This is a genomic window from Pseudoalteromonas sp. c7(2019) (genome assembly GCF_011378625.1).
Lineage (GTDB): Bacteria > Pseudomonadota > Gammaproteobacteria > Enterobacterales > Alteromonadaceae > Pseudoalteromonas > Pseudoalteromonas arctica.
Genome location: NZ_WTKS01000003.1, coordinates 1 through 57671, shown reverse-complemented (window position 1 = coordinate 57671; position 57671 = coordinate 1). Strand labels below are relative to the sequence as shown.

Below are 57671 nucleotides of genomic sequence, written 5' to 3'. Positions count from 1 at the left end.
TACTTGAACAAGCAATGACGCACCGCAGCCACAAAGGCCAACATAATGAGCGACTAGAATTTTTAGGCGACTCGATTTTAAGCTTTGTGATTGCCAATGCACTTTATGCCAAATTCCCTAAAGCGCGTGAAGGCGATTTAAGTCGCATGCGTTCAACACTTGTGCGTGGTCAAACACTTGCTGAGTTTGGTCTTGAATTTGGTCTAGGCGATTATTTACGCTTAGGGCCGGGCGAGCTTAAAAGTGGCGGTTTTCGTCGCGAGTCAACGCTTGCTGATGCAGTAGAAGCTATTATAGGCGCTGCATTTCTAGATTCAGGTATCGACAGTTGTGGCGATCTTATATTGGCGTGGTACCAATCACGTTTGGATGCTATTTCACCAGGGCTTAACCAGAAAGATCCTAAAACCCTGCTGCAAGAGTATTTACAAGCCCGTAAATTATCGTTACCGGGCTACACAGTGGTTGATACACAAGGCCAAGCACACAATCAAACATTCACGGTTGAATGTATTGTTGATGGAATGGATAGCATAATTTCTGTTGGTAGCTCGCGCCGTAAGGCCGAACAAAAAGCTGCTGAAAAAGCATTGAAGATACTTAAAAATGAACCTTGATACCTTAATACAGCCTCATGAACGTGATGTAGATACATTTTGTGGAATGGTGGCGATTGTCGGTCGACCAAACGTAGGTAAATCGACTTTGCTTAATGAAATCATTGAGCAAAAAGTGAGTATTACCTCACGTAAACCACAAACTACACGTCATCGTATTATGGGTATTCATACCGTAGATAAACACCAAGCGGTATACATAGATACACCGGGTCTACACGTTGAAGAAAAGCGTGCTATTAACCGTCTAATGAATCGAGCAGCGTCTAGTTCTATCGGCGATGTAGAGCTTATTATTTTTGTCGTTGAAGGCACTCATTGGAATGCAGATGACGATATGGTACTTAATAAAGTATCGCAAAGTGGTAAGCCTGTATTATTAGTTATTAATAAAATTGACCAAGTTAAAGACCGTGATCTTGTATTGCCTCATATGAAGTGGTTAAGTGACAAGTTTGATTTTGTTGGAATTATGCCAGTATCAGCAACGCAAGGTAAAAACGTTGATTTAATCAAAGCAGAAGTAACTAAACGCTTACCTCCTTGCGAATTTTACTTTCCTGAAGATTATGTAACTGACCGTTCGATGCGCTTTATGGCAGCTGAAGTTATCCGTGAAAAGCTAATGCGTTTTATGGGTGAAGAACTACCGTATTCTGTGACTGTTGAAATTGAGCAGTTTAAATGGCAAGACAACGGTATTTGGCACATCAATGGGTTAATTCTTGTTGAGCGCGAAACACAAAAACGCATGGTTATTGGTAATAAAGGCGAAAAGCTAAAAACCATTGGCCGTGAAGCTCGTAAAGACATAGAAGAAATGCTTGATAACAAAGTATTTTTAGAGCTTTGGGTTAAAGTTAAGTCGGGTTGGGCTGATGATGAACGTGCACTAAGAAGCTTAGGTTACAGTGAAGACTAAACCAAGCAGTAGCTTAGTGAATGGATAGCGACTTCTACACCGCGTATTTATTACATCGGCGTCCTTATAGTGACTCCCAAGTAATGTTAGATATGCTTGTAGAAGGCGTTGGCCAGTTAAGAATGCTAGCCCGAATTAGTGGTCGCCAGGCCACTAAACATAAAGCACAACTTCAGCCGTTCCAGGCACTCCTTGTTAATTACAGTGGCAAGTACGATTTAAAATATATCAATAAGTTTGAACTGCATGGTAACCCGCACTTTTTAAAAGGTGATGAGCTTTATTGTGGTTTTTATTTGAATGAGCTAACTAATCGCATCGTTCCTGTTAATGAGCCAATTGAACAAGTATTTGAGCTATATAAATCGCACCTAGGAAACCTAAACAGCGGAGCCAATTTACAAGAAGTGCTTCGCTCGTACGAATTTCAATTATTGGAATTACTCGGTTATGGCGTGGATTTTAGTTTTGATGCCAGTGGTGAACCAATAGATGAAAAGCAGACGTATAGTTATTTCCCCGAACTTGGTTTTTTAGTACAAGAAGATACGCGTTCTGGATTTAGTGGCAAACAACTCAACGCCATAGCAAATCATGACTTTAGCCAAAGTGATGTGCTATATATGGCAAAGCAATTAAGTCGCTATTTATTAAAACCCTTATTAGGTAGTAAACCATTAAAAAGCCGTGAGCTATTTATGGCCTCTCAATAAACGTAATTTTACAGGTAAGAAAATGAAAGATATTCTTTTGGGTGTAAACGTAGATCATATTGCAACACTTCGTCAAGCGCGTGGAACAAGTTACCCAGATCCAGCCCATGCAGCCAGTGTAGCAGAGCATGCAGGCGCAGACGGTATTACGATTCACTTACGTGAAGACAGACGCCATATTCAAGATCGCGACGTTTATGTGATGGCTAAAACTATCCAAACTCGCATGAATCTTGAAACCGCTGTTACCGATGAAATGATACAGATAGCGCTTGAAGTAAAACCCGAGTACGTGTGTTTAGTACCTGAAAAGCGCGAAGAGTTAACCACCGAGGGCGGCTTAGATGTAGCGGGTAATATAGATAAAATTAAAGCCGCAACAAAAACGCTTACCGACGCGGGTATTAAAGTATCGCTATTTATTGATGCAGATAAAGCACAATTAGATGCAGCTAAAGAATGTGGTGCTCCTTATGTAGAAATACACACAGGCGCGTATGCTGATGCAACAAATGATACTGATTTACACAAAGAGTTAGAGCATATTCGTGAAGGTGTTAAATACGCAGCAAGCTTAGGTTTGATTGTTAACGCTGGCCATGGTCTTCATTACCATAACGTTAAACCCATTGCCGCGATGCCTGAGATTTATGAGCTAAATATTGGCCACGCTATTATTGCTCGTGCAGCGATAGATGGGCTCGATAAAGCCGTACGCGACATGAAACGATTAATGATTGAAGCAAGAATGTAATACGAATCTACATAAGTATTTAAAAAGCTTAATTAAAAAAACGCGGTTAATGCCGCGTTTTTTTGTATCTAAAATTCAAAGCTTATCTTTGTAGCTCAGTTACGCTTGCATCAGCAAGTAAGTTTTCAAGCTCGTCCTGTAACTCAAATAATTCAGGTTCAATATTCTCTAACAAGCATTTATTTTTAAGTGATGTTTCAATTGTTTCTGCGAGTGATTTAAGTTTTGGTACACCAGTGTAACAACATGCGCCATGAAACTTGTGGACAATACTTAGGACTTGCTGACAATCATTACTCTCTATCGCTTTAGCAAGCAATGTAAGAGTTTCAGGGACGCTTAGAAGTAGCATATTAAGCATCTCTAGCGCTAACTCGCTCTTTCCTCCAGCACGCTGCAGGGCTTGTGCCCAATCAATTCGACTACTTTGAAATGGAGCCGGGCTTTGTGGTGTATCTGTTTTAGCTTTATCGCGATTAACCGGGGTCTGTGGACTATGATCGCTAATAATTTGTTTAAGCATATCTTCATCAATAGGCTTAGTTAAATAGCCTTTAAAGCCATCTTTTAGTAGTTGCTCTTTTTCGCTTTGAAGGGCGTGTGCCGTTACAGCTATAATTGGTGTATCTTCATTAAGTGATGATTCTTGTATAAGCTTGCATGCGGTTATACCGTCCATAATTGGCATCTGAATATCCATAAAAATTATGTCGTATTTATGACTTTTACTTAAGCTGTATGCTTGTGAACCATTATGTGCCGTTTCTATTACTTCAATCTGTTCACTTAATAAAGTATGGAGAAGTTTTAAGTTGGCATCGTTATCATCAACAACTAATACTTTTAACGGCAGCAAAGCTTGATCGTTTTGTTCAATATTATGAGTAGGGTGGTCAAGCCTGTAAGGTGCAGCAAGTACTTCACATAACTTACGGTGATTAAGTGGTTTACTTAAACACGCATCAGCACCGCTGCCTATAAAGGCTTCTCGCATATTGTGCGATACAGTATTAAGCATTAAATATAAGTAATCAGTAGATTCACGCACGGCTTTTACATAGCTTTTTAGTTGCTGCATATCATCAACTGATGCCATATGGCCAATTAAGCAAACATCATATTTATGTTCAGTATTTTTTATAGCGTCTAAAAAGCTAGTCTCGTTAAAACATGCCGTTACGCTTGATTCCCATTGAGTCAATAACGAAAGTACAGCGTGATGTGTATGCTCGTGTGGCTCTAAATACAAAATACGTTTACCAATGAGCGATTTAGTCGGTAAGTCGTTAGTAAATACATGATTGGGCAAACTAAACACACTATTGAATGTAAAACAGGTACCGTTACCTGGTGCAGAGTTTAATGTTATGCGGCCATTCATCGCTTCAACAATATGCTTAGTAATAATGAGGCCAAGACCTGTACCACCAAACTTACGTGTAATGCTTGAGTCTGCTTGCCCAAATGGAGTAAATAAAGAGTCTTGCTTATCCATAGGTATACCCACGCCAGTATCTGTTACTGACACAAGTAAAGAGGTGCGTTCGTCGTCGAGTAACCGATGGCTTATGTCGACCTTAATGGAGCCTTTTTCAGTAAATTTAATCGCATTACTTAATAGGTTTATCAGCACTTGTTTAAAGCGAGTGGGATCGCCCGTTAAGTCATCTGGTACTTGTTGGTTAATGTAAATGGATAGCTCTAATTGCTTATCGTGTGCGCTAGGAGCGAGTAGCGTCATCACTTCATTTACAGCATCACGAAGTTGAAACTGAATCGACTCAAGTTCCATTGCACCCGCTTCTAGTTTGGAGAAATCTAGAATGTCGCTAATAATAGTCATTAAACTATTTGCTGATAGCATAATAGTATCGAGATAATCTTTTTGATGCTTGTTTAGTGGTGTTTTATAAAGCTGGCGTGTAAATCCAATAACACCGTTGAGAGGAGTACGAAGTTCGTGACTCATTTTAGCTAAAAAGTCTGATTTTACGCGGTTAGCATCTTGAGCTTCTTTTTTTGCAAACGAAAGTTCTATATTTGAAGTTTCGTATTGCTCTAGTGTTTCACGGTAGTCGCTAGTTGCTTGGTCAATATTTTTTTGCATTTCATCTTTTTGCATCACCATAGTGTGAGCAATGGTATTTAAGCCTTCTCGCAATAGCTCAAATTCACCTATCATGTTGTCGTTAAGGCCAGTACTTCTTTTACCTTCGACTAACTTGTCGGTTGCAAGTACTAACTTATTAAGCGGCGTCATAAACATGCGGCTTAACCTTAAAGCTAAAATTGCTGCAAACACCAATGATAAAATAATTACAATACCGCTAATTAATAAAGCACGTTGCTGCCCTATAACAGCTTGGTCTTTGTTTAGCTGTATAATAACGGTGCCCAGAGATGACTGAAAAGCAGATGGATCCCATTTAGAGTCGTGACTTGTATGGTTAATAATGGGCGTGAAGAATGTAACAAGCTCATCTGACTTTTGCACGTGGGTCGTTTTTAAATTTATGAGCGTCTTTTGATTAATTAACTTTTCAAATGAGCGGTGATAATTACTCGTCATTAATAGCGCATTATTTTTATCAAAAATTGCAATCGACTTAATTGTAGGGGAGTGCTTGTTATGTGTGTAGCTTATAAGGCGATTCAATAGCTGTTTGTTTTTTTCGAGCATGGGTTGCTCAAGCGCAATAGCAAGTGGCTCAGAAATAGTAGTACCTTGCTGATATAAAATTTCATCAAGCTCAATGTAACGATTTATTGTAAAATAGCCACCAAGTAGTAATCCTATGATCACCGTTGGGATCAGGGTCAGTGTTAAAACAGAATCGCGTAAGCCTAATTTGGTCATAATGGGAGCGTTTTATCGTTATTAGTATGATTTGAGTATATACGGTTCAACACGCATTCTAAAGCATCTAAATATAGGTGCTTCATAAATAAACTGAAGGTAATGCCTAATGGCGCAAATTTTTAAAGCGAAAAAAAAACCGCTTAAGCAACAAACATTAGAATTAAATATAACGGGAATGGATCATCAAGGGCGTGGCATTGCTAAGCATAATAATAAAGTATGCTTTGTAAGCGGTGCATTACCAAATGAAACAGTTAAAGCAATGCTCGTCGAAGATAAAGCTAAATACAGCAGTGCAAAAGTAATTAAAGTTATTAAAGCGAGTGAATCAAGAGTAGACGCTTTTTGTGAGCACTATAATCAGTGTGGTGGCTGCCAATTACAGCATTTAGAAGTAAGCCAACAAGTTGTAGAAAAACAAACTGCAGTTACTCAGCTATTTAGTAAGTTTGCTAAATTAAACAGCTTAAACTGGCAAGCTCCATTATTAAGTAAGTCTGTGCATTACAGGCGCAGCGCTCGCATAGCCGTTATGTTTGATAAAGCAGCAAAAAAAATGCGTGTGGGTTACAGAGCCAGTGGTTCAAAAAATATTGTCAGTATTAATAAATGTGCAGTACTTGATGAAGTATTTGCAGATGTTTTTACACTTTTTGATGGTTTAATTAATCAACACAAAGCGCTGCACAGTATAAGCCATTTACAGTTATGCCAAAGTGATGAGAAAAACTTTGTTGTTATTCGTTACACTAAAGCAATTAACGATGATACAAAGGCTTTGGTTGAGCACATAACAAAAAGCCAACAGTTTGAAGTTGTATGGCAAAGCGAGAGCGATGTAATTGAGCATTCACACTTAGCCATGCCGTTTTATTATCTTAAAGAGTTTGATCTAAAATTTGAATTTGGTTTAGGTAATTTTATTCAGGTAAATGCGCAAGTTAACGAAGCTATGTTAAAGCAAGCCGCAAATTGGCTTGATTTAAAAGGTGATGAAAATTTATTGGATTTATTTTGTGGCATTGGTAATTTCTCATTAGTGTTGGCAAAACAAGCAAAATCTGTAATTGGCGTAGAAGGTGTGACTTCAGCGGTTGCAATGGCTGCTCAAAATGCGCAAACTAACTCTATTACCAATGCGCAGTTTCATTGCTTTGATTTAACGCAAAGCATACAGAGCGCCCCATGGTTTAGTAAAAACTTAGATGTGCTTGTACTCGATCCATCTAGGACTGGTGCAATGGCTGTATTAGAGCAATTATCTTTAAAGCAGTTTAAAACTATTTTATATGTCTCTTGTGACCCTGTTACTTTAGCCCGTGACAGCGCAATTATTTCACAAGCTGGCTTTGATCTTAATAAAATTGGGCTAATGAATATGTTCCCTCATACAGGGCATATTGAAACTATGGCGTTATTTCAACGGAGGTAGAACGCATTATGGTAGCTACACGACAATCACATCAACAAGATGAGACAACAGATTTTAGCACTCGGCTTTCATTTCTTGCCTTGTCTGAAGAAAAAACAGAGCTACTTACTAAAGCGCAAGCGCTCTGCGTAAAATGTGATAATGAAAGCAGGCAAACTACTGCAATCGAAATGGTTGAAATTTTAGCTGAGCTAAATCTCGACCCCGAATCGTTAGCTACTGCGTATTTAACCCCGTATTTTTTAAACGATTTAATATCACTAGAAACCATAGAAGAGCAGCTTGGTAGTAATATAGCCATGCTGTTAACTGGGGTTGCACAAATGGCCACTATTAGTACTTTATCGCATCAAGGTAAAGGAACTATGCAAGTTGATAATATTCGAAAAATGTTATTAACCATGGTTGAAGATGTGCGCGCCGTGGTCATTAAGCTTGCCGAGCAGGTATGTCATTTACGTAATGTAAAAAATGCGGATGAAGAAGACCGCGTCATTGCCGCTAAAGAAACGGCTGATATTTTTGCACCATTGGCAAACAGATTAGGAATAGGGCAATTAAAGTGGGAACTGGAAGATTTATCGTTTAGATATTTGCACCCAGGCACCTATAAAAGCATAGCCAAACAACTTGACGACAAACGTCTTACGCGCGAAGCCTATATGGAAGATATGGTTGAGCAAGTAAAAAACCGTTTAAGTGAAGCGGGCATAGAGGCCCAAGTTTATGGCCGCCCCAAGCACATTTACAGCATTTATAAAAAAATGCAGCAAAAAAACTACGAGTTTGATCAGCTTTTTGATATTCGTGCAATGCGTATCGTTGTTGAACGCTTACAAGATTGTTATGGCGCGCTGGGTATTGTGCACACCAATTGGCGTCATCTTAATAAAGAGTTTGACGACTATGTAGCAACCCCAAAACAAAACGGCTATCAGTCAATCCATACCGTAGTATTTGGGCCTGAAGGTAAAACAGTAGAAATACAAATTCGTACCAGCGATATGCATCAAGATGCTGAGTTGGGTGTAGCTGCACACTGGATGTACAAAGAAGGTGCATTACCAGGGCGCGGCTCGGGTTATGAGCAAAAAATTAGCTGGTTGCGTAAGTTACTCCAATGGCAAGAAGAAGTGGTTGATGGTGGTGATTTAGCAGAAGAGCTTAAAAATCAAGTAGTAGAAGACCGCGTATACATATTTACCCCAAGCGGCGATATTATCGATTTACCACTTGGCGCTACACCACTTGATTTTGCTTACTACATTCACTCAAATGTAGGGCATCGTTGTATTGGCGCAAAAATTTTCGGCAAAATAGTGCCGTTCACGCATCAACTTACAACTGGGGATCAGGTAGAAATACTGACCCAAAAACAACCAAATCCAAGTCGTGATTGGTTAAACCCGTCATTAGGATACATTAAGTCATCGCGCGCTAGAGCCAAAATTCATCACTGGTTTAAACAGCTCGACCGCGACAAAAACTTAAGTGCGGGGAAAGAAATTCTCGACAGTGAATTACAAAAGCTTAATTTAACATACAAAGATTTAGAGCCTGCCATCAAGCGTTTTAATTTTAAAGAACTTGATGACTTAATGGTTGCAATTGGTGCGGGCGATGTACGCCTCAATCAAATGCTTAACTTTGTAAGTGATCGGACAGAAGATGAACCGGTTATTCGTATTAAAGCGCCTAGCAAAGTAACGGGTGATAAAAACGGCATAGTGGTTGATGGCGTTGGTAGCTTAATGAGCCATGTAGCAAAATGCTGTCGTCCTGTCCCTGGCGATGAGATAATAGGTTATATAACGCAAGGTCGAGGGATAGGTGTTCATAAGGAAGACTGTGATTCGTTTAATAACTTAAAAAATCAGCATCCAGAGCGTGTTATTTCGGTAAGTTGGTCTGAAGATATCAACGGCTCGTACGCACTAAGTATTAAAATAGAAGCAACCGATCGTTCAGGGCTAATACGCGATATAAGCTCAGTACTTGCTAACGAAAAAGTAAATGTTTTAAACATGAACGTAAATACGGTTGAAGATAATCAGTTAGCTATATTTACGATGCAAATAGAAGTACATGACTTATCGGGTACTAACCGTGTTCTTTCTAAGTTACACCAAATTGAAGGTGTACACGATGCCAAGCGTGGTCATTAATCATGAATGATAATGCAGCGCTTACACAACTTCTTAGCATAATGAAAACACTGCGAGATCCCAAGGGCGGTTGCCCGTGGGATCTCAAACAAGATTTTAAATCTATTGTGCCGCATACACTAGAAGAAGCATACGAAGTTGCCGACTGTATTGAGTCAGGCAACTTAGATGAGCTTAAAGGTGAATTGGGGGATTTGTTATTTCAAATTATTTTTTATGCGCAGCTTGCACAAGAGCAAAATCTATTTGATTTTGATGATGTAGTAGAGCAATTAAACGATAAGCTTACCCGTCGTCACCCGCATGTATTTGGCGATAAAAAAGAGCTAACAGATAAGCAGCTATCGCAACAGTGGCAAGCAATCAAAGCAAAAGAACGCAGTGCTAGAGCGCAAACAGAATCACCTTCTTTTTGGCAAGATATTCCTGCCAATATGCCAAGCTTAAGTAAAGCCAAAAAAATTCAACAACGGGTTGCCGCACTTGGTTTCGATTGGCCAACGTATCATGGTGCACTTGATAAAGTGAGCGAAGAAGTGCTTGAAGTAAAAGAAGCGATTGAGCAAGACCCGTTATCTGATCATACAGCGGAAGAACTCGGCGACTTACTTTTTGCCACTGTTAATGTTGTACGCCATGTTAAACGAGACCCCGAACAGCTGCTTCGTAGCGCTAATGATAAGTTTTCAGCGCGTTTTGAAAAGGTAAACGCCTATTTGTATGCGCAAGGCAAAAGCTTAGATACAGCCACCTTTGAAGAAATGGACAGTGCATGGGATGCAATTAAAAAAGTAAAATAGGCTTAATGTTAAATAGTGCACATTTTTTGTGCGCGCATTAGCTAATTTTAGCTGGATTGATAAGCAGTGTTTTGGTACAATTTCGCCCCGTCTTGATGATATACCCTTAGGCTCTTCTTTGGGTGTTATATTCCTTTTAATTCCTGATATTCTAGGGTTCGCATGAGTACAAAATTTATCTTCGTTACTGGCGGAGTTGTTTCTTCGTTGGGTAAAGGTATTGCCGCAGCTTCACTGGCCGCTATTTTAGAAGCCCGTGGTTTAAATGTTACCATTTTAAAGCTGGATCCTTACATCAACGTTGACCCAGGCACAATGAGCCCAATTCAACACGGTGAAGTTTACGTTACAGAAGACGGCGCAGAAACTGACCTTGATTTAGGTCACTACGAGCGTTTTATTCGTACCAAAATGACTAGTCGTAATAACTTCACACAAGGCCGTGTATATGAAGACGTATTACGTCGTGAGCGCCGTGGTGAATACCTAGGCGCTACTATTCAGGTTATTCCACATATCACTAACGATATTAAGCAACGTGTATACGACGGTGCTGAAGGTTATGATATTGCTATTGTAGAAATTGGCGGCACTGTAGGTGATATAGAATCACAACCGTTTATTGAAGCAATTCGTCAGATGGGAACTGAAATTGGCCGCGAACGCGCGCTATTTATTCACTTAACGTTAGTGCCATTTTTAGGCCCTGCAGGTGAAGTTAAAACAAAACCAACTCAGCACTCTGTTAAAGAGTTACGCTCAGTAGGTATTCAGCCAGATATTCTTATTTGTCGTTCAGACCGTAAACTACCTAATAATGAGCGTGCAAAAATCTCATTATTCACAAACGTAGAAGAAAAAGCGGTTATTTCATTACCTGACGTAGACAGCATTTATAAAATTCCAGCGCTATTAAAAACGCAAGAATTAGATAACTTCGTATGTCGTCGTTTTCACTTAGATCCACCAGAAGCTGATTTAGCTGAGTGGGAACAAGTACTTTATCAAGAGTCTAACCCAACGGGTGAAGTGACAATTGGTATGGTTGGTAAATACACTGAATTACCAGATGCGTACAAATCGGTTAACGAAGCATTAAAGCATGCGGGCCTTAAAAACCGTTTAACAATTAATATCCAGTACGTAGATTCACAAGATTTAGAAAGCAAAGGTGTTGAATTACTTTCACACTTAGATGCTATTTTAGTACCGGGTGGATTTGGCGGACGTGGTGTTGAGGGTAAAATCTTAGCGGCTAAATACGCACGTGAAAATAAAGTACCATACCTAGGTATTTGTTTAGGTATGCAAGTAGCATTAATTGAATATGCACGTAATGTTGCAGGTTTAACGGATGCAAACTCTACAGAGTTTAATGCAAATTCAGAAGCGCCAGTAGTTGGCTTAATTACTGAATGGCTAGATGCTGAAGGTAATGTTGAAACACGTAGCGAAAAATCTGATTTAGGTGGCACTATGCGTTTAGGCGCACAAAAATGTCATTTAACACCAGGTTCTAAAGTACGCGAAGTATATGGCAGCGACGAAATAGTTGAACGCCATCGTCATCGCTACGAAGTAAATAATAACTTTGTAGAAATACTTGAAAAAGCAGGCTTAAGCTTTACTGGTTTATCAGAAGATAAAAAACTGGTAGAAATTATCGAAAATAAAGATCACCCATGGTTTATTGCCGCGCAGTTCCACCCGGAATTCACGTCAACTCCACGTGATGGTCATCCGTTATTTGAAGGGTTTGTAGCAGCCGCGCATATCCACCAAAAAGCGAATTCGTAATTTTAAAAGCCGTGCATATTGCACGGCTTTTTTGTTTTAAGGGCTGACTAAGCTATATAAAACGTAGTAAAGTTAGCTGAACTCACCATTTTGGGAATATAGAGGAATCAAGATGTCAGAAATCGTAAAAGTAATCGGTCGCGAAATTATGGACTCGCGTGGTAACCCAACTGTTGAAGCAGACGTACATTTAGCAGATGGCTCTTGGGGTCGTGCAGCAGCACCTTCAGGCGCATCTACTGGTACTCGTGAAGCATTAGAGTTACGCGACGGTGATAAATCACGTTACTTAGGTAAAGGTGTATTAAAAGCAGTTGGTTATATCAATAACGAAATTGCTGATGCTTTAAAAGGCCAAAGTGCATTAGATCAAAGCGCTGTAGATAAAGTGATGCTAGATTTAGACGGTACCGAAAATAAAGAAAAATTAGGTGCAAACGCAATCTTAGCTGTATCACTAGCAACTGCGAAAGCAGCTGCACAGTCTAAAAAAGTTGAGCTTTATGAACATATCGCTGACTTAAACGGCACGCCAGGTGTTTACTCTATGCCACTTCCAATGATGAACATCATCAATGGTGGTGAACATGCAGATAACTCTGTAGATATTCAAGAATTCATGATCCAACCTGTTGGCGCTAAAAACTTCCGCGAAGGCCTACGTATGGGTGCTGAAGTATTCCATAGCCTTGCTAAAGTACTTAAAGCTGATGGTCATTCAACAGCGGTTGGCGATGAAGGTGGTTTTGCACCAAACCTTGCATCTAACGAAGCGGCTCTTGCTGCAATTAAAGTAGCTGTTGCAAATGCAGGTTACGAGCTAGGTAAAGATATTACTTTAGCGATGGATTGTGCTGCATCTGAGTTCTACGACAAAGAAGCAAATATCTACGACCTTAAGGGTGAAGGCAAAAAATTCACTTCTGAAGAATTTAACTTCTTCTTACAAGATCTTACTAATCAGTACCCAATCGTTTCTATTGAAGATGGTCTTGATGAGTCTGATTGGGATGGATTTGCACATCAAACTAAACTAATGGGTGATAAAATCCAATTAGTAGGTGATGATTTATTTGTAACAAATACTAAGATTTTAAAACGTGGTATCGACAACGGTATTGCTAACTCAATCTTAATTAAGTTTAACCAAATCGGTTCTTTAACTGAAACTTTAGCTGCAATAAAAATGGCTAAAGACGCTGGTTTTACTGTTGTTATTTCTCACCGTTCTGGTGAAACTGAAGATTCAACAATTGCTGATTTAGCGGTTGGTACTGCTGCAGGTCAAATTAAAACAGGTTCATTGAGCCGTTCTGACCGTGTTGCAAAGTACAACCAATTGCTACGTATTGAAGAGCAATTAGGTGATAAAGCACCGTACAACGGTCTTAAAGAAGTTAAAGGTCAGTAATTCTATTTTATATAGAATCTAATTTTTAATTTTAGATGATAAAATCCTCGCATAAGCGGGGATTTTTTATGCCTGATACTTTTATTCAAAGAGATGAGAATAAGTTGTAGCGTTAAGCTGCTGCCGCGCGCACGTAGTGCGAAAAGAGGGTACCCACAAAAATGGCTCAACAATTAATATTTTATAACACAGTTAAAGCTGAAACTGCTGTTTTAAAATATCACCTGTAAAACTGGTTTTTAAGTAAAAGCCACGGGGTAGGGTTTTAATTATTTGCCCATTTGGACCAATAGCATCAGTCACTATTTTACTATGAGCAGCTTTAGGGCGTATTTGCATCGCATCGCCTAAATGGCCTGATATTTCGTCGACTCTACCTAGTGCAATTAGCTCCATTTGCTCTTCCCAGTCGCGTTGTAATAAAGCGTCTTGTTCAAACGTGGGTTGCCACAAAAAGCCGCTGCCGATGGTTCTATCAAACGGGGCAATATCACGTTCGCTTAAAATTGGCAGCCATAAAACATGATTTAGTTTTTTACGTACAGAGCTGGTATGCCAAGTCATTCCTGTAACGTTCATTAAAGGTGTAACCGATACAAACGTAGTTTCAAGTGGCCTACCTTTATAGGAAATAGGGAGTGTTTTTAGCTCAATTCCTAAATCTTCAAAATCCGGAAGTGGTTTTGAGCCCGCAGTAGCACCTAATACATATTCAATTAACTGACCAGTCCAACCTTTCTCGCGCAGTAAATCATCTGGCGTTTTAAAATTATACTTGTTAGCAAGCTGCCCTAGAGTTAATCCGGCAATATTATTAACGCGTTGCATTAAATCGTTTATTGAGTGTGGTTTTGTAGGTCGCATGTCATGCCAATTTTAAAATATGAATATTATAGAGGTTTAATAACTCACTAACTACGTTGAAATTACTTATGCGGAGAAACTGCATATGATAGTTTTTTGTTATTGAGCTACTTTTTATTGCGATTATAAGTATCAATTCAACGTAATCAGTATTCTTAATTTCGGTTGTATAAATATCATAGCCATGATAGCAAATAGGCTAAGCCGTGGATATCTCTAGAGTTGTGTGTTTTTTGCTCGCTTGTTGTTTGTGTTAATTTTGAACATATTGAAATTAAGCTGCTTTACTTTAAGTTACTGACTCAGTTGGTTTTTTTAATGTTGTACATTCAGTTTTGATTAAGCAATTTAAAAGTTGTAAGGATAAATACAACTATATGAACATGTTTATCCACAGAATCTGTGGAGAAGCCAAGTTTTTAGATCTAATATTGTGGATTTGTTTGCAAAATGAGCGTGTTTTACAAAAGTTATGCACAAACTGTGAGTAACTAGAGGAAAACAAGAACCGCAATAGCCTTGTTAAGTTATTTTCCAAATATTTACCCACTCTCCATAATTTATCAATGTACTAAAAGCTCAAACTTAGCTTACTAATCGGGTTGGGTATAATAGTATTTGCCGTATTGCGGCTAATGTGGAACAATCATTAAAAATCGACTTACAAATGAGGCACTAAGGTGATTGATGCCGAAGGTTTTCGTGCCAATGTCGGAATTGTGATTTGCAATAATCAGGGACAGGTTTTTTGGGCCAGACGTTATGGTCAACACTCTTGGCAATTTCCCCAAGGTGGTGTTGATGATGGCGAAACTGCAGAACAAACCATGTACCGTGAATTACACGAAGAAGTAGGGTTGCGACCAGAAGATGTAGAAATAGTCGCAAGCTCAAAACATTGGTTACGCTATAAATTACCCAAACGATTAATCCGCCGAGACTCTAGTCCGGTGTGTATTGGGCAAAAACAAAAATGGTTTTTACTAAAATTACGCTGTAAAGACGAAGATGTAAATTTACTTAAAACCCATCATCCTGAATTTGATGATTGGCGCTGGGTAAGTTATTGGTATCCTGTAAGACAGGTTGTATCGTTTAAACGGGATGTTTATCGACGTGTAATGAAAGAGTTTGCTCCTTTCGCCATGCCTTTTAATAAGAGAGAACAACATAAAGATCATTGGCGAAGTAAAAGGTAGTTAACTAGGTAACCTGAACTCTGGATAATAAATCTATCTCGAGCAGCTATTTTCAGCGCTAACTACGTTGAATTTACTTGCAATAGGCCAGCTATTGACGCGTAAGTTCGCCTTGTTTTCACTGAAAATCTCTGGCTAGAGAAAATAAAGCTAAATATCACCATGACTCAACACGTTAGTAAATATCTTAACCAGAGTTCAGGTTAAGTATAAAATAAAGGAGCAGGACATGCTGGCTACACTGAGATCTATTGCGGAGTCTGTATCGCGACAAGCGAATTTAGACAGCGCATTAGTGTGCTTTGTGCAAATGGTTAAAGATGCCATGAAAACCCAGTGCTGCTCCATTTATTTTGCAGATTACAGCCAGGACAATTTTGTACTTATGGCAACCGAAGGGCTAAACCCCGATGCGGTAGGTAAGTTTAGAATTGGTTTTACCGAAGGTTTAGTTGGCCTAGTAGCGCAACGCGAAGAACCTATTAATATTGCATTTGCTAAATCGCATCCTCGTTTTAAGCTCTCCCCCGAAGTAAATGAAGAAGGCTACAACGCTTTTTTATCTGTACCCGTTGTTCATCAAAAAAAAGTACTGGGCGTTATTGTTGTCCAACAAAAAATGGCACGTGTATTTAGCCAAGACGAAGAGTCTTTTTTAATAACACTTTCTGCTCAACTTGCTTCACAGTTAGCGCATGCTGAAATTAAAGAAATACTACGCCAAGATGAATCATCTCATCAAACGTCTGTTTTAAAAGGTGTATCGAGCGCGCCAGGAATAGGTATAGGACAAGCATTTGTTGTATTACCAAAACTTGATTTTAAATCTATTGAGCTTTTAAAAGACAGTGACGTCACTGAGCAGCGTCGCTTGTTTACTCAAGCTGTAGCTGCAACGCGCAAAGAATTTAATACCCTATCTATGACGCTAAGCGATTCTATTCCGCACGAAGCTCTTGCGGTATTTGATGTGTATCAACAACTGCTTGACGCTAAAAGTTTAGGGCATAATGTTGAAATGCAATTACAAGAAGGCTGGTGTGCTAAAAGCGCCCTAAAAATTGTAATAGAGCGTTTAATATCTCAATTTAATGCCATGCAAGACCCTTATATAAAAGAGCGTGCTGTTGACGTTAAAGACATTGGTCTTCGCGTATTACACCACCTTGTAAATACCGAGCACGCTGTTAAAAATTATCCGGCCAACACTATTTTAATTGCTAATACCTTAACGCCCGCCATGCTTGCTGAGGTGCCAAAAGGTCACTTAACAGGCGTTGTAAGCGTAAATGGTTCTGCAAATAGCCATGCTTCTATATTAACGCGTGCGATGGGGATCCCTGCCATTTGGGGCATAGAGGATTTACCTCTACTGCAGTTTAATGGCAAACCGATGATTTTAGATGCATTTGCTGGGCGTTTATATATATCGCCTTCACAAATGCTGATGGACGAATACACAGAGTTACAGCATCAAGATAACCTACTAAATAACCGCTTTTTAGCTGAGCAAGACTCAGAATCAATTACGCTTGACGGTGAACATGTTAGCTTATTATTAAACGCAGGCCTTGAGCTTAATACCGAGCAAAGTAGCGCGCATATTTGTGACGGTGTGGGGCTTTATCGAACCGAAGCGTGGTTTATGCAAAAGGGTCAGTTTCCTTCGCAATCAGAGCAAGAAAATTGGTACCGAGAAGTACTAACTAGCTATCATCCTAATCCTGTGGTTATGCGTACATTGGATATTGGGGGCGATAAGGTACTTGATTACTTTAATATTACCGAAGAAAACCCATTTTTAGGTTGGCGTGGTATTCGTATTAGCCTTGATCACCCAGAGTTATTTTTAGATCAACTAAAAGCGATGCTTAAAGCAAATATTGGTTTGGGTAATTTAAAAATAATGCTCCCTATGATCAGTGGCACTGAAGAAGTGGACGAGTCACTAGCGTTATTTGAACAGGCTTATTTTGAGTTAAGTGAAAAATACCCAGAGCAAACCATAGAAAGACCCGACATAGGAATAATGCTGGAAGTACCTTCAAGTGTATTTATGCTTCCAGAGTGGTCAAAAAAAGTCGATTTTTGCTCAGTAGGCAGTAACGATTTAACACAGTATTTATTAGCAGTAGACAGGGCTAACGCACGTGTAGCCGAACTTTTTAACCCTTATCACCCAGGTGTACTAAGAGTACTAAATAAAGTGGCGCACGAATGTGAGCAATATGAACTGCCATTTAGTTTGTGTGGTGAACTAGGCGGCGATCCTGAAGGAGCTATTTTACTTATTGCCATGGGTTACAGACGCCTGAGTATGAATTTATCATCGCTTAATAAAGTGAAGTGGGTACTTAGGCGTTTAAATGTCAGTGACATGGAACAACTACTAAGTGAATGTTTAGCGCAATCCACAGCCAAACAAGTACTACGTTTAACGCGAAGCTTTATGCTAGAGCATAAATTAGGTGATTTGTTTTACACCCCCAAATAAGCTTGTACACCTAATTAATTGCAATACACAGATGCTATTAGTTTTATAATCCTTTAATATATAAACCTTAAAAGGGTATTTGAGATTACTATGTATGACTTAGGTTTGTTAGTCGCAAGCTGCGCACTACTAGGCTGTATTGTTGGGTTTTTAGCTGGGTTACTAGGCATTGGCGGCGGTTTAATTATCGTTCCAGTACTAAGCACTCTGCTACTCTCATTTAATGTAACGTCGGCTGATCATGTATTAGTAATTGCTATTGCAACCTCACTCGCTTCTATTTTATTTACTTCAACGTCTTCAGCGCTGGCTCATCATAAAAATGATAATGTGCCTTGGGCAATCGCCCCGTGGGTTATGTCGGGTGTGGCTTTAGGTGCACTTATTAGTGGCTTTGCAGCAAGTTTAATCCCTGAACAAATATTACGTACAGTGTTTGCTATAAGTGTTGTATTTATTGCAGCAAGAATGGTGCTCTCCGCGCGTAATAAACCGATGTCAGAAAAACCGTTGCCGGCTGGTCCTATTTTAGGAGGCGTTTCTGCAATAATGGGCGGGTTATCAGGTTTAATAGGGATTGGCGGCGGAGCTTTAATAGTACCTATGCTTAATTATTTTTCGGTTGATATAAAAAAAGCAATTGGCTGCGCGGCAGCGTGCGGAATTGTTATTGCATTATTTGGCTCTATTGGTTACATCAGCGCAGGCTGGCATGTTAACGATTTAGAGCATGGTTTTGCCGGGTTTGTTTATTTACCTGCATTATTTGGGATTGTTATTACCTCGTGGTTTGTTGCGCCCATTGGCGCCAAAGCAACTCACTATTTACCTGTTAATACAATTAAGAAAGTTTTCGCGGTGCTGCTTGTAGTTATCGCAATTAAAATGGTTTTTAGCTAAAGGTTTATTTTTTATGGCACTTGAGTTTCCTCAAATTGATCCAATTATTTTTTCTGTTGGACCGCTAAGCGTACGTTGGTATGGCTTAATGTACTTAATAGGTTTTGCATTTGCGATGTGGTTTGCTAATCGTCAAGCGTCAAAGCCAAATTCGGGTTGGACTAAAGACCAAGTAAGCGATTTACTGTTTTACGGCATGTTAGGGGTAATACTAGGTGGGCGTATTGGCTACGTATTGTTTTATCAGTTTAGTTATTTTATAGAAAACCCACTGTATTTATTTAGGATAGATCAGGGCGGTATGTCGTTCCATGGTGGAACACTTGGCGTTATAACCGCCGTCGCAATTTTTTCGTGGACGCGTAAAAAGTCACTGCTTCAAGTAGGCGACTTTGTTGCACCACTTGTTCCTGTAGGGCTTTTAGCAGGGCGTATTGGTAACTTTATAAACGGTGAGTTATGGGGCCGAGTTACTGACGTGCCATGGGCAATGGTATTTCCAACGGGCGGTCCGCTTGCGCGTCACCCATCGCAATTATACGAAGCATTTTTTGAAGGCTTAGTACTGTTTTTAATCCTGCAATGGTTTATTAAAAAACCACGTCCAGCAGGCAGCGTAGCTGGTGTATTTTTATTAGGTTACGGCGTGTTTAGATTCTGTATTGAATATTTCCGCCAACCCGATGCACAACTCGGTTTATTTGCCGACTTTATTTCAATGGGGCAAATACTTTCACTTCCTATGATAGTGGGTGGTTTAGGTTTATTAATTTGGGCATACAAGCAACCACAACACGTTAAAACAGCTAAGGCATAATAAGAAAAGCATGAAACAATATTTAAAATTATGTCAGCGTATTGTTGACGAAGGTCAGTGGGTCGAAAACAAACGTACAGGTACGCGTTGTTTAACCGTTATTAATGCCGATTTAGAATACGATGTGGCTAATAATAAGTTTCCAATGATCACTACGCGCAAAAGTTACTACAAAGCAGCGATTGCTGAGTTACTAGGATATTTACGCGGGTACGACAGCGCTGAGCAGTTTCGTGAAATTGGCTGTAAAACATGGGATGCTAACGCAAACGATAACAATGCATGGCTTAATAATCCTCACCGTAAAGGTGAGGATGACATGGGTCGCGTTTATGGCGTACAAGGCCGTGGTTGGCAACGTCCAGATGGCTCAACGCTTGATCAGCTTTCCAAAGTTATTAATAACTTAAAAAATGGCATTGATGACCGTGGTGAAATAATCACGTTTTATAATCCAGGTGAGTTTGAGCTTGGTTGTTTGCGCCCGTGTATGCATACGCACACTTTCTCCTTACTTGGCGATACGCTATACTTAACGTCATACCAGCGAAGCTGTGATGTACCGCTCGGCCTTAATTTCAATCAAATTCAGTGTTTTGTGTTGCTTGCGTTAGTGGCTCAAATTACCGGCCACAAAGCGGGTAAGGCGTATCATAAAATTGCTAATGCACATATTTACGAAAACCAACTTGAACTGATGCGAGATGTGCAGTTAACGCGTGAGCCATTTGAATCACCTCAGTTAAAAATTAATCCAAAAATTAAATCATTAGAAGACATAGAAACGTGGGTAACACGAGACGACTTTGAAGTAACAGGCTATCAATGCCATGAAGCGATTCAATATCCATTTTCAGTATAATAAAAGATTAAGGAAAACATAAAATGAAAGCAGTGATCCCAGTAGCGGGCCTTGGTACTCGTATGTTACCAGCCACTAAAGCAATTCCTAAAGAAATGCTTCCAGTGGTAGACCGTCCTTTAATTCAATATGTAGTAAACGAAGCCGTTGCTGCAGGAATTAAAGAAATAGTGTTAGTAACGCACTCAAGTAAAAATTCAATCGAAAATCACTTCGATACAAGTTTTGAACTAGAAGCTACTTTAGAAAAGCGTGTTAAGCGGCAACTACTTGCCGAAGTGCAAGCAATCTGCCCTAAAGACGTAACCATTATTCACGTACGCCAAGGTGAAGCAAAAGGCTTAGGCCATGCTATTAGTTGTGCAGCGCCTATTATTGGTAACGAACCGTTTGTAGTTATTTTACCAGATGTAATTATTGACGATGTAGAGAGCGATCTTAAAAAAGATAACTTAGCAGAAATGATCGCTAATTTTGAGAAAACCAAGCACAGCCAAATTATGGTAGAACCAGTACCAATGGCACAAGTTAACCAGTTTGGTGTGGTTGATTTAGGTGATGTTGACTTAAAGCAAGGTGAAAGCTCGCCAATTCTTAATATGGTAGAAAAGCCGCCAGTAGATGAAGCTCCATCAAACTTAGCTGTAGTGGGTCGATACGTATTAAGCGAAAATATCTGGCCGTTACTTGCAAAAACTCCGCAAGGTGCAGGCGACGAAATTCAATTAACTGACGCAATTGCGATGTTAATGGAACACGAAAAAGTAGATGCATACGCTATAAAAGGCCGTAGCCACGATTGTGGAAGTAAAATTGGTTACTTAAAAGCAACGATTGAATTTGCACTTCGTCGCGATGAATTTGCCGATGAATTGAAATCATTTATTAAAAAATTGATTTAACAGTTAACGTAAAACATGAAAGGCGCCTATATCGGCGCCTTTTTTTATGAGTTTTATCAGGGCCTGTTTATCTTTCGAGGTTAAATTTACAGCAGGCTGTTTGGTATTTAGGCAAGGCAGAGCCTATGTAGTGTGGTTATTCCCCATAAATAGGCGATAACGTAGCATAAATGCCAAACATGCGCTGCCCGGAGGGTTCTGCCTCGGGGCAATTTACTCTTTGTTGCCTACATGGATGTAGGTAAGGGGCGTGAGCAGGACGCGGAAGCTTTACTCGGTTTTTACTTATTCTTACATGGATGTAAGCCAGTAGAATAACGCAGGAGCAGTTACCGAGCCCACTAGGTTACAAACCTCGCGCCGCGATTAAATGGCCCCTAGATTGAACAAATTTTAATCCTGAAAGGTCAACAGGCCCTAGAATAAAATAAGAAAAGGAATAGCTCTAAAATAAAAGTTTTTAAGTCATTACAGACATATTGTTATTTATGTTGTAAAGTTTGTGTTAATTGGCATTGAATTTGTATTAAATAATGCTCTCAAGGAAGGGGTGGAGTATGCAGCGTTGTGTTTTACGAAATACTGACAAGCATGCGAAGAGCTAAGTTTTATAGCTCACAGCTTAAATAAAGTTAAACGCTTTCTTGTGAGAATGTTTAACTGAAATGTAGTGTAAAAACACTGCTTTCAGGACAACTAATACATGTTTATATATAAAAAAAATAACATTGGGCTTTTACTTAGCTTGCTAATGCTTTTATTTGGTACAGCATGCAGCGTCTCGCCTGAAATAAAAACCATTGATGAACAACCTCAAAGTAACTCGCCTGACTACGTATCAATTACAGCCCTTGAACTTGCACAGCTAAAAGATGCCGCAATGCAGTGGCAACAAGCTCGTGAAGGCATAGAGCGAATTTTAAGATTAGAAAAAGAAATAACTTACCTCGTAAATCATATCGATATTATAAACAGCAAAGCTATTGCGCAGTCTAATCAAGGGTATAGCAGCAAGTCTGTACGCTCACCACGAAACACACGTAATGTTAAATCACGCCAACAAGTTAAACAAAATTACAGTAATAAAAAACAAACTGTAAAATTAAATAAGCCTAAACATGTATTTGCTTTACAGGTAGCTTCGGTTGACTCAGAGCAAGGTGTGGCTAAAGCATGGCAAGAGCTAAATACTAAAGCAGCGCCGTTGTTTAGAGACAAAATATTGACTAACGTAGAAACCGCCAAAATAAACGACAAAATGTTTTACAGGCTAAAACTTGGCTCTTACCAAAACTTTAAAAATGCAAAAGCAGACTGTGACGTATTCAAGTTATATAAACTCGATTGCATAGTAAGTAACTACACCGATAAGCCAGTAAAGCTGTAGCGCACAGCATGTAATATCAATCTACAATAATACCTAATCAATTTGAAGGATTAGACCTGACGCTAACTTCGCTAATAATTTTTGATATACGACGGCATGTATGCCGGAGTTAGAGCAATGCAGCAACAATTAGTGATACCAACTAAATGATGAAATTTTGCCTTGTTATCGATATGGCTTTTCTTACCTCAAAATAAACTACTTAATTAAAAAGTTGCTATAAAGTGGCGCAAAATTTGCTTTGATTTATTATCTTGGTTAGTAGAGTGCATTTTGCAATGCGGTATTTTAAGTCTTGTCATTTAATATCAGTTTTATTCTTATCTTTTTATTTATATGGATGTAGCAGCGCAACTGTAAATAACGAGAGCGTGCAGCATTCTTTAATTACTGATAAACAAGTAAAAGAGTATGTTTCGCAGTGGCACTTACAGCAAGAAAGCATTGGTCGTTTAACTGCTATGGAAGATGATTTACAGCTGTTAATTATGGCGTTATCGTCTCGAAGTGAATTAACTGAAAACCCTCCTTTACTCATGCAAAGTAAAACCGATATCACCTATGGTAATCAGCCTTCACAGAATTTGGAACCGACGGCACTAAATAACACTCCCGAAGTAAAAACACCAAACTTACAAAATTCAGAACTCACCTTAACAGATGAAACTAAAATTGGAGCACAGCTTGGTTGGTATTTAAAGCCAGAGCTTGTTAAAGCAAGAGTCGAAAGGCTTAAGCAATTATACCCCAGTGCATTTACTCAATTTAATTTTACTATGTTTGAACGTAAAAATAATAATATGACTTTGTATGGATTACGTGTAGGTCCATTTAAAAACGATGCTCAAGTAAGTGCGTTTTGTTATTTAGCTAATCAGCTTGATCAAGTATGTAATATTGCTGCTTTTGTCGGAAAACCAATATAATTAATAAATTAGGCCTTTTAAACTTATATAGTATTAAAGTATTTGTACTAATAGTCGATACTAACTATAGTTGGGCAAATATTTGATAAAGCCCATTTTCTTATAAGGATTTAGCATGAAGTTTTATTTATCTGCATTAGCTGTAGCCACCGTGGTCAGCTCGTTTAGCACTTATGCTGCTACAGAGTCATTTGAAGCGAAAGTAACAGTACAAAATGCTGTAGTACTCACAAAAGATAACGATTTAAATTTTGGTACTATTCGTGCTATTTCAGATCCATCAGGCAATCTGCAAGCTACGCTTACAGTTCATCCTGATCCTGATGCAACTAATGTTACCTCGCAAGAAGACGCTGCTGGTAATGTGGCAACTATATCAATAATTGAAGGTGGTGAAGCGGGTGCTTTTAGTGTGTCAGATGTAGTACCAAATTCTATTTTAACCATTAGCGACCCAGTAAATACTTTAGTACAACCTTTAGCTGGTCAAGGGTTAAATGAACCTGATTTTACTGTAGGTACTTGGACTTACTTTATAACGAGCGGTACTAATGCTGGTGGATTATATACAAGTGCTACTCCCAACCTACAAGCTGGCGTTGATGGCGCTGTATCATTTAATATAGGCGCGACTCTTTCTACTTCATCAAACGCATCAAGTGTGGATTACCCTGATGGTGAGTATTCTGGTAGCTTTAATATTGAAGTGTCATATTAATTAGTGTTTAAACAAACAATGCGCTTTTTGTATGTTTCTGCTTGGCTTTCGTTAATGTTTAGCGAGCAAGCCTATAGCGCAAGCATACAACAAGAAGCGCTTAATTTTGGCACTTTAGTTATCCCTCAAAATAATACTTTAAGCTCTATAACCATTAGCTATGAAGGTGAAACAACCACATTTGGTAATATTTACGTATTAACTGAGGGTAATCCCGCAGAACTTTTATTTACCGATTTACCTCCCCTTACTCAAATATCGTTTAACAAAACGAGTGACTCTACATTGCAAAGTGAAGCGCTAGGAGCTAATAGTGCCAAGTTTTCGGTTGTATTAGTGGATTTACCAAGAACGCAAACTAGCGATGAGTTTGGAGAGCTTTTACTCAAAGTAGGTGGCCGTTTAATAACGACAGGGACTAGCCAAAGTTACTTAGATGGTAGTTTTATTACTGACACCCAATTAGAAATTACGATTGATTACTAAAGGAAAAACATGCTTTATAAAGTTGTAGTGCTGCTCGCACTGAGTGTATGTATTTTAGGAAAAAATGCATACGCAAATTTACTTATCTCTCCAACCCGTATTAGTTTTGATGAACGTCAACGAACCGCTAAAGTTATCGTAATTAATACGGGTGATGAATATCAAACATATCGTGTTTTATGGAGTGAGAAGCAAGCGCAACCTAGCGGTGGCTACATACAGTTGGCAGAGGTTACAAGCGAAAGTTTAAGTTCAATGGCACGTTTGTCACCAAAACAAATGCGTTTAGCACCTGGTGAAAAACAAACAGTAAAAATAGCAATACGTAAACCTAAAGGTCTAGCTTCTGGTGAGTACCGCTCTCATCTTCTATTTCAAGCATTGCCTGGTGAAAATACGAATAAAACAAGCTCAATAAAAGTTAATATGATTATGAGCTACAGCATTCCTATTTTGTTACGCAAAGACATGAAACAGCCAGAAGTTGCCATAGAGCAAGCTCAACTAGTGCTAAATGAAAGCAATCAACGTCCTCAGTTTTTATTGAATATAAAACGAGAAGGTAAGTTTAGTAGCTACGGTAAATTAAGTGCTTACTTTGTTGATAGTAATAACGAGCAAGTTAAAATTGCAGAAATTGGTAATTTAAGTATTTATCCAGAAGTAGATAATGCGTTTGTAACCCTTAGTTTATTTAGTGACAAAAATTTAGATAAAGCAGGAAAAATTATTTTTAAATATGAAGGCAGTCAAGAATATAAAGACCTTACATTTGCACAATACACTCTGCCTTTAACTTCACAATCACTTAATGTTTTAACAGTGAATGACGCTAAATAATTTATTGTATGCACTATTACTAAGCATAAGTAGTTTGCTTAGTAATAGTGTAATAGCTAATCCCAATTCTTCCGTAGGGGATGCTTTAACAACACTACGCGCAATTGAACTAAAGCTAACTAAGCCCGTTGAAGTAATTGATTATAAAAACAAAGAAAATCAGCAACAGCGAATCGCCACAGGCGAGTTATTAATACTTTCGCTTTATTTAAACTCATACTACTTAGGTGAAGTTGCAGCAATTAAAAGCGAGCAAAGTGTACAAGTTAGTTTAAGCGACTTATTTGATATTCTACAATTTGCAATGAATGTTGATGCTAGCAATCGAATTGCTCAAGGTGTTGGAGCAAATCAACAACCTCTTTCTCTAAATGCAGCGGTTACACCCGCTGTATTTACTAGTCCTACACAGAGCTACTTATTAGCAAAAAATCAAATTACCATTGAAGATGATATTTATGTAGATATTCAAAGTTTACATAATGCTTTAAATCTAGAGTTTAATATTGATTACCCAGATTTAGAATTACTTATAAGCTCAGATAGCCCCTTACCGGTTGAACAACAAAGATACAGACAGTCGCGCAACCTTAAATCACCTAACAAAAGATCGCCACCTACGCTGCCATGGAAAGCTAGCCCATATAAAGCGCTATCTTCTCCGGTTGCCGACTTACAACTAAATTTTACCGCGAGCGATGATAGACATTCTACGAACTATTCACTTTTAGGCACTCAAGACTTTGCGTATTTATCTGCAGAGTATTTTTTGTCTGGACGAAGTACTGACTTACTTACCAACTCTAGGTTAACGTTTACAAAGCAAAACTTAGACAAAGAAATAAAAAACGGCTTCATGCCTACTGAAATATCTTTTGGTGATGTTATCGCCACGCAAGTTGGTAATAGCTACAGTAGTCAGTATGCCCGAGGTGTTAAAGTTTCTAATAATGTAACCAATAGAAAAATAGTCAATAATCAAATTAACTTAAGCGGTGCTATACAGCCAGGTTGGGATGTAGAACTGTATCGTAATGAAATATTAATAGACCAGCAGCTTAGCCTCGCAGATGGGCGTTATATTTTTGATAATATAAACCTATTATTTGGAGCTAATAATTTTGAGCTTATTTTTTATGGGCCTCAAGGTCAAGTTGAGCGTAAAAGTGATTATTACTTTGTGGACGGAAATCAACTTAAGCAGGGGCAAGGTAACTATGAATTGTCGGTTACTGAACAAGGTAAGCAATTACTAAATAAAAATGTTTCAAGCTCGCAGGGGCAGGGTTGGCAAGTTGCGGGTAGATATGAGCAAGGGCTTACAGATAATATATCTGTATACACTGCTACATCAGGTCAAAAAAATACAGATGACGATCTACTTAAGTATGCATTTGGTACCAATATAAGCTTGTTTGACCGATTATTATTAAATGCGAATGTTGAAAAAAATAATAACAATGAACAAGAATTTGAATTTACAGCCCGAACTCAAATTGCCGAACAATCACTACTTTTTAGCGCTACAAATCGTACCGACGAACAGCAGCAAGATTTTAACAGCTACCAAATAAATTTAGCTGGTGGGCTAATGAATAATACCTATGGACGCCTTTCTTATCAAAATAACGTCCTATATGACGATAGTGATATTAGAGGGCGTTTTAAACAAGTACGCAACCAGTTCAACTACTCATACTCAGGATTTGCACTAAGTAACCAATTACTGTGGCAACAAGACGATAGCTCTAAGAGTACTTTTGGAACAACACGTTTTCAAAAGCGCTTTGGGAGAACCTACACAAGGTTTGGTATAGATTATAGTATATCGCCAGTAAGTGAGCTTGTTAGTTACGAGGCTGAGTTTAGCCGCAACTTGGGCCGAGATTTACAAGCGGAACTTACTTTAACTGATTCACTTCGTAATAATATTCAATCGGCCGAATTAGGGTTCAATTGGCAAAGCGACAAGTTTAGTTTAACGAGTAACTTAAACTACAACAGTAACGATGATTGGCGGCTCGGTATTTATAGTCGTTTTAGCTTAGGGTTTGATGTTGAACACAATACATATTTTGTCTCTAAGCGCAGCTTAACTAACACGGGTAGCTTAATGTTACGCGTATTCTTAGATCAAAATAATAACGGTATTATGGATGATGATGAGCACGGCGTTGCCGGCGTAAAAGTAAAAGGCGTTCACAATTATCGTCAAGCAATTACAGACGAACACGGCGTTGCGCTATTAACTTCAATGCCAGCAAATCGTACAACAGATATAATACTTGATAGAAATAGTTTTGAAGATCCGTTTTTAATATCAGCTAACGAGGGTTTTTCTATTACCCCAAGGGCTGGTTTTGTAGAGTATATGGACTTCGCATTAAATAATGCCAGTGAAGTGGAGGGAGTTGTTTATCAACAAAAAGGTGATACAACACAGATCCAACCCTTTGCAAATATAGCGCTGTTGAATGAGAAAGGGGATCAAGTTGCACAAACTCAAGCAGCATATGATGGCTATTATTTATTTACAGACCTTAAACCGGGGCAGTATAAAGCAGTAATTGATGATGAATATAAACAACGCAAGCAGCTAAAAAACACTCAAAATATAACAGTTAATTTATCGCCTCAAGGAGATGTAGTAATGGGCGTTGATTTAACGTTAAAGGCGCTCAGTGCAACAACTGGAAGCATTGCCAATGCAGGAAGTTTTAATTCGTTAAATATCTTAAAAATTTATTACCGTTTAATAGCACCACGAATAGAGCAGCAAGAAGCTTTTTATATGCATGATAAAGCTAAAAATAAATTTATTTTAGCCTTAGCGTACGCAACAAACAGTTCGCCAGAGATTATTTCTGTATGCGACTCAGTAAAAGCGCAAGGATTAAAGTGTGTTGTTGAAACACATAAAATACTCCATTAAAGGAATTAGGATGAAAAGAGTTCAATGTATATTTTTAATCAGTGCAATGTTGCTAAGTTATGGTTGTGCGAATAATAAAGCAATTGATGGTAGTGCTACTCAGACCAACGTAACTGACGAAAAAAGCTACGTAAAAATAACAAAGCAAGAACTTGAAACTTTAAAAATGAGCTCCCAGCAGTGGCAAAATATGAAGCCAGAACTTGCGCGTTTATTACTTATTGAAGACGACTTAAGTTTACTAATATCGCAACTCAATACAATAGCTAAAGAAAATGAGCAGAAAAACGCACCCGTAATAAAAGCAGAAATCGTTAATACCAACACAATTAATCGATCCAATTTACAAGTAACAAAACCAGTTAATCCCAGATTTGCTTTACAAGTGCTTTCAATAACGCAAAAAGAACAACTCTCTTTAGCTTTTAGGCAACTACAGAAAAAGCTTCCTAGCTTACTAGGCGATAACTTTGTGATGAATGTTGAAACAATAAATGTAAAAGGAGTTATGTATAACCGCTTAAAGCTAGGCGCATACATAGACAAAAAAAACGCTATGGCTGACTGTCAAAATTTAAAGAGCCAAAATATAAATTGTTTAGTTAGTTATTACGTAGATCAGCCCTTTACCGCACAATAGCTAAGTCGGCATACAAATTGCTTCATCCTCAGTATGTTTTGAAGAGGATGGCAATTATGCGCCTTTTACTGCCTTTATTATTTTTAAATTTAGCTGCTTGTAACTTGGTGCCGCCGCCAGAACCAAGTGTGCCTACAGATGCACCTAAAGCAGCCATGGCTCCTTTTACGGTTAATGACTATGTAGTCAATTTAACGTCGCAACTTAACCACCTAAACGGAGCATTAAATGCTAATGCACGTGTTGGCGTTAGTAGCTTCTTTTATGCAGATGCACTAGATACAAAATTAGTGACAGGGCAAGCCTCAGGCTTAAGTCAGCAGATCCAAGAAAGTCTGCTTACACAATTTACTCAACTGGGTTATCACACCGTTGAGTACAGACTTGGGAATAACCTCTCTTTATCAGAAAACTCAGACAGTATTTTAAGTCGCGATTTAAGTAAATTACGTAATCGCCAAAATATTGACTTAGTTATCACAGGAACAGTGACTCGTCAGCAGCATGCATACATAGTTAATGCACGACTTGTGAATATAGAAAATAAACAGGTGCTCTCTGCGGGAAGTACCGAGATCCCAATTAATGTAATGTGGGGCAATGAGAAAATTCAGCAGCGTGACGGACTTTTATACCGAAGCGAATACTAATTTGGAGCACAAAATGAAAAACCTATTAATTACATTATGCTTACCACTGGGCTTTGGTTGCTCTCAAATACTAGGCACAATGAATACAGACACCACAACACCACAAAGTGAGCAAAGCAACCAACTGGTGAGTAACCAACGCGACGTTGCAGCACCTGTTTCTGACGATAACTTATTTCAGTCAGGAATGGCTCCACAAGATAACTACACAAAAGCAACACCGCCAATGCGCAAAAATATTAACCATTATGTGCGCGGCATAATGCAAGACATGGTTGAAAACTTACAGTACGTAAGTGAACAAACACCGTTAGCTGTTTCGAGTTTTATTTTTTTAGATGAAGACTACAACGATGGTAGCTTACTAGGAAACCAAATTGCAGAAAGCTTCATGCATGAATTACACAGCTTTGGTGTACCCGTTATTGATTTTAAAACAACTGATTATATGCGTGTTACCTCAACAGGCGACTTTGTATTTAGTCGCGACTATTTAGAGCTAAATCAAGATCAAAACTTTAAGTATGTACTAGCCGGTACACTTGTAAACCATCAAGGTGGTGTACTTGTTAACGCACGTATTGTTGGGCTAGAAAGTAAGGCCGTAGTAGGTTCTGCACAAGGGTTTATTCCACAGTCAGTTGTTGATGCGCTTAATAGTAGCTATCGCACTGATGGCATAATGTTAAAACAAGCAAGCAAGCAAGTGAGATAATTATGTATAGTAAATTATTTAACCGCTTTATCGTTTTTTTTGCTTTAGCTAACTTAGCAGGTTGTGCCTTTACTCAAAATAATGAAAGTGCTGAAATGAATGCATCTTCAACCACACAAGTAAATTATGACTTAGCAAGCATGCTTAAAACAGCCGAGCAAAAATCAACTCAAGATAATGTTAACGGCAATCAATTTACACCACTTAAACACCATAAAACACTTGCTAACTATGTAGAGCAAATGGCGCTTGATTTGGTTGATACGCTTGAGTTTGAAAGTGATACCAACGCCAATATTAATATTGCCGTTACTACCTTGGTCGATCTTGATTCATCGCTTACTAAAAGTAATCAATTGGGTAATCAAATTTCTGAAACGTTAATTCATCAGTTACAAAAGTTTGGTTATGGCGTGGTTGATTTTAAAACAACCCAAACAATAGATGTAAATAGCCGTGGTGATTTTGCTTTTTCACGTGATATTGAAAAGCTTAGTGATGAGCAAATGGCGAGCCATGTATTAGCGGGTACATTAATTTATCGCCATGATGCTGTTGTTGTAAATACACGTGTAATTAACGCGCATACAAAAAAAATCGTCGCGAGTAGTCGAAAACTAATCCCAATTTATGTACTAAATAAAGAAGATATATACTTATCAAGCAATTAAGTTCAGTTGTTGCTTGATATAAAAAACCAGATGCCGTTATAATTCACACCTCTAAGCACACAGCTTATTTGTGGCCTCTTAGTTAAATGGATATAACGGCCCCCTCCTAAGGGGCAGTTGCAAGTTCGATTCTTGCAGGGGCTACCAATTAAATCAATGAGTTATATTTTAACCTCCCTCCCTTATACTTTGTGTATAGCGTATATGTAGTAGTGTTGCACTTTTTAATTGAAGGCGTTTAAAGCTTCTTGCTCGCATTTTTCACGCTCTGTAATCATGGCTTCAAAGTCAGTTTGAATTTGTGCTAGAACAGTTGGTGGGTTAAGTCGTTTGATTCTTTTAAATTGAATACTTTATTCTTCATCATAGGCGAGTATTGCTAAAGTAATTTTTTCGCGTTCGATACCATTTGAAAATATTCCTTCGGTATCTAATTGTATGAGCACTTTCTCCATGGTTGTAAGCCATTGATGTGTAGTGGTCAATAAAATTTGGCCACAGTTTTAGAATCTTGATATCTAACCTCAGATTCATTTGGCGCTAAACCGGCATTATAATGATGCGGCCTAACGTTGTTGTAATATCCGTTGATATAATCACTAACGCTATATTTAGCATCTATAAAATTTCCATATCCAACCTTTGGCATCCATTCCGTTTTAAAGCTTCTAAAAAATCGCTCCATTGGTGCATTATCCCAACAGTTTCCACGCCTACTCATACTTTGTTTGATTTTATAGCGCCATAAACGTTGGCGATATTTTAAACTTGTATAATGACTACCCTGGTCTGAATGAAACATCAGTCCTGTCGGTTTTCCTCTGCTTTCATACGCGAGTTCAAGCGCTTTTAGCGTTAAATTAGTATCTGGCGACAACGACATGGCCCAGCCAACTACTTTACGTGCAAATAAATCAACAACAACGGCTAAATAAGCCCAGCGATTACCTACCCAAATATACGTCACATCACCGCACCACACGGTATCTGGCTCAACAACATCAAATTGTCTATCAAGCAGGTTTGGAATTTCAAGGTGTTCATTACCGCCGCGTTTATATGAATGTTGAGGTACTTGGCAGCTTTCAAGCTTTAATTTAACCATTAGCTTAGCAGCACGATAACGACTCAATTCAAAATCATTGTTCGTTGCTATTGCCGCGATTGTCCGCGCCCCAGCTGAGCCACCGCTCATTGCATGTATTGCTTTAACTTCAGCCTCTAGCCTTACTTGCTCTGACGTCGGCGTTGTATCCCGTATAGCCCAATATTTATAGCTGCTACGATGCACATTGAATACGTTACACAGCACGCTAATTGGGTAACGCTCTCGTTGATTTAGTTTCTCGATTAACGAGAATTGTTCAGGGAGTCGGACATCAAGAGAGCGGTAGCCTTTTTTAATATATCCTTTTCTAATTCGATGCGTTGGATTTGCTTTTTAAGTTCGCGGATTTCAATTTGTTCGGGCGTCATTGGCGAAGCAGATGGTGTCTGGCCATTCCGCTCTTGCTTTAATTGAGTAACCCACTTACTGACGGTTGATTTACCCACCCCCATCGCTTTAGCTGCTTCTTCTTGAGTATAACTTTGGTCAACTACAAGCTGAGCTGTTTCTAATTTTATTGCTGCAGAATACGTTGCGCGTTTTAATTTCGTCATTTTTTCACCCAAATTTGTATGCTTATTAGCATAACATTTCTTTCTTAATGGGTGGCCAAAACCACTGTACCACTACAATGCCAATTATCCATTGCTTCTATATCTGATTGAAACAAATCAATGCTGTTTTCTAGTTTTTGACACTCTAGAGTTGTTTCATCAAAGTATTCGGAATAATCCTCAAACGTGGGGTAGTCTTCTGGATTCCATTTAGCCATGTAGAAACTACTTACATCATTGCCGTACTCTTCTTCAAATACTTTTTTTAAATCCGATAAGGTATTAAACATTGGAAGTAGTGAGTAGCTACCTGTGTGGTAAAAGCCCATTACATAAAGATCGTTACCGTATTTTTGTATAATGTTTTTAAACGCTTTTTTGGTATCTTGATAAAGTGTTTTTTCGAAGTTTTTAGTATCTAACATGAGGTCATTATTTCTTTTATTATTACAGAAATTTATATGAAAAAGAGAGCGATTAAAACTCACTCTACTAAAATAAAATAACCAGAGCTATTATATGACTCTGGTTATTGTAAGTTAATATTAGCCATCACTTGTAATCGTATCGATTAGCTCACTAAGTACGGCTTCAGATTTACTTGTTTCTACTTGGCAAGTACCTGCATTTAAATGGCCACCACCGCCGTATTTAAGGCACAGTTCGCCAACATTCGTGTTTGAGCTGCGGTTAGTGATTGATTTACCAACGGCATAAACTACGTTTTGTTTTTTAAGGCCCCACATTTTATGAATCGAGATATTGCAGTCGGGGTACATTGCATAAATAACAAATCGGTTTGTGGCGTAAATTGTTTCTTCTTGGGTTAAATCAAGGACCACTAAGTTTTTATGGACGGTAGCGCATTGAGAAATTTGCTCTTTGGCTTTTTCGTTATGCTCGTTATATAAAGCAACACGTTCGGCTACGTCTTCCATTTTTAGGATTTCTTTGATGCTTTGATCTTTACACGCATCAATCAGTTTCATCATTAATTGGTAGTTTGAAATTTTAAATTCGCGAAAACGACCAAGGCCAGTTCGCGCATCCATAATAAAGTTCATTAATACCCAATCGGTTGGGTTTAATATTTCGTCTTTTGAAAACTGAGCAGCATCGCCTTTATCTACCGCGTCCATCATTTCAACAGAAATATTTGGAAGTTTTTCAGCGCCGCCATAATAGTCATAAACTACGCGAGCTGCTGATGGGGCTTCTGGATCAATAATATGATTTTTTATGTCGCTTGAGTTACGAACGGTTTCGCTAAGGTGATGATCGAATGCGATGTGACAACCTGCAACGTAGGGGAGGTTGGTGGTAATGTCGTTTTCGGTAATGTCTATTTTGCCATCTTGCATGTCTTTTGGGTGAACAAACAAAATATCGTCAATTAGGTCCAAGTCTTTAAGCAATACAGCACAAACTAAGCCATCAAAATCGCTGCGGGTGACTAGTCTAAATTTATTATTGGGCATAGCTATTCCATTTATTAAATTGAATTATCAATTAAGTGTAACAGCTAAATTTTTTTTTGAGAGGTCAGCTCAAAAAAATTATAAAAAAAAGCCAAAACGTTAGTTTTGGCTTTTGCTAGCAAGTTTGTATGTGTGGCAAATAGGTTATGCGCCTGGGCCACATTCCATACATGAATTTACAATGTCTGGGCCAAATTTAAGTTTGGCATTTAAGTCGCGAAGGGCGGTACGTAACCCTTCTTCAATTACTGGGTGGTAAAATGGCATCTCAAGCATTTCTGGTACGGTCATTTTGTTTTGTACAGCCCATGCAAGTAAGTGAGCGATGTGTTCGGCTTGTGGGCCAATAAACTCAGCACCTAAAAATAAGCCTGTACCTTGCTCTGCGTATACTCGCATATGACCTTTGTTTTTAAGCATTACTCGGCTACGGCCTTGGTTTTCAAAGCTGACTTCGCCTACTTCAAAACAACCACATGGGCCTAAACGGTCGGTAATTTGCTTGTAGCTTTCGCCTACCATCGCTATTTGTGGGTCGCTAAATACAGCTGCAATTTTAGCTCTGCGCAGACCTATACGTACATCTGGGAAGCGCCCGGCATTTTGACCTGCAATAGCACCTTGGTCTGATGCTTCGTGTAACAATGGGAGCATGTTACTCGCATCGCCTGCTATAAATATGTTCGACTCACCACATTGCATTGTGTGCGTGTCTGCGTGCGGTACGCCGCGTTCATCAAGCTCAATGCCGGTGTTTTCAAGGCCTAGTTTATCTACGTTAGGTACTCGGCCTGTGGCTGCAAGTACGTAGTCAAACTGTTCGGTGTGTTTTTCACCTTGTTTGTCGGTGTAAGTTAGCTGTGCTTTGTCGCCAACTTGCATCATGTCAGATACGTTTGAGTCGGTATCTACAAAAAATTCTTCAGCAAAAACAGTATTTGCATAGTCTTTTACTACTGGGTCTGTAAGTGGGCCAATTGCGCCGCCTACACCAAATAGTTTTACATTTACGCCTAGTCGACTAAGTGCTTGGCCAATTTCAAGACCTATTACACCAGGGCCAAATACAGCGACTGATTCTGGTAGGTCATCCCAATCAAATACGTCGTCGTTTATAATAAGATTGTCGCCAAAGTTATTAAATACGCCTGGGTATGAAGGGCGTGAACCGGTGGCAATTACAAAGCGTTTTGCTGTAATAATTGTGTGGTCGTCTATTTGTATGCGGTTTGTGTCTAAAAATTTAGCGTAACCACGAATTTTATCACCCTCTGGTAATTCATCTACGGCTTCTACTACGAATCCTGCAAAACGATCTCGTTCACTTTTAACGCGTGCCATAACTGCTTTGCCATCAATGATAGGCTTTGAGCTATGAACACCAAATGCAGGTGCCATTTCAATTGCGTGTGCAGCTTCAGCGGCTGCAATCAATAACTTACTTGGCATACAACCAACACGTGCACATGTAGTGCCGTATGGGCCTGATTCAATCATTAATACATTTTGTGTGAACTGTTTAGCATTACGATAAGCACTTAAACCAGCAGTGCCTGCGCCTATAACAACAACATCGGTTTGCAATTCTTTCATAGTATTTTTTCCTCTAATAAATAGGGGCATAAAAGCCCCTATTTTTACCTACTAACGTTAGGTATTTAATTTACTTATTAATTAAGCAAAGTATTTTTCTAAGTCGTCTGAACCACCGATGTGTTTACCACCAATGAAAATTTGTGGAACAGTGTCACGACCAGATACAGCTTTTAGGCTTGTTAGTGATGCGCCTGCACCCATAACAATCTCCTCATATGCGAAGCCTTTTTCTGCAAGAAGCTCTTTCGCTTTTTTACAGAAAGGACAGCCAGGTTTAGTAAAGATGCTTACTGGTTCTGGTTTAGCTTGCTTAGGGTTGATGTAATCAAGCATTGTGTCTGCGTCAGATACCTCAAACGGGTCACCTGGTAAATCTGGTTCGATGAACATTTTGTCAATCACGCCATCTTTAACAAGCATAGAGTATCTCCAGCTGCGCTTACCAAAGCCTAGGTCGTTCTTATCTACTAACATGCCCATGCCGTCAGTAAATTCGCCGTTGCCGTCTGGTAATAAAGTAATGTTTTGCGCTTCTTGATGTTCAGCCCATGCGTTCATTACAAAGGTATCGTTTACTGATAAACATACGATTTCGTCAACGCCGTTTTGCTTAAGTACGCCTGCTAATTCGTTGTAACGTGGTAAGTGAGTTGATGAACATGTTGGTGTGAATGCACCTGGTAGTGAAAACACTACAACAGTTTTACCTTTAAAAATGTCATCTGTTGTTACTGATTTCCAATCGTTATTTTGACGAGTTGCAAATGTAACACTTGGGATTGTTTGACCTTCGATATTGTTTAACATAATTTTTGTTCCTCTTGATTTGTTGATAGCCATTATGGTGAATAATTAAATATAGTTCCAATCGTTTGTTTGTATTAAACTGATAGTTATAAACTATCACGTAGAGCTGAATATGAACTTAAAAGATTTTGAATATGTAAAAGCAATAGCGCAATATAAACATTTTCGCAAAGCTGCCGACGCATGTTTTGTTAGCCAGCCTACATTAAGTGGTCAAGTAAAAAAACTCGAACGTGAGCTTGGTGTTACTTTATTTGATCGCTCAACCAAGCAAGTTACCTTAACAGCAAAAGGTGCTCGTTTATTGACACAAATAGAGATTATTTTAGAACAAACGCAAATACTCAAAGAACTTGCTGCTACTTCTAATGGACCTCTACAAGGTAAATTAACTATTGGTATTATTCCTACCATAGCACCGTATTTACTGCCTGCGTTATTAACATCAATGAAAGCGGCATTTATTAATAGTCAGTTTTCGTTTATTGAGATGCAAACAGCAACAATTTTAGAAGCCTTAAACAAGGGTGAACTCGACTTTGCTATTTTAGCCGATGTGCCAGAGCTTATTAATTACCATACGGTTGCTTTATACAAAGAAGATTTTTTAGTGGCGGTATCACACGATAACGCGCTGTCTAAGCATAAAAAAGTAGCGCTGAGCGATCTTCAAGGATGCAGCCTATTAATGTTAAGTGATGGCCATTGCTTTAAAGATCAAGCCCAAAAGTTTTGTTTTTCTGCAGGAGTCGATGTATCTAACCAGTATAAAGGTAATAGTTTAGAAACATTATTAGCGTTAGTGGCTATGGATGACGGTATTACATTTGTACCAAAGTTGGCATGTACCGACCGTGTAGGGATTGATTACTTGCCTATATTCCCTAATCAGCAGCGTAATGTGGTGTTTGCATGCAGAAAGCATTATCCGCATTTATCTGGTGTAGAACAATTGGGCGAGTGGTTATCGGCTCACCCTAATTTAAAAGCTAAATTGAGTAAAAAACTCTAAAGATCTTGGCTGATTATTTCTACTACATCGTTAATTTGCACGCCAGGTAGCGGTTTGTCATCAATACTGACTGCTACTGCGGTTTGCTGATAAAGCTGCTCTACGCGAATTTTATTAAGCGTGGTGATGGTGTGCGGCATAACATTACCTGCCGCGTCGGTTAAATAGTTATGGTGCGCAATGCTTAGCATTTGGCCTTTTTTTAACCCATGAGCTTTACCTAAGTTAATAACGATTTTGCTATTTTCCATATGCATTATTTTACCTTGAGTAGGTAAACACGCCATAGCTGCTTGAATGTCATAACTTACTGATTGGTTGATATCGGTTATGCTTTGCCCATAAGGCGATTGCCAAAACCTATCACTATTAACATCAACTATGGTTGTTTTTTCAAATGGCCAAATTGCTTGAGTATGGTAACTATTTTGCCAAAGTTGCTCATAGGTAGTGCCATCAAACAGTGCAAACTCAATGTTGTAACTGCGCTCATACGCCTCGTCTTGCCAAAATGCATAATCGTTATTGAGTTTGTCGCTAGTCGAAAGGCTGGTTATTTGGCTAAGCAGAACATATTGAGCGTTACTGCGCGAAGATATTTCTTCTAATTGGGCATTTGAATAGTCGTGCTGCTGCGAAAAGTATTTATCAACGCTTATTGCATTATTATAGTAAGCAATAGGTACTGCGCTCATTTTTGATTTTTGCAGGGAAGTAAAAATATTTTTGCTAATCGCTTTGCTTACGTCAAATATTTGACCCATTTTGGCGTGTTCACGATGAACAAGTTGGCTTTGTGTAACGGCCACAAACTTATTAAAACTATTTTGTGGGCATTGCTCTGTTTGAGAAAAAATATCGAGTCGTAATGTAACGGCAAATTTATTGTCGTATTTATTTTCGCTGATCAGTTCAATTTTTTGAATTTCGCCGTGGCTGCTAATTTTTAGCTGATCTTGCATTAACACGCCATCTACCAGGGTTTGTACAGAGCTAACCCGTGCGCCAGAGAACACTAACGCTTGTGTAATCGCATCTTTTATAGCGGCAGATTTAGCTGCGCTCGTATCACCATTTTGAACGTTCGCGTGACCCGTTGATTCATACCACTGTGCTTTAGTAAAAGGGGAGAAGGTTAATAATGCCGTTACACTTAATCCTGCAAATGCCAATGATAAAAACGACTTCATACTTTTACTCCAATTAAACGTTAGCTATTAACTAGGTAGAGCAAGGACTGTACCAATGTTATTTGGTAATTATTAGTAATGCTATAAATGGCATTAAACGTGCATATGTACTGCTAATTACTATACAAGGGCTAAATGCTATGCGAGCAATTTCATTACTTATTACACTTGGGTGTTTAACCTTAGGCGGTTGTAGCAGCGTTTTTGATAAGCATGTTGAATATAAATATGTAGAGCCAAATAATTACCCAGTTTTAAAAGCGATAGGGTATGCACCTATTAGCTTGCAAAAAGGCGCCAACCTGTCGCAAAAGCAACTTATGGCCATTAAGGCTTCTAAGCTTGAGGCTTACCGCGAGCTTACTGAGCAAGTATATGGGCAAAAAATTACCGCAGGAACAACGGTGGAAGGTTCAATTGCTCAAGACGATTACTTAGAAAGTAAAGTGCAGGGGCTCATTAAAGGTGCGCAAATTATAAAAACGTATGCTGTTGATGATACTTATGTAACCGAGCTTGAGCTCAACATGAAGCGTGTGCACGATTTATACATAGGTGAAGTAAAACCACGCGAAGTTAAAAAAGTAACGTACTACTAAAAAAGTTATTCAAAATATCTCATCCTCTTATATTGAGTGCTATGCTGTTGTTAGGATTAATTTTTAAGCAGATTGCGTAGTGCTCAACAGATGTATTTTATTGCCACTTATATTAACAGTGGCTCTGTAAATGGCGTTTAAGCCAACTCATTTAAATCCTAAATTATTTATATGGTGCAAAGCCAATTTGCGCTACCTATTGCTGTTTTTTGTACTCTCTAGTGGCGTGCTTGCAAGCCGACTAACTATTCAATTTAATACCTTTATTGAGCTGATGGATCAAAAATATGGACCTGCGCGAGCGGCTGTTGCACGTAACTGGCAAAGTATGTTGGTACAAACTCAAAATAAACCAGAACAACAACAAATTCTTATTGTTAATGATTTTTTTGCGCGTAATTTACGCTACCAAACTGATATTTTGCTATGGAAACAAAACGATTATTGGGCAACCCCTTTAGAAACGTTAGGCAGAGGCCTAGGTGATTGTGAAGATTACGCAATAGCAAAGTATATAAGCTTGAGAGCCCTAGGGGTGAGTGACGACAAGTTACGCCTTATTTATGTAAAAGCAAAAATTGCGGGCACTAACAAAACGCAAGCACATATGGTGTTAGGTTATTTTGCTACACCAAACGCTCAGCCACTTATTTTAGACAGTTTAATAACACAGGTTTTACCTGCTGCAAAACGTGTAGATTTAAGCCCTGTTTTTAGCTTTAACAGCCAAGGTTTATGGGCTAATAATTCAACCAAAAGTGTAGCCAGCCCAACAGCAAGACTTTCACGCTGGCGTAAAATTTTGGAGCAGACAACCAAAGAAGGAGTTATGTGGTAATGGCATCATTTTCCTTATCTAAGTACCTTAAAAAACGAAAAATAACACTCAGGCAAGAGCTGTGGATTGCATTATTAATTGTTATTTTTGTAGGCTTTATAAGTAGTGTTTTAATTAGCACTAATTCGGCTAAAAGTTATTTTTCGACCCAGCTGTACTTAAAAAATGTAGATAACGCCAGTTCACTCGCGTTAATGATCAGCCAATTAGACAAAGACCCCGTTGAGCTTGATCTATTAGTATCGGCCACATTTGATACCGGTCACTATAAGCGAATCGAACTACAAAACCCTAATGGTGAGGTGATTGTTAAACGCACGTTTACCGATGAGCTTAAAGCGACGGCTCCGCAGTGGTTTAGAGCAATGTATGGATTAAATGTACAGCCAGGGGTTGGGCAAGTAAATAATGGTTGGCAGCAATTTGGTACTTTGTTTATAGAAAGCCACAGTCAATATGCTGAGCAAGCCTTATGGGAAAGTGCGCTTAAACTATTTTTTAGTTTTTTAATTGTCGCTTTTTTTGCTTGTATAGTTAGTGCTTACTTTTTAAGTAGGATATTAAAACCACTAGATGATGTTGTGTATCAGGCTAATGCATTTGGTGAAAAACGTTTTATTAAATCGAGCGTTCCGCGCACTTTTGAGTTTGCGCGTTTAGTGCAATCAATGAACCAATTATCTACCCGTTTTAGCCGTATTATTAAAGAAGATAATAAACGTTTAGAAGAGCTTAGATTTAAATCGCAACACGATGAGCTAACTGGTTTAGCAAATAGAGAGTACTTTGGTGCAACGCTTGAGGCTCACTTACAAAAATCGAAAGATCATGCCCATGGTGCTTTGTTTTTATTTAGGGTTGTAAACCTCGATCGCGTAAGTGAGGAAGTGGGACGAGTAGAAATGGTTAACTTTCTACGTCGATTTTCACAGATGTTGGTTAGCTTCTTAGAGAGCAACCAAGAACACTTTTCTGAAAATTACATTGCACGTATTTCTCACAGCGATTTTACCGTTTTATTTAGTGATATTGATGATATTCAAGCAATCAGTGAACGTATTTTATTGATGCATCAATCGTTTGTTGAAGAGTATAAAAACGTTAAGCTAGCGATACCTCACAGCTGTACTTATATTCAAAAAGACGACACGCGATTTGATGTATTAAAGCGTGCGGATGAACTTTTAAAATCATCGGGTAAACGATCTGATGTACAAGCAAAAGTAGCTCAAATCAAGCAAGAAAGTGAGCTGTTTGATAATGCAACTAGCTGGAAAAATGCCATAGAAGAGGCACTCAACAATAATAATTTAGAAATAAATACTTACCCAGTAACGAGCTTTACAGGGCAGGTAATGCAAAATCAATTAGGGTTGAGCCTAAAGCTTGGTGGGCAAGTATACCGTGCTAGTTACTACTACCAGTGGGCTAACCGATTAAAGTTATTAGCGCGTTTAGATTGGGGTTTAATTAAGGCGTTGGTGGCTCATTATAGTATTGAGCCACCAAGTGAACTGATTTCGGTTGAATTATCTGCTCAAACGTTACTTGATGATGCTGCACTTGCTTCGATTCTTACGTACCTTTCGGCGTTTCCTGATTTAGCCTCTAAAATTTGTTTTGATATTCGTGAAAGTATTGCCGTTAGCGAAATTGAGATATTTAAAGATTTTTGTGAGCAGGCTCGATGTATGGGCGCTAAGGTAGCATTAAAACGTGTGGGCCCTGAATTTACTAAAATTAATAAAATTCAGGAATTTGGTCTTGAAATGATTAAGGTTGATAGCGTTTACGGACACAATATTAGTTACAGCCAAGATAACCAAACATTTCTGCGAGGAGTGTGCACGTTAGCGCATTCTATTGGCATTAAAGTGGTGGCTCAAGGTGTAACAAGCCAAGATGATATAGATACGCTTATTAACTTAGGTTTTGATGGGGTTATTAAAGAGTAAGTAATAGGCATTAACGGTGCGGTTAATGCCCTTTTACAACTAACATTAATTGAATACGGTCGCGAACTTTTAGCTTATTAAATATAGAGCTCATATGCTCTTTAATTGTGCGTTCTGTAATATTTAAAGATTCTGCAGCTTGCTTATTAGTTGCACCTGTTACAACAATATCAACTACTTGACGTTCTCGCTTTGTGAGTACATCAAGCTCGCATGTGCTCGCATATTTAAACGGTGTATTTGATAAAGCTCCTACTAAGTTAGATAGTAATTGCCCTGGTAACCATATTCCGCCAGCACAAATTGTCTCAAGTACTTGTTCAATAATTACTTTAGTAGCAAGTGCTTCTACGTACCCCCTAGCTCCTGCTTCAAGCGCACTTCTTAGTTGATTTATTTCTAGTTCGTTGGTCATAACTATAACCAGTAAACGTTGCTGAGAATACTTTTTAACAAGCTCAAGCCAATTAGGTGTGCCGGCCAAAACCCAAATAATACTTGATGCCGTGACTCTGTGTGGTTCTTTTGTGAATATCAAACAACCAGGAAACGCTGTATGCCAGTGTTTCGATTCAAATTCAGGCTGTGTAATAAAAATACTTTGGCGCATTACTTCTCCATTTATAAAATGTTTTAACGCTCTGTCATTGCTTGCGATGTAGCTCTAAGAACCGGTTTTAAAATATACTCAAGTACGGTTTTTTTACCGGTAATAATATCCACTTGAGTTGTCATTCCTGGAATAATAGTTAGTTCTTTTGAAAAATTATTTTTGGTGGTTTTTAGCTGCACCAAATAAAAGGTATTCTCGCGGTCATCTGTAATTGTATCGGCACTTATATGTAATACTTCGGCTTCAAGGCCACCATATACGGCAAAGTCGTAGGCACTAAATTTTATCATTGCAGATTGCCCAGGGCGTAAAAATGCAATGTCTTTAGGCGGGATTTTTGCCTCTACTACAAGTTGATCGTCAAGCGGGACAATTTCCATAACATCACTACCTGGCTGTAAAATACCGCCAACAGTATTAACTAATAATCGTTGTACAGTGCCTTTAACAGGAGAGCGTATTTCAGTTTGAGTTACTTTATCGGCTAAGCCAGATTCAGTTTCCTTAATTGAATCTAATCGCAGTAGCGCTTCGGAGAGTTCATTGTTCCAGCGGTTAATCATAACGAGCTCAACTTCGGTTACCTTATTTTTAGCTTCGTTAATGGCCGAAAGACTCCTATTTATAACTGCTTTGGTTCTGTTTATCTCGCCGTTTAAATCAACTATTTGACGCTCTAAACGAATAATATCTATATCCGAAATAGCACCGGTGCGTAACAATGGGCGGGTCACTTTAAGCTCCCTGTTTGTTAAGCGTAGCGCGCTGGTATGTTGCTGAAGTGCCGCTTTTGCTTCAATATAATCTTGGTGTCGCTGCTCTAGTTGGCGTTTGTGTATACTTACCTGTTGCTTCAACTCTTGGCTGTTACTCAAATAAAGAGAGCGTTCGTGTTGAACCACCTGAGGTGCATTTTTTATAACATCTTCGTTAAATACGAGCTCCTTTTTTTGAGTGAGCGCTCTGAGCCTCGCAACTTTTGCACTTAACGATTCAACCTTGGATTGATTTTCTCTAAAGCTAGAAATAAAGCGGGTAGGGTCTATTTTAATGAGTACATCCCCCTCGTTTACTATTTGGCCTTCTCGGACATTTATTTTTTCGACCATACCGCCGTCATAAGATTGAATAAGCTGTAATTTATTAGAGGGAATAACACGGCCCTCGCCACGAGCAACTTCATCCAAATTAGCAAAGCCAGACCACACAATAAGGCATATAAACGTTAAACAAATTAGATAAAGTAGTAACCTAGCGCTTGCTGGTTCCTGCTGCATTTTTTCCCACTGTGCATCTACTACCCAGTCTTGAGTACTTGGCGGTGAAATCCATCCTTTAAATAGTTTATTAAATACGGATGGCTTACCTTGTTTTCTTGCTTCTATTGCTTTGCTAACAGATTCAAAAGAGCGTTGTTCAAGTGGTTTTTTGTTATCACTCATGATGCTTGCTCCACGGTTTTATTATTTAACGCCGCAATTACTTTTTGTTTTGGTCCATCAGCAACCACCTTTCCGTTATCTAAAACTATAATACGGTCAACAAGCTCGAGTAATGATGAGCGGTGAGTCACCACAATAAGGGTTTTATCTTTAGAATAATCTTTTAAATTGTTAATAATTTTACTTTCACTATTGTGATCTAGCGATGAAGTTGGCTCATCTAGTAATAGTATTGGTGGGTCATTAATTATGGCTCTTGCCATACCTACTGCTTGGCGTTGTCCTCCTGATAATTGGCGGCCTTGCTCGCCTACTTGTAGATCAAATCCGTCTGGGTGCGAATTAATTAAATCAAATAATTGGCTTCGCTCACAGGCTTCAATAATTTGCTCGTCTTTGGCATGCCAAGCGCTTATCGTAAGGTTGTCTTTTAAGGTCCCATAAAACAGGGCAACGGTTTGCGGTACATAACCAATATTATGGCGAAGCTCTGCAGGGTCAATTTGATGTATATCGTTATTGTCCATCAAAATTGCTCCTGAACAGGGTTCATATAGCCCTAAAATAAGCTTTTCTAATGTACTTTTACCTGAGCCATTACGTCCTAAAATTGCAACTTTTTCACCAGCTTTAATTTTAAAACTAACGCCGTTGAGTGCATTATGAGATTCGTCAGAGTATTTAAAGCATACATCTTTAAATTCTATATCGCCCTTTAAAATAGGGTGGCTTAACCAATGCTTACCAGGTGGGCGCTCGACCTCTTTTTCCATAATCTCATTTAGTGACTGCATTGCTATTGCGGCATGATGATATTGCGCTAAAACAGCGGCTGACTGCCCAATAGGGCCCATAGCACGAGATGATAATAAGTAGGCTGCAATTAATCCGCCTTGAGTTAGCTCACCTTCAATAACGAGGTGTACGCCTATTATCATTATTATCACGCCTACACATTGCTGTATCCACGATGCTGTATTTGATATAGAGCTAGAAACGAGTCGACTTTGTGCGTTTACTTGCGCAATGTAAATGGTCGACTTTTCCCATACAGATTGTGTTTTACACTCTGAGTGAAAACTTTTTACATCTTCAATGTTGGTTAAACTTTCTACTAATACTGCATTTCGCATTGAGCTTGCTTTCATTGTTTGCTCTGAAAGGGCCTCAAGTTTGCGGTGTGCGGCTATAGCGTAAGCTAATAATACAAGTGCGCCCGCTATAATAGGTAAACTTAGAGGTACGCCAATAATGGCGATAACAATTAAATATAAAACTACGAATGGTAAGTCGACTAATGCGACAAGCGTTATGGAGCTAAAAAAGTTACGTACAGCTTCAAATGATTGAATATTGCTAGCAAAGGAGCCAGCTGATGATGGACGGTTTTTTAGTTTCATACCTAATACCCGCTCCATAATTACAGCCGATACTTTTACATCTATTCTGCTTGCAGCAAGCTCTACAAAATAGCCTCTTACTAAGCGTAAAACAAAGTCAGCAGTGAGTGCTATCAAAATACCAATAGCAAGTACCCAAAGGGTTTCTGTTGCATGGTTAGGCACTACGCGGTCATATACATTCATTACAAATAAAGGCATGGCAACCGACAAAAAGCCCAACGCAATAGCTGAAATGATTACGTCTTTATAAAGTGAGCGGCACTCTTTAATTACTCCCCAAAACCATCCGTCTTTTGATAGTTTTTCAAGTACAGGTGTTCGCTCATCAAATGCAAATTCTGGTTGTGCATAAATAATTAAACCAACACTGTTGCCTGCTAATTCATCAATGCTCTGTTCGATAACTGATTCGGTAAGCTCTGGGTAAATTACACTCACCAACTGCTTATCGTAATCAATAGAATTAATAACACAGGCTTGATTGTCTTTTAAAATTAAGATGGCAGGTAGCAGTGCTGTATTAATTTTTTGTAGTGGCTTATTAACTACTTTTGATTTAAAGCCAATGCGCTTTGCTGCGCGCGAAAAACCTGATGGAGTAAGATTTCCATCAGTTAGAGGAAGTCCATTTAATAGTGCTTCTCTTGAAAACTCTTTATCATGATGGCGACATAAAACTGCTAGGCAGTCAACGAGTATGCCACCATGATCAAGTACATCGTTTAATTCCATAAACCATCCAATGTTATGTAGAACTGCATGCGGTTGTTACTACTAAACCTAAACTCGAGAAATAAATTTAGCTTAAATATTTCAAGCCGAGTTTAGGCTATTTACATAACGTTAATTGACTTAGCTATCAGTAATTACAGCTTCGATACGTCGATTCGCAGCATTTGCTCTTACTGATATTTCGTTTACTCGAGGTTGATCAATACCGTACCCGAACGATTTAACACGTTTTGGTTTTATATCGAATTGTTTAATTAGAATTTCAGCAACGGCAAACGCACGTTTTTCAGATAGTTTGCGGTTATATGTTCGATCTCCATCTAGAGAAGCATGACCTTGTATTTCAACCTGCTTATTTGGGTTTTCTTTTAAAAAATCTGCAAGCCGACTAATTTCTTGAATATATTGAGACCTTACATCGCTTGAGTCAGCAGAAAAAGGGATACCAATCTCTATATTCGAGGTTGATGCGCTATAAATTGTACAGCCAGATAAATCAACATTAGTTGACAGCGGTGTACTCGGACAAGTGTCTTGCTCGTTTGGTACGCCGTCACCATCATCATCTAAAAAGCTACCTGGTGTAGTGTCGGTTTCCAACGGTATATCTAAGTATCTTGGCATAGCGGTTACACTCATGTAGGCATTATCTTGCTTCGCTTTTTTTTGTAGAAATGCCTTGCGGCTAAAGGTGGTTGCTACATCGTAACTCGGACAAATATTTTGTGCGTTATGCACAATAGGATCGTCAGTTAGCTCTTTTAATGTAGGGTATTTACCTGACATTACGTCAAGTGCTGGCAATAATTTCCCCATTTCTTTTAGCATAGTTAAAATAGCCGATTGGCGGTCGTATAGCGCAACTATGTATGAACGTGTTGATTGGAACGATTCGTTTTCGGCATCAAGCACGTCTAGTAGAGTTCGTTGGCCTATATCAAATTGATCTTTATATGCAATTTTAACTTTAGTTGATGATTCGCGGTGTTGATTAAGCGCTGGCAACTTTTGCTCTAGTATAGTGACGTTGTAGTAGGCAATTTGCAGACTTTGACGAATATCAATACAGGCTTGATCTCGTTGATATTTTGCAATGTTTATATCTTGATAAGCTTGTTCTAAATTAGCGCTATCAAGACCACCGTTATACAAGTTATAACTAATATCTATGCCGACTCGCGCTTCTGTTCTGGTTTCATTTTGACCAAGCTCATCTCTATCTTGGCTACCGTAGCGGGCAGATAAATCTACGTTAGGATGAAAGGCCGCTTTTTGTGCTTTGGCGTTCGCTTTTTGCGCTTCAATATTATACAAAGAGGCATAAAATGAAGGGCTGTTTTTGTAGGCGACGTCTAGCGCTTGGTTAACCGAAATTGGTATATTGTTTTCATCAAGGTCAGCTTGCTTTATATCGTTCATAGGTAGCTCACCTACAACTCTTAGGTAGCGAGCGCTTACATCATGTAAATTTGAGTACTCCGTTAATACATTAGATTGCGCTAGAGATAAACGGCCACTAATTTGTTCTAGGTCTGCTGCGCGCGCTACACCGGCGCCTACGCTTTGCTCTATTTGTTGGTATACAGACTCGTGCTCTTGTAAATTAGCTTCTGCAAGTTGTACTAACTCCTTGAATTTTTGTACGTCAAGTAGTGCAATCGAGGCTTCAAGTGCTGTTTGTTCTGTTTGAGAAATAAGCTCAAAGTACCTAATAAGTTGAATACGTTTAAAACGGTCAACTGTATTAGATGTTCTAAAACCGTCATAAAGCATTTGAGTAACGCTTAATTCGGCTGTATTACGGTTATATTCTTCTTCAATACCGTAATTTCTTCTTTCATATCCTGCACTTGCTGATACATCAACACTTGGTAAATAACCTGAACGGGCAGCATCCACTCCATAAATAGAAGATTTAAAAGCATGCCATGCTTCTTGTACTTCAGGATTGTTTTCAATCGCTTTACTTGAGACGTATGTAAGTGGCATTGCTGATTGTTCGTTTGCATGCACGTAGTTTGATAAAGTTACGGCTGTAATCGCTAATCCGATTAACATAGTCCCTTGATGCTTTTTAAAAGTGTTTTTTATAATCATTGCTTCCTCTTAGATCCTGTTAAGACCGAAAATACTCTTTTAAATATTTAGTAAAGGAGTGCTAATTTTGCAAGTAATCTTTTCGGGTAGCATGAAAAAAAATTTCTACCACTTTTTTGTTGATTTTTTATTTTTGAATTTTTCTTCTAAACCTGTACTTGAGTCCAGTATCTATGTGCTTTTTTTGTTCTACCTTTAATTTATTAGATTGTTATTTTAAAAAGTTTGAGGGTACCTAAATGGAAGCAAATCAACTTGTAGTTATTGATATTCAGGGTTCGGCGGGTGTTGTGTTGGATGATGGCTCAATAAGAGCGTTAAACGTGGGTGACATTATTACCGTAGGTGATTTAGTTGTTACTGCTATTAAGTCGTCGTTACAAATAGATGTGCAAGGTGAAACCTTATCTATACCCGCAAATCAAAAGGTAAAAATAACACCAGACCTATTAGCGAAAGAAGCAAGAGACGCTAGCGAAACAACTGTTTTTGATGAAAGTTTAGATGAAGCAATCGCAAGCTTAGATTTAGGTACAGAACAAGACTCATCAACGGCGGCTAATTCAGATGTAACAGATTTTTTAGATGCATTAGAGGGTGATGGGGACATTTTAGATAATTTAGAGGCAACAGCCGCTGGTGGCGGTAATGCAGCTGGTGCAGATGGAGGTAGTTCGTTTGTACAGTTAACCCGAATTTCTGAAAGTGTTGATCCTAGTAGTGTTACTTTTGATTCTTCTTTTGATCAAAGCGCTACTGAAGCTTTTAATTTAAGAGATACCTCTGATGGTATTGTGCCTGACGCAACTTCGGCTTCTATTTCACTTAATGAGCTGGGCGTTACTAATTCATCACAACCAACAATTACCGGTACGAGTGAAAACTTAATTGGCGAAACGGTTAATGTGACGGTAACTGATGTTGATGGAAATTCTCAAGTAGTTAGTGTTGTGATTGGCCCTGATGGTACCTTTGAAATAACTCTACCAACTCCGGTTGCTGATGGCCCTGTGACCGTTGTTGTTGAAGCGACAGATCCTGTTGGCAACCCTATAAACGACACTATTTCTATAGAAATTGATACAACACCTCCGCTTATTGCTATTGATCCTGTTGCCGATTCTGCTTCGCAAACAGTGACAGTAACAGGGACTGTATCTGGGTTGAACACTGGCGATAATGTGTCAGTCACGTTAACGGATAGTGCAGGTACGGTACAAACAATTGTTACTCAGGTTGATGCTCAAGGAAATTGGGTTATTACTACTACCTCACCTTTATCTGAAGGAGAGTTTAACGTAAGCGCAGTGGCGATTGATGCCGCTGGAAATCAAGCTGTAGACCAAGCTTTAGCGAATGTAGATTTAACTGCTCCGGTAATCACAGTAAATGTAACTGATGAAACAAATAACGCAACACCACCACTTGTTGGAACAACAAATGGGGTTCCTGAAGGCACGCAAGTAACAATTACTGTTACAGATAGTGCAGGACAAATACAAACATTAACTGCGGTTACTCAAGCCGATGGAAGCTGGAGTGTAGAAGTTGGGACTCCTTTACCTGAAGGTGATTTTACGGTTGATGCACAAGTAAGCGACAGTGTAGGAAACTTAGCATCAGCAAGTGATTCAGGAGTAGTTGATTTAACGGCGCCTACGGTACAAATTAATAATATTAACGACACTCAAGACACCACGCCAACTATTACAGGTAACGCGCAAGATGTACCTGCAGGCTCTATTATTAGTGTGGTTATTACCGATTTTAACGGTCAAACTCAAACATTATTAACCCAAACTAACGCTGATGGGGATTGGTCTATTGACGTAACTACGCCATTGGCTGAAGGGCAGTTTGAGGTTGATGCAAGTGTAAGTGATGCTGCAGGTAATCAAGCCCAAGCAAATAACCAAGGTGTTGTTGATTTAACAAACCCAGATATTACCGTTACCGCAATTGCTGATACTAACGATACTACACCAACATTTTTAGGTAGGGTAGAAGACGCCCCAGCGGGCTCTGTAATTACAGTATTAGTAACCGATATAAACGGTAGCGTACAAACTTTAACTACTTTATTAAATGAAGATGGCACATGGAGTGTTGATGCTAATGAAATCTTGCCAGGTGGTGAGTTTACCGCAACTGCGTCAGTAACCGATGTAGCAGGTAATGAGGCTACTGCGCAAACAAACGGCGAAATAACGTTTGCTCCTATTTCAATTCAAATCGATGCAATTGCTAATACTAACGATACCACTCCATTTTTAAGTGGTAACACCGGCAATGTGCCTGCAGGTACAACCATTACTTTAACTATTACGGCAAGCGATGGGAGTACATTTACATTACTTGCAGTGACGCAAGCAGATGGTTTGTGGACTGCACAAGTAACAACCCCTCTACCTGAGGGCGACTTTACCGTAGTTGCTGCTGTTATAGATGACTCGGGTAATGAAGCGCAAGCAAGTGCAGTAGGTAATGTTGATTTAACTGTAAGCATTAATTTTATTATTGATACTAACGATACAACACCAACAATTAGCGGCTCTACACAAGACGTAGAACCTGGTGCGTTAGTAACCGTTACATTTACAGGAAGCGATGGCGTAGCAGAAACCGTGCAAGTAGTTACTGGTGCTGACGGAAGCTGGTCAGTTGAGGCAAGTAATGAATTAGTTGAAGGCCAGTTTAGTGTGGTTGCAACAGTGACTGATGCTGCAGGTAATACAGCTTCTGCAAGCGAAACTGGAGAAATTGATTTAACAGATCCTGCAATCACGATTAATCCTATTGAGGATACGAATGATGTAACTCCATCAGTAAGTGGTAACGTAATTGATGTACCAGCAGGAACAGAAGTTACATTAGTAATAACTGACAGTGAAGGTAATGAACAAACACTTACAACAATTACAAATACAGATGGTACATATACAGCGGATATTATTGCAGATCTCAGTGAAGGTGATTTTACAGTAACAGCAAGTGTTAGCGACACTGCAGGCAATAGCAGTACGGCAACTGTTACAGGTACGGTTGATTTAACTGCACCAAGTGTCACTATCAACAATATTGCAGATACAAACGATACAACTCCTACTCTTACAGGCTCTACCCAAGGTTTAGCATCTGGCAGTGAAGTAACTTTAATTGTTACCGATAGTCTAGGAGCAGAGCAACAGTTAGTGACTACTATAAGTGCTGATGGTACTTGGAGTATTGAGGTTCCAACTGCTTTAAGTGAGGGGGATTTTACCGTAACTGCTAATGTATCTGATAATGCAGGTAATGCAGCTCAAGATTCACAATCAGGCTCAGTTGATACCACCCCTCCTTTAGTTGCAATAAATGACTTTGCTGATTCAAACGATACAACGCCTACATTTAGCGGAACAACAAGTGATGTAGCTCCGGGTAGCCTTGTTAGTGTTTTAGTTACTGATGCAAATGGTGAGTCTCAAACATTGACGGCGGTTGTGTCAGAAGATGGAACTTGGCAAGTTGGTGCAACTCAAGCTGTTGCTGAAGGCGACTTTACAATTACAGCAACAGTAACAGACGCTGCGGGTAATGAAGCAAGCGATACTGTTAGTGGAACAATTGATTTATCAGCTCCAATTATAGCAATTAATACAATCCCAGATAGTGCCGATACTACTCCAACAATTTCAGGTTCTGTACAAAATGTACCAGCCGGAACAACTGTTACGTTAACCGTTACAGATGCTGGTGGGAATACACAAACAATTACAACACAAACGTTAGCTGATGGTACCTGGACAGCTGATGCTATTAATGAGTTAGTTGAAGGTGACTTTAGCGTTAATGCCATCGTTAGCGATGAAGCAGGTAACCAAAGTGAAACTTTAGCACAAGGAACTATCGATAATACCGCACCAACTATTACGATTGATGCACTCGCTGATAGCAATGATACAACACCGACAATTTCTGGTACTGCAACGGGCGAGCCAGAGGGCACCGTTGTTACTATTACCGTGACTGATGAAGCAGGTAACCCACAAACCATCACCACAGAAGTACTCGCTGACGGCACTTTCACTGTTGATGTACCAGATGAATTAAGCGAAGGCGAATACAGCGTAGACGTATCAATCACTGATACTGCTGGTAACGAAAGTACAGAAGTAACAACGGGTACTATTGATACCTCAGCTCCTGCTATTACGATTGATCCACTGGCAGATAGCAACGACACCACCCCAACTATTTCAGGCACCGCAACGGGGGAGCCAGAAGGCACGATTGTTACTATTACAGTAACTGATGACGCTGGTAACCCACAAATAATCACCACTGAAGTGCAAGCCGATGGTACCTTTAGTGTTGATGTACCAAATGAATTAAGTGAAGGCGAATTTACCGTTGAAGTATCGGTTACCGATACCGCAGGTAATGAAACCACAGCAACTACGACTGGCGAGGTTGATACTTTAGCACCGGTGATCACGATAGATGCACTGGCTGATAGTAACGACACCACCCCAACTATTTCAGGCACCGCAACGGGGGAGCCAGAAGGCACGATTGTTACTATTACAGTAACTGATGACGCTGGTAACCCACAAATAATCACCACTGAAGTGCAAGCCGATGGTACCTTTAGTGTTGATGTACCAAATGAATTAAGTGAAGGCGAATTTACCGTTGAAGTATCGGTTACCGATACCGCAGGTAATGAAACCACAGCAACTACGACTGGCGAGGTTGATACTTTAGCACCGGTGATCACGATAGATGCACTGGCTGATAGTAACGACACCACCCCAACTATTTCAGGCACCGCAACGGGGGAGCCAGAAGGCACGATTGTTACTATTACAGTAACTGATGACGCGGGTAATCCGCAAACCATCACCACTGAAGTGCAAGCCGATGGCACCTTTAGTGTGGACGTACCAAATGAACTAAGCGAAGGCGAATTTACTGTTGAGGTATCGGTTACAGATACTGCGGGCAATGAAACCACAGCAACAACAACGGGAGAAGTCGATACTACCGCGCCAACAGTTATTATTGACCCCGTAGGTGATACTAACAACACCACTCCAACTATTTCAGGCACCGCAACGGGTGAGCCAGAGGGCACAGTTGTTACTATTACGGTAACTAATGAAGCAGGTAACCCACAAATCATTACCACTGAAGTACAAGCCGATGGCACCTTTAGTGTGGATGTACCCAATGAGTTAAGTGAGGGGGAATTCACCGTTGAGGTATCGGTTACTGATCCTGCGGGCAATGAAACCACCGCAACAACAACGGGAGAAGTTGATACGGCTGCGCCATCAATAATAATCGATCCTGTGGGTGATACTAACAACACCACCCCAACTATTTCAGGCACCGCAACGGGTGAGCCAGAGGGCACCGTTGTTACTATTACTGTAACTGATGAAGCAGGTAACCCACAAACTATTACTACTGAAGTACAAGCCGATGGCACCTTTAGTGTGGATGTACCCAATGAATTAAGTGAAGGTGAATTTACGGTTGAGGTATCGGTTACCGATACCGCAGGTAATGAAACTACCGCAACAACAACTAGCGAAGTTGATACTGCCGCGCCAACAGTTATTATTGACACCGTAGGTGATACTAACGACACCACCCCAACTATTTCAGGCACCGCAACGGGTGAGCCTGAGGGCACGTTAGTTACTATTACGGTAACTGATGAAGCAGGTAATCCACAAATCATTACCACTGGAGTACAAGCCGATGGCACCTTTAGTGTGGATGTACCAGATGAATTAAGTGAAGGTGAATTTAGCGTTGAGGTATCGGTTACCGATACAGCAGGGAATGAAACAACCGTAACAACAACGGGAGAAGTTGATACCACAGCGCCAATAGTTACTATTAATGCACTAGGCGATACGAGTGATACAACACCGACCATTTCAGGCACAGTTAGCGGGGAGCCTGCTGGTTCAACCATAACTTTAACAGTGACCGATGCTAATGGCGCAGTACAAATAATTTCAGCACAAGTAATTGCTGATGGAAGTTGGACTGCAGAAGTGTCAGCGGCTTTAGCTGAAGGAAGCTACTCTGTAGATGCAAGTATTAGTGATAGCGCTGGTAATGAAGGCACAGCAAGTGCTTCAGGCACAATTGATACAAGCGCATTGACCATTACCATTGATATTATTGGCGAAACTAACGATCAAACACCTCAAATAAATGGTGATACTTTTAATGCACAAGCTGGCTCTCAAGTTGAAGTTCAGATCACTGACTCAGCGGGTGCAATAATTACTTTAACCACAGTTGTTGATGAAAACGGTCTTTGGAGTGTTACTCCGCCTGCAAATTTAGCTGAGGGCACCATTTTAATTAGTGCAACAGTAACAGACATAGGTGGTGGAACGGCTAATGCAGAGCTTGATGCTGTAATTGATATTACGCCTCCAACCATACAAGTAAATGAACTAGAAACAAGTAATGATACAACACCGGTTATTTCTGGTAACACAACAGACGTAGTTGCAGGCACAGTTATAAATTTAACGGTTACTGATTCTCAAGGGGTTGTTCGCACATTTAGCACAACAACAGATGCCGATGGTAATTGGAGTGTTGAACTTTCTCAAGAGTTGGCCTCGGGCGATTATTCTGTAGAAGCTGAAGTATCTGATGCTGCAGGAAATAGCGCTTCAGATACGGCTACAGGTAACATAGATACATCAGGACCTAGCTTAACCGTTGACTTTGAAGCTGTAACCAACGACTCAACGCCTACTATTTCAGGCACTAGTGATGCAGACGTTGGTACCAGTATCACGGTTGTTATTACAGATGAAAATGGAGTTGAACAAACACTTAGCACCACAGTAGATGCAAATGGTAACTGGGAAGTAACTCCACAAACAGATTTAAATGAAGGTGATAACACCATCGAAGTGAGTGTATCTGACGAAGCAGGAAATACGACAACAGTTACAGATACAATTACGTTAGACACACAAGCGCCAATACTCACCATTCAAAACGTAGGCGATGTCAGCGATTTAACACCTGAGCTGCAGGGCACTAGTAATGAAATTGGCGGCACCGTAACACTGACCATCACCGACAGCCAAGGCGCTGAGCAAACCTTCACCACCACCGTTGAAAGTGATGGCCACTGGAATATTGAAATTCCAGGTGCCCTTGCACAAGGTGACTTTAGCGTTGTTGCCAGCATCACTGATGCTGCAGGCAACGACACCACGGCCAACAGTAGTGGTAATGTAGATACCATTACACCGGTTATCACCGTTGATGCACTGGGTTTAGGCAACGACAGCACCCCAGTTGTTAGTGGTACCTCAACAGAGCCTGAAGGCACCGTTGTGAATATTGTTATCACAGACAGTAACGGCGATGAAACACCAATTACAGCCACAGTCGATGCGAACGGCAACTGGCAAGCAATCAGCCCTGAATTACCAGAGGGCAGCTACAGTGTGCAAGCCAGCATTACCGATGCCGCAGGTAACACCGATAGTGCCGTGCAATCGGGCACCATTGATAGCCTCGCGCCAACGCTTGTGCTTGATACCGTGGGCGCAACGAACGATAGCACCCCGACTATCAGCGGAAGTACCAATGCGCCAGCGGGGACTGTTATTAGCATCAGCGTGAGTGATGGCACCACAACAGAAACGTTCACCGCGACAGTACAAGCTGATGGCAGCTGGTCAGCGGATGTACCGAATGCACTGAGCGATGGTGAGCTCACCATTGAAGCTAGCGTTAGTGATAACGCCGGTAATACCACTACATTAAGTGAAACCGCAACACTCAACACCACGGCCCCAAGCATTAGTATTAATGCATTGGTTGATACCAACGACACTACCCCAACCATTAATGGTACAAGCGATGCAGCTGATGGCACCACCATTAGCTTAACGTTTGAAGACAGTGCAGGGAATATTACGACTGTTGATACGACGGTAACGGGTGGCGTCTGGAGCGTTGATGCACCAACTGATTTAGCCGAAGGTGAATACACGGTGACCGCAGAGGTAGGCGATGGCCTAGGTAATATCGGCAGCGCCACCGAAACAGGTCAGATAGACTTAACCGCACCGAGCCTTGTTATTACCGACAACGGCGTAGGCAACGATACCACCCCAACTATTACCGGTACTAGCGATGCACCGCAAGGCAGTACGGTAACGGTTATAGTGACAGATACCAGTGGCACACCACAAACAATGAGCGCCACTGTACTTGCCAATGGCACGTGGTCAATCCCTGTACCGGTAGCACTTGCAGAAGGTGCATACACCATTAGCGCGAGTGTTGAAGACACCGCTGGTAATGAAGCCACCGCCACAGGCACTGGTGAAATAGATACCACCGCACCGACACTTGTACTTACCAGCTCAGGCTCAAGTAACGACATCACCCCGACACTCAGTGGCACAAGCGATGCCGTTGAAGGCACGGTTATTAACTTCACCGTAGTGGACGATCAAGGCAATACACAAACCTTCACCACCACTGTGGATGCCGATGGCAACTTCTCTATAGAAGTACCGACTGCCTTGGCAGAAGGGCCGTACACGATCACCGCTAACATCAGCGATGTAGCAGGTAACAGCACCGATATTACCGGCAACGGCACAATAGACACGTCCGCGCCAAGCATTACCGTTGATGCGCCAGTATTAACAAACGACAGCACGCCAACAGTGACAGGCACCAGTGATGCACCTAACAGCACCATCACGGTTACGTTTACAGATGCAGC

General features: G+C 39.7%; 43 protein-coding genes and 1 tRNA gene (1 of these 44 running past the window's edge). 31 read left to right on the top strand and 13 right to left on the bottom strand.

Annotation, left to right across the window (positions count from 1 at the left end; translation table 11 throughout):
* The 4 genes in view from rnc to pdxJ are tightly spaced (at most 22 nt apart) and all read left to right on the top strand, a layout consistent with a single transcriptional unit that may run on beyond the window.
* Positions 1 to 617, top strand: the 3' portion of a protein-coding gene (rnc, locus tag GQR38_RS03930; RefSeq protein ID WP_007581728.1) for a ribonuclease III. It extends 61 nt beyond the left edge of the window; only the last 617 of its 678 coding nucleotides appear in the window; its start codon lies off the left edge, out of view; its stop codon occupies positions 615 to 617.
* A complete protein-coding gene (gene era, locus GQR38_RS03925) occupies positions 607 to 1539 on the top strand; it encodes a GTPase Era (protein WP_007581730.1) in 933 nt (310 codons plus the stop codon). The genes rnc and era overlap by 11 nt, the downstream gene beginning before the upstream one ends.
* 20 nt (positions 1540 to 1559) lie before the next feature.
* Positions 1560 to 2252, top strand: coding sequence for a DNA repair protein RecO (recO, locus tag GQR38_RS03920; protein WP_007581733.1), 693 nt, complete (start codon positions 1560 to 1562; stop codon positions 2250 to 2252).
* 22 nt (positions 2253 to 2274) lie between these two features.
* Positions 2275 to 3006, top strand: a complete 732-nt coding sequence (gene pdxJ, locus GQR38_RS03915) for a pyridoxine 5'-phosphate synthase (protein WP_007581734.1) — start codon at positions 2275 to 2277, stop codon at positions 3004 to 3006.
* A gap of 82 nt (positions 3007 to 3088) precedes the next feature.
* Here the strand turns inward: pdxJ and barA are convergent, their stop codons facing one another.
* Entirely contained in the window at positions 3089 to 5863 is a 2775-nt protein-coding gene (gene barA, locus GQR38_RS03910; protein WP_007583105.1) for a two-component sensor histidine kinase BarA, read from the bottom strand.
* 109 nt (positions 5864 to 5972) lie between these two features.
* On the opposite strand from barA, the gene rlmD reads away from it, so the two are divergent.
* From rlmD to eno, 5 genes are all read left to right on the top strand, one after another.
* Entirely contained in the window at positions 5973 to 7298 is a 1326-nt protein-coding gene (rlmD, locus tag GQR38_RS03905) for a 23S rRNA (uracil(1939)-C(5))-methyltransferase RlmD (protein WP_165721037.1), read from the top strand.
* Positions 7299 to 7306: 8 nt separating this feature from the next.
* On the top strand, positions 7307 to 9463 hold the full coding sequence (gene relA, locus GQR38_RS03900) for a GTP diphosphokinase (RefSeq protein ID WP_007583109.1): 2157 nt from the start codon (positions 7307 to 7309) through the stop codon (positions 9461 to 9463).
* A gap of 2 nt (positions 9464 to 9465) precedes the next feature.
* A complete protein-coding gene (gene mazG, locus GQR38_RS03895; protein ID WP_165721036.1) occupies positions 9466 to 10263 on the top strand; it encodes a nucleoside triphosphate pyrophosphohydrolase in 798 nt (265 codons plus the stop codon).
* Positions 10264 to 10425: 162 nt separating this feature from the next.
* Entirely contained in the window at positions 10426 to 12060 is a 1635-nt protein-coding gene (locus tag GQR38_RS03890; protein WP_101217576.1) for a CTP synthase, read from the top strand.
* A 112-nt stretch (positions 12061 to 12172) separates the two neighbouring features.
* Positions 12173 to 13471 carry a phosphopyruvate hydratase gene (gene eno / locus GQR38_RS03885; RefSeq protein WP_024589994.1) on the top strand — a complete coding sequence of 433 codons (1299 nt, stop codon included), beginning with the start codon at positions 12173 to 12175 and terminating at the stop codon, positions 13469 to 13471.
* Positions 13472 to 13663: 192 nt separating this feature from the next.
* Here the strand turns inward: eno and mutH are convergent, their stop codons facing one another.
* The gene (mutH, locus tag GQR38_RS03880; RefSeq protein WP_010553218.1) at positions 13664 to 14335 is read right to left on the bottom strand and encodes a DNA mismatch repair endonuclease MutH; all 672 of its coding nucleotides are present in this window, start codon (positions 14333 to 14335) and stop codon (positions 13664 to 13666) included.
* Positions 14336 to 15015: 680 nt separating this feature from the next.
* Here mutH and rppH point away from each other — a divergent pair.
* From rppH to GQR38_RS03795, 17 genes are all read left to right on the top strand, one after another.
* The gene (gene rppH / locus GQR38_RS03875; RefSeq protein ID WP_002958704.1) at positions 15016 to 15534 is read left to right on the top strand and encodes an RNA pyrophosphohydrolase; all 519 of its coding nucleotides are present in this window, start codon (positions 15016 to 15018) and stop codon (positions 15532 to 15534) included.
* Between the two features lie 229 nt (positions 15535 to 15763).
* Positions 15764 to 18028 (top strand): phosphoenolpyruvate--protein phosphotransferase, encoded by a 2265-nt coding sequence (ptsP, locus tag GQR38_RS03870; RefSeq protein WP_007583118.1) that lies wholly within the window; start codon positions 15764 to 15766, stop codon positions 18026 to 18028.
* 90 nt (positions 18029 to 18118) lie between these two features.
* Positions 18119 to 18928: a sulfite exporter TauE/SafE family protein gene (locus tag GQR38_RS03865; RefSeq protein WP_165721035.1), complete on the top strand. Its 810-nt coding sequence runs from the start codon at positions 18119 to 18121 to the stop codon at positions 18926 to 18928.
* Between the two features lie 13 nt (positions 18929 to 18941).
* A complete protein-coding gene (gene lgt, locus GQR38_RS03860; RefSeq protein ID WP_007583122.1) occupies positions 18942 to 19745 on the top strand; it encodes a prolipoprotein diacylglyceryl transferase in 804 nt (267 codons plus the stop codon).
* Between the two features lie 10 nt (positions 19746 to 19755).
* Entirely contained in the window at positions 19756 to 20607 is an 852-nt protein-coding gene (locus GQR38_RS03855) for a thymidylate synthase (protein WP_165721034.1), read from the top strand.
* Between the two features lie 23 nt (positions 20608 to 20630).
* Complete coding sequence (galU, locus tag GQR38_RS03850) at positions 20631 to 21509, top strand: UTP--glucose-1-phosphate uridylyltransferase GalU (RefSeq protein WP_007583126.1); 879 nt, start codon at positions 20631 to 20633, stop codon at positions 21507 to 21509.
* Between the two features lie 703 nt (positions 21510 to 22212).
* Entirely contained in the window at positions 22213 to 22896 is a 684-nt protein-coding gene (locus tag GQR38_RS03845) for an SPOR domain-containing protein (protein WP_024592961.1), read from the top strand.
* A 371-nt stretch (positions 22897 to 23267) separates the two neighbouring features.
* Positions 23268 to 23822, top strand: coding sequence for an SPOR domain-containing protein (locus GQR38_RS03840; protein ID WP_165721033.1), 555 nt, complete (start codon positions 23268 to 23270; stop codon positions 23820 to 23822).
* Positions 23823 to 23937: 115 nt separating this feature from the next.
* Positions 23938 to 24540 carry a DUF4402 domain-containing protein gene (locus GQR38_RS03835; protein ID WP_165721032.1) on the top strand — a complete coding sequence of 201 codons (603 nt, stop codon included), beginning with the start codon at positions 23938 to 23940 and terminating at the stop codon, positions 24538 to 24540.
* Positions 24541 to 24543: 3 nt separating this feature from the next.
* Entirely contained in the window at positions 24544 to 25026 is a 483-nt protein-coding gene (locus tag GQR38_RS03830) for a DUF4402 domain-containing protein (RefSeq protein WP_165721031.1), read from the top strand.
* Positions 25027 to 25035: 9 nt separating this feature from the next.
* Positions 25036 to 25866, top strand: a complete 831-nt coding sequence (locus GQR38_RS03825) for a fimbria/pilus periplasmic chaperone (RefSeq protein WP_165721030.1) — start codon at positions 25036 to 25038, stop codon at positions 25864 to 25866.
* Positions 25853 to 28798, top strand: a complete 2946-nt coding sequence (locus GQR38_RS03820) for an MSCRAMM family adhesin SdrC (protein WP_240920056.1) — start codon at positions 25853 to 25855, stop codon at positions 28796 to 28798. The genes GQR38_RS03825 and GQR38_RS03820 overlap by 14 nt, the downstream gene beginning before the upstream one ends.
* Positions 28799 to 28808: 10 nt before the next feature.
* On the top strand, positions 28809 to 29438 hold the full coding sequence (locus GQR38_RS03815) for an SPOR domain-containing protein (protein WP_165721029.1): 630 nt from the start codon (positions 28809 to 28811) through the stop codon (positions 29436 to 29438).
* Between the two features lie 56 nt (positions 29439 to 29494).
* Entirely contained in the window at positions 29495 to 30088 is a 594-nt protein-coding gene (locus GQR38_RS03810) for a FlgO family outer membrane protein (RefSeq protein ID WP_007583140.1), read from the top strand.
* Positions 30089 to 30101: 13 nt separating this feature from the next.
* Positions 30102 to 30803 carry a FlgO family outer membrane protein gene (locus tag GQR38_RS03805; RefSeq protein WP_165721028.1) on the top strand — a complete coding sequence of 234 codons (702 nt, stop codon included), beginning with the start codon at positions 30102 to 30104 and terminating at the stop codon, positions 30801 to 30803.
* A 2-nt stretch (positions 30804 to 30805) separates the two neighbouring features.
* On the top strand, positions 30806 to 31474 hold the full coding sequence (locus tag GQR38_RS03800) for a FlgO family outer membrane protein (RefSeq protein ID WP_024592956.1): 669 nt from the start codon (positions 30806 to 30808) through the stop codon (positions 31472 to 31474).
* A 72-nt stretch (positions 31475 to 31546) separates the two neighbouring features.
* Positions 31547 to 31621, top strand: a tRNA-Arg gene (locus tag GQR38_RS03795).
* A gap of 206 nt (positions 31622 to 31827) precedes the next feature.
* Here the strand turns inward: GQR38_RS03795 and GQR38_RS20465 are convergent.
* From GQR38_RS20465 to GQR38_RS03765, 6 genes are all read right to left on the bottom strand, one after another.
* Entirely contained in the window at positions 31828 to 31959 is a 132-nt protein-coding gene (locus tag GQR38_RS20465) for a DUF4303 domain-containing protein (protein WP_277344163.1), read from the bottom strand.
* Positions 31956 to 33136, bottom strand: a protein-coding gene (locus GQR38_RS03785; RefSeq protein ID WP_165737964.1) for an IS3 family transposase whose coding sequence is annotated in 2 segments (ribosomal slippage) — positions 31956 to 32878 and positions 32878 to 33136 — 1182 coding nt in all. Because the reading frame shifts where the segments join, the coding sequence is not laid out codon by codon here. Before GQR38_RS03785 ends, GQR38_RS20465 begins: the two co-directional genes overlap by 4 nt.
* Positions 33137 to 33180: 44 nt before the next feature.
* Positions 33181 to 33561: a DUF4303 domain-containing protein gene (locus GQR38_RS03780; RefSeq protein ID WP_240917412.1), complete on the bottom strand. Its 381-nt coding sequence runs from the start codon at positions 33559 to 33561 to the stop codon at positions 33181 to 33183.
* 120 nt (positions 33562 to 33681) lie between these two features.
* Positions 33682 to 34614 (bottom strand): exopolyphosphatase, encoded by a 933-nt coding sequence (locus GQR38_RS03775; RefSeq protein WP_165723021.1) that lies wholly within the window; start codon positions 34612 to 34614, stop codon positions 33682 to 33684.
* Positions 34615 to 34758: 144 nt separating this feature from the next.
* Positions 34759 to 36207, bottom strand: a complete 1449-nt coding sequence (locus GQR38_RS03770; protein WP_165723022.1) for a dihydrolipoyl dehydrogenase — start codon at positions 36205 to 36207, stop codon at positions 34759 to 34761.
* An 81-nt stretch (positions 36208 to 36288) separates the two neighbouring features.
* Positions 36289 to 37017, bottom strand: coding sequence for a glutathione peroxidase (locus tag GQR38_RS03765; RefSeq protein WP_010553231.1), 729 nt, complete (start codon positions 37015 to 37017; stop codon positions 36289 to 36291).
* 112 nt (positions 37018 to 37129) lie between these two features.
* On the opposite strand from GQR38_RS03765, the gene GQR38_RS03760 reads away from it, so the two are divergent.
* The gene (locus GQR38_RS03760) at positions 37130 to 38029 is read left to right on the top strand and encodes a LysR substrate-binding domain-containing protein (RefSeq protein ID WP_165723023.1); all 900 of its coding nucleotides are present in this window, start codon (positions 37130 to 37132) and stop codon (positions 38027 to 38029) included.
* On the opposite strand, the gene GQR38_RS03755 is transcribed toward GQR38_RS03760, so the two are convergent.
* Positions 38026 to 39219 carry a flagellar assembly protein FlgT gene (locus GQR38_RS03755; RefSeq protein ID WP_101217123.1) on the bottom strand — a complete coding sequence of 398 codons (1194 nt, stop codon included), beginning with the start codon at positions 39217 to 39219 and terminating at the stop codon, positions 38026 to 38028. The genes GQR38_RS03760 and GQR38_RS03755 overlap by 4 nt on opposite strands.
* Before the next feature lie 140 nt (positions 39220 to 39359).
* Here GQR38_RS03755 and GQR38_RS03750 point away from each other — a divergent pair, with 140 nt between their 5' ends.
* The 3 genes from GQR38_RS03750 to GQR38_RS03740 all read left to right on the top strand — a co-directional run bounded on the left by GQR38_RS03750 (position 39360) and on the right by GQR38_RS03740 (position 42611).
* Positions 39360 to 39818, top strand: coding sequence for an LPP20 family lipoprotein (locus GQR38_RS03750; RefSeq protein ID WP_024593173.1), 459 nt, complete (start codon positions 39360 to 39362; stop codon positions 39816 to 39818).
* A gap of 130 nt (positions 39819 to 39948) precedes the next feature.
* Positions 39949 to 40656, top strand: coding sequence for a transglutaminase-like cysteine peptidase (locus tag GQR38_RS03745; RefSeq protein ID WP_165723024.1), 708 nt, complete (start codon positions 39949 to 39951; stop codon positions 40654 to 40656).
* Positions 40656 to 42611, top strand: a complete 1956-nt coding sequence (locus GQR38_RS03740) for a LapD/MoxY N-terminal periplasmic domain-containing protein (protein ID WP_165723025.1) — start codon at positions 40656 to 40658, stop codon at positions 42609 to 42611. Before GQR38_RS03745 ends, GQR38_RS03740 begins: the two co-directional genes overlap by 1 nt.
* A 22-nt stretch (positions 42612 to 42633) precedes the next feature.
* Here GQR38_RS03740 and GQR38_RS03735 read toward each other — a convergent pair whose 3' ends face one another.
* The 4 genes from GQR38_RS03735 to GQR38_RS03720 form a co-directional block, all read right to left on the bottom strand.
* Positions 42634 to 43221: a response regulator transcription factor gene (locus GQR38_RS03735; protein ID WP_024593175.1), complete on the bottom strand. Its 588-nt coding sequence runs from the start codon at positions 43219 to 43221 to the stop codon at positions 42634 to 42636.
* Between the two features lie 23 nt (positions 43222 to 43244).
* Positions 43245 to 44666, bottom strand: a complete 1422-nt coding sequence (locus GQR38_RS03730; protein WP_165723026.1) for an HlyD family type I secretion periplasmic adaptor subunit — start codon at positions 44664 to 44666, stop codon at positions 43245 to 43247.
* The gene (locus GQR38_RS03725; RefSeq protein WP_165723027.1) at positions 44663 to 46801 is read right to left on the bottom strand and encodes a type I secretion system permease/ATPase; all 2139 of its coding nucleotides are present in this window, start codon (positions 46799 to 46801) and stop codon (positions 44663 to 44665) included. Before GQR38_RS03725 ends, GQR38_RS03730 begins: the two co-directional genes overlap by 4 nt.
* A 120-nt stretch (positions 46802 to 46921) precedes the next feature.
* A complete protein-coding gene (locus GQR38_RS03720; protein ID WP_165723028.1) occupies positions 46922 to 48898 on the bottom strand; it encodes a TolC family outer membrane protein in 1977 nt (658 codons plus the stop codon).
* A gap of 239 nt (positions 48899 to 49137) precedes the next feature.
* Between GQR38_RS03720 and GQR38_RS03715 the strand changes: the two genes are divergently transcribed.
* Positions 49138 to 57671: Ig-like domain-containing protein (locus GQR38_RS03715; protein ID WP_206006037.1), on the top strand; the 8534-nt coding region annotated here is incomplete at its 3' end.

Bases quoted from the DNA above. Each gene is read 5' to 3' on its own strand.
- GQR38_RS03825 (WP_165721030.1), top strand. From the start codon at position 25,036: ATGCTTTATAAAGTTGTAGTGCTGCTCGCACTGAGTGTATGTATTTTA.
- GQR38_RS03750 (WP_024593173.1), top strand. From the start codon at position 39,360: ATGCGAGCAATTTCATTACTTATTACACTTGGGTGTTTAACCTTAGGC.
- GQR38_RS03865 (WP_165721035.1), top strand. From the start codon at position 18,119: ATGTATGACTTAGGTTTGTTAGTCGCAAGCTGCGCACTACTAGGCTGT.
- GQR38_RS03800 (WP_024592956.1), top strand. From the start codon at position 30,806: ATGTATAGTAAATTATTTAACCGCTTTATCGTTTTTTTTGCTTTAGCT.
- GQR38_RS03760 (WP_165723023.1), top strand. From the start codon at position 37,130: ATGAACTTAAAAGATTTTGAATATGTAAAAGCAATAGCGCAATATAAA.
- GQR38_RS03855 (WP_165721034.1), top strand. From the start codon at position 19,756: ATGAAACAATATTTAAAATTATGTCAGCGTATTGTTGACGAAGGTCAG.
- GQR38_RS03725 (WP_165723027.1), bottom strand. From the start codon at position 46,801: ATGGAATTAAACGATGTACTTGATCATGGTGGCATACTCGTTGACTGC.
- GQR38_RS03770 (WP_165723022.1), bottom strand. From the start codon at position 36,207: ATGAAAGAATTGCAAACCGATGTTGTTGTTATAGGCGCAGGCACTGCT.
- GQR38_RS03820 (WP_240920056.1), top strand. From the start codon at position 25,853: ATGACGCTAAATAATTTATTGTATGCACTATTACTAAGCATAAGTAGT.
- eno (WP_024589994.1), top strand. From the start codon at position 12,173: ATGTCAGAAATCGTAAAAGTAATCGGTCGCGAAATTATGGACTCGCGT.
- recO (WP_007581733.1), top strand. From the start codon at position 1,560: ATGGATAGCGACTTCTACACCGCGTATTTATTACATCGGCGTCCTTAT.
- relA (WP_007583109.1), top strand. From the start codon at position 7,307: ATGGTAGCTACACGACAATCACATCAACAAGATGAGACAACAGATTTT.
- GQR38_RS03835 (WP_165721032.1), top strand. From the start codon at position 23,938: ATGAAGTTTTATTTATCTGCATTAGCTGTAGCCACCGTGGTCAGCTCG.
- GQR38_RS03765 (WP_010553231.1), bottom strand. From the start codon at position 37,017: ATGTTAAACAATATCGAAGGTCAAACAATCCCAAGTGTTACATTTGCA.
- GQR38_RS03775 (WP_165723021.1), bottom strand. From the start codon at position 34,614: ATGCCCAATAATAAATTTAGACTAGTCACCCGCAGCGATTTTGATGGC.
- barA (WP_007583105.1), bottom strand. From the start codon at position 5,863: ATGACCAAATTAGGCTTACGCGATTCTGTTTTAACACTGACCCTGATC.
- GQR38_RS03815 (WP_165721029.1), top strand. From the start codon at position 28,809: ATGAAAAGAGTTCAATGTATATTTTTAATCAGTGCAATGTTGCTAAGT.
- GQR38_RS03745 (WP_165723024.1), top strand. From the start codon at position 39,949: ATGGCGTTTAAGCCAACTCATTTAAATCCTAAATTATTTATATGGTGC.
- pdxJ (WP_007581734.1), top strand. From the start codon at position 2,275: ATGAAAGATATTCTTTTGGGTGTAAACGTAGATCATATTGCAACACTT.
- GQR38_RS03735 (WP_024593175.1), bottom strand. From the start codon at position 43,221: ATGCGCCAAAGTATTTTTATTACACAGCCTGAATTTGAATCGAAACAC.
- mutH (WP_010553218.1), bottom strand. From the start codon at position 14,335: ATGCGACCTACAAAACCACACTCAATAAACGATTTAATGCAACGCGTT.
- ptsP (WP_007583118.1), top strand. From the start codon at position 15,764: ATGCTGGCTACACTGAGATCTATTGCGGAGTCTGTATCGCGACAAGCG.
- GQR38_RS03810 (WP_007583140.1), top strand. From the start codon at position 29,495: ATGCGCCTTTTACTGCCTTTATTATTTTTAAATTTAGCTGCTTGTAAC.
- galU (WP_007583126.1), top strand. From the start codon at position 20,631: ATGAAAGCAGTGATCCCAGTAGCGGGCCTTGGTACTCGTATGTTACCA.
- GQR38_RS03890 (WP_101217576.1), top strand. From the start codon at position 10,426: ATGAGTACAAAATTTATCTTCGTTACTGGCGGAGTTGTTTCTTCGTTG.
- GQR38_RS03720 (WP_165723028.1), bottom strand. From the start codon at position 48,898: ATGATTATAAAAAACACTTTTAAAAAGCATCAAGGGACTATGTTAATC.
- GQR38_RS03845 (WP_024592961.1), top strand. From the start codon at position 22,213: ATGTTTATATATAAAAAAAATAACATTGGGCTTTTACTTAGCTTGCTA.
- era (WP_007581730.1), top strand. From the start codon at position 607: ATGAACCTTGATACCTTAATACAGCCTCATGAACGTGATGTAGATACA.
- GQR38_RS03780 (WP_240917412.1), bottom strand. From the start codon at position 33,561: ATGTTAGATACTAAAAACTTCGAAAAAACACTTTATCAAGATACCAAA.
- GQR38_RS03755 (WP_101217123.1), bottom strand. From the start codon at position 39,219: ATGAAGTCGTTTTTATCATTGGCATTTGCAGGATTAAGTGTAACGGCA.
- rlmD (WP_165721037.1), top strand. From the start codon at position 5,973: ATGGCGCAAATTTTTAAAGCGAAAAAAAAACCGCTTAAGCAACAAACA.
- lgt (WP_007583122.1), top strand. From the start codon at position 18,942: ATGGCACTTGAGTTTCCTCAAATTGATCCAATTATTTTTTCTGTTGGA.
- GQR38_RS03740 (WP_165723025.1), top strand. From the start codon at position 40,656: ATGGCATCATTTTCCTTATCTAAGTACCTTAAAAAACGAAAAATAACA.
- GQR38_RS03730 (WP_165723026.1), bottom strand. From the start codon at position 44,666: ATGAGTGATAACAAAAAACCACTTGAACAACGCTCTTTTGAATCTGTT.
- mazG (WP_165721036.1), top strand. From the start codon at position 9,466: ATGAATGATAATGCAGCGCTTACACAACTTCTTAGCATAATGAAAACA.
- GQR38_RS03805 (WP_165721028.1), top strand. From the start codon at position 30,102: ATGAAAAACCTATTAATTACATTATGCTTACCACTGGGCTTTGGTTGC.